Source organism: Shinella sp. R2-11 (assembly GCF_055330205.1).
Map to the genome: position 1 here is coordinate 1 of NZ_JBVAPC010000010.1, position 54,361 is coordinate 54,361.

Annotated in this window: 57 protein-coding genes, 1 pseudogene and 1 riboswitch (1 of these 59 cut by a window edge); of the genes and pseudogenes, 40 read left to right on the forward strand and 18 right to left on the reverse strand. The window is 66.3% G+C overall.

Annotated features, from left to right (window positions below):
* Positions 1-1,564 (reverse strand): peptide ABC transporter substrate-binding protein (locus ACZ1A1_RS21610; RefSeq protein ID WP_463621519.1); only part of this gene is annotated, 1,564 nt, incomplete at its 3' end.
* A gap of 268 nt (positions 1,565-1,832) precedes the next feature.
* On the opposite strand from ACZ1A1_RS21610, the gene ACZ1A1_RS21615 reads away from it, so the two are divergent.
* From ACZ1A1_RS21615 to ACZ1A1_RS21705, 19 genes are all read left to right on the forward strand, one after another.
* The gene (locus tag ACZ1A1_RS21615; protein WP_463621520.1) at positions 1,833-2,606 is read left to right on the forward strand and encodes an amino acid ABC transporter substrate-binding protein; all 774 of its coding nucleotides are present in this window, start codon (positions 1,833-1,835) and stop codon (positions 2,604-2,606) included.
* A 102-nt stretch (positions 2,607-2,708) separates the two neighbouring features.
* A complete protein-coding gene (locus ACZ1A1_RS21620) occupies positions 2,709-3,389 on the forward strand; it encodes an amino acid ABC transporter permease (RefSeq protein ID WP_463621521.1) in 681 nt (226 codons plus the stop codon).
* The gene (locus ACZ1A1_RS21625; RefSeq protein ID WP_415213850.1) at positions 3,386-4,147 is read left to right on the forward strand and encodes an amino acid ABC transporter ATP-binding protein; all 762 of its coding nucleotides are present in this window, start codon (positions 3,386-3,388) and stop codon (positions 4,145-4,147) included. The genes ACZ1A1_RS21620 and ACZ1A1_RS21625 overlap by 4 nt, the downstream gene beginning before the upstream one ends.
* Before the next feature lie 142 nt (positions 4,148-4,289).
* Positions 4,290-4,733, forward strand: coding sequence for a helix-turn-helix domain-containing protein (locus tag ACZ1A1_RS21630; protein WP_313193260.1), 444 nt, complete (start codon positions 4,290-4,292; stop codon positions 4,731-4,733).
* 6 nt (positions 4,734-4,739) lie between these two features.
* The gene (locus ACZ1A1_RS21635; RefSeq protein ID WP_463621522.1) at positions 4,740-6,548 is read left to right on the forward strand and encodes a hypothetical protein; all 1,809 of its coding nucleotides are present in this window, start codon (positions 4,740-4,742) and stop codon (positions 6,546-6,548) included.
* Between the two features lie 30 nt (positions 6,549-6,578).
* Positions 6,579-6,839: a hypothetical protein gene (locus ACZ1A1_RS21640; protein ID WP_313193262.1), complete on the forward strand. Its 261-nt coding sequence runs from the start codon at positions 6,579-6,581 to the stop codon at positions 6,837-6,839.
* The gene (locus ACZ1A1_RS21645) at positions 6,839-8,026 is read left to right on the forward strand and encodes a YcaO-like family protein (protein WP_463621642.1); all 1,188 of its coding nucleotides are present in this window, start codon (positions 6,839-6,841) and stop codon (positions 8,024-8,026) included. Before ACZ1A1_RS21640 ends, ACZ1A1_RS21645 begins: the two co-directional genes overlap by 1 nt.
* Positions 8,023-8,739: a TfuA-like protein gene (locus tag ACZ1A1_RS21650; protein ID WP_463621523.1), complete on the forward strand. Its 717-nt coding sequence runs from the start codon at positions 8,023-8,025 to the stop codon at positions 8,737-8,739. The genes ACZ1A1_RS21645 and ACZ1A1_RS21650 overlap by 4 nt, the downstream gene beginning before the upstream one ends.
* A gap of 107 nt (positions 8,740-8,846) precedes the next feature.
* Positions 8,847-9,071 carry a hypothetical protein gene (locus ACZ1A1_RS21655; RefSeq protein ID WP_415213847.1) on the forward strand — a complete coding sequence of 75 codons (225 nt, stop codon included), beginning with the start codon at positions 8,847-8,849 and terminating at the stop codon, positions 9,069-9,071.
* A gap of 282 nt (positions 9,072-9,353) precedes the next feature.
* Positions 9,354-9,791: a YqaA family protein gene (locus ACZ1A1_RS21660; RefSeq protein WP_313193265.1), complete on the forward strand. Its 438-nt coding sequence runs from the start codon at positions 9,354-9,356 to the stop codon at positions 9,789-9,791.
* 54 nt (positions 9,792-9,845) lie between these two features.
* A complete protein-coding gene (locus ACZ1A1_RS21665; RefSeq protein ID WP_313193266.1) occupies positions 9,846-10,385 on the forward strand; it encodes a sigma-70 family RNA polymerase sigma factor in 540 nt (179 codons plus the stop codon).
* The gene (locus ACZ1A1_RS21670) at positions 10,372-11,145 is read left to right on the forward strand and encodes an anti-sigma factor family protein (protein WP_463621525.1); all 774 of its coding nucleotides are present in this window, start codon (positions 10,372-10,374) and stop codon (positions 11,143-11,145) included. Before ACZ1A1_RS21665 ends, ACZ1A1_RS21670 begins: the two co-directional genes overlap by 14 nt.
* A 31-nt stretch (positions 11,146-11,176) precedes the next feature.
* Complete coding sequence (locus ACZ1A1_RS21675) at positions 11,177-11,893, forward strand: Bax inhibitor-1/YccA family protein (RefSeq protein WP_313193268.1); 717 nt, start codon at positions 11,177-11,179, stop codon at positions 11,891-11,893.
* Positions 11,894-12,169: 276 nt separating this feature from the next.
* Positions 12,170-12,286, forward strand: a riboswitch (TPP riboswitch).
* Positions 12,287-12,377: 91 nt separating this feature from the next.
* Positions 12,378-14,189: a phosphomethylpyrimidine synthase ThiC gene (gene thiC / locus ACZ1A1_RS21680; RefSeq protein WP_463621526.1), complete on the forward strand. Its 1,812-nt coding sequence runs from the start codon at positions 12,378-12,380 to the stop codon at positions 14,187-14,189.
* 2 nt (positions 14,190-14,191) lie between these two features.
* Complete coding sequence (thiO, locus tag ACZ1A1_RS21685) at positions 14,192-15,169, forward strand: glycine oxidase ThiO (RefSeq protein WP_463621643.1); 978 nt, start codon at positions 14,192-14,194, stop codon at positions 15,167-15,169.
* Entirely contained in the window at positions 15,166-15,363 is a 198-nt protein-coding gene (gene thiS / locus ACZ1A1_RS21690) for a sulfur carrier protein ThiS (protein WP_313193270.1), read from the forward strand. Before thiO ends, thiS begins: the two co-directional genes overlap by 4 nt.
* 1 nt (position 15,364) lies before the next feature.
* Positions 15,365-16,138: a thiazole synthase gene (locus tag ACZ1A1_RS21695; RefSeq protein WP_463621527.1), complete on the forward strand. Its 774-nt coding sequence runs from the start codon at positions 15,365-15,367 to the stop codon at positions 16,136-16,138.
* Positions 16,135-16,740 (forward strand): thiamine phosphate synthase, encoded by a 606-nt coding sequence (locus ACZ1A1_RS21700; RefSeq protein WP_463621528.1) that lies wholly within the window; start codon positions 16,135-16,137, stop codon positions 16,738-16,740. The genes ACZ1A1_RS21695 and ACZ1A1_RS21700 overlap by 4 nt, the downstream gene beginning before the upstream one ends.
* Positions 16,741-16,817: 77 nt before the next feature.
* On the forward strand, positions 16,818-17,030 hold the full coding sequence (locus ACZ1A1_RS21705; protein WP_463621529.1) for a TOBE domain-containing protein: 213 nt from the start codon (positions 16,818-16,820) through the stop codon (positions 17,028-17,030).
* Here the strand turns inward: ACZ1A1_RS21705 and tsaA are convergent.
* Positions 17,027-17,548: a tRNA (N6-threonylcarbamoyladenosine(37)-N6)-methyltransferase TrmO gene (gene tsaA, locus ACZ1A1_RS21710; RefSeq protein WP_463621531.1), complete on the reverse strand. Its 522-nt coding sequence runs from the start codon at positions 17,546-17,548 to the stop codon at positions 17,027-17,029. The two genes, ACZ1A1_RS21705 and tsaA, sit on opposite strands and share 4 nt — an antisense overlap.
* A gap of 130 nt (positions 17,549-17,678) precedes the next feature.
* On the opposite strand from tsaA, the gene ACZ1A1_RS21715 reads away from it, so the two are divergent.
* Positions 17,679-18,239 carry a PadR family transcriptional regulator gene (locus ACZ1A1_RS21715; RefSeq protein WP_463621532.1) on the forward strand — a complete coding sequence of 187 codons (561 nt, stop codon included), beginning with the start codon at positions 17,679-17,681 and terminating at the stop codon, positions 18,237-18,239.
* Positions 18,239-18,529: a DUF2218 domain-containing protein gene (locus ACZ1A1_RS21720; protein ID WP_463621533.1), complete on the forward strand. Its 291-nt coding sequence runs from the start codon at positions 18,239-18,241 to the stop codon at positions 18,527-18,529. Before ACZ1A1_RS21715 ends, ACZ1A1_RS21720 begins: the two co-directional genes overlap by 1 nt.
* Positions 18,530-18,659: 130 nt before the next feature.
* Here the strand turns inward: ACZ1A1_RS21720 and hpaR are convergent, their stop codons facing one another.
* Positions 18,660-19,151, reverse strand: coding sequence for a homoprotocatechuate degradation operon regulator HpaR (hpaR, locus tag ACZ1A1_RS21725; RefSeq protein ID WP_463621534.1), 492 nt, complete (start codon positions 19,149-19,151; stop codon positions 18,660-18,662).
* 139 nt (positions 19,152-19,290) lie between these two features.
* Here hpaR and ACZ1A1_RS21730 point away from each other — a divergent pair, with 139 nt between their 5' ends.
* From ACZ1A1_RS21730 to ACZ1A1_RS21745, 4 genes are all read left to right on the forward strand, one after another.
* Positions 19,291-20,004, forward strand: coding sequence for a fumarylacetoacetate hydrolase family protein (locus ACZ1A1_RS21730; RefSeq protein ID WP_463621535.1), 714 nt, complete (start codon positions 19,291-19,293; stop codon positions 20,002-20,004).
* Between the two features lie 144 nt (positions 20,005-20,148).
* A complete protein-coding gene (locus ACZ1A1_RS21735; protein ID WP_463621644.1) occupies positions 20,149-20,586 on the forward strand; it encodes a pseudoazurin in 438 nt (145 codons plus the stop codon).
* 178 nt (positions 20,587-20,764) lie between these two features.
* On the forward strand, positions 20,765-21,433 hold the full coding sequence (locus tag ACZ1A1_RS21740; protein ID WP_409529995.1) for an ankyrin repeat domain-containing protein: 669 nt from the start codon (positions 20,765-20,767) through the stop codon (positions 21,431-21,433).
* A 46-nt stretch (positions 21,434-21,479) separates the two neighbouring features.
* Positions 21,480-22,316, forward strand: a complete 837-nt coding sequence (locus tag ACZ1A1_RS21745) for a bifunctional allantoicase/(S)-ureidoglycine aminohydrolase (protein ID WP_318909971.1) — start codon at positions 21,480-21,482, stop codon at positions 22,314-22,316.
* Between the two features lie 56 nt (positions 22,317-22,372).
* On the opposite strand, the gene ACZ1A1_RS21750 is transcribed toward ACZ1A1_RS21745, so the two are convergent.
* Positions 22,373-23,563 (reverse strand): cyanate transporter, encoded by a 1,191-nt coding sequence (locus ACZ1A1_RS21750; protein ID WP_463621537.1) that lies wholly within the window; start codon positions 23,561-23,563, stop codon positions 22,373-22,375.
* 132 nt (positions 23,564-23,695) lie between these two features.
* Between ACZ1A1_RS21750 and ACZ1A1_RS21755 the strand changes: the two genes are divergently transcribed.
* Positions 23,696-24,559 carry a LysR family transcriptional regulator gene (locus ACZ1A1_RS21755; protein ID WP_463621538.1) on the forward strand — a complete coding sequence of 288 codons (864 nt, stop codon included), beginning with the start codon at positions 23,696-23,698 and terminating at the stop codon, positions 24,557-24,559.
* On the opposite strand, the gene ACZ1A1_RS21760 is transcribed toward ACZ1A1_RS21755, so the two are convergent.
* Both ACZ1A1_RS21760 and ACZ1A1_RS21765 read right to left on the reverse strand, forming a co-directional pair.
* Entirely contained in the window at positions 24,547-26,049 is a 1,503-nt protein-coding gene (locus ACZ1A1_RS21760; RefSeq protein WP_463621539.1) for a malonate--CoA ligase, read from the reverse strand. The two genes, ACZ1A1_RS21755 and ACZ1A1_RS21760, sit on opposite strands and share 13 nt — an antisense overlap.
* A gap of 66 nt (positions 26,050-26,115) precedes the next feature.
* Positions 26,116-26,898 carry an SDR family oxidoreductase gene (locus tag ACZ1A1_RS21765; protein WP_463621540.1) on the reverse strand — a complete coding sequence of 261 codons (783 nt, stop codon included), beginning with the start codon at positions 26,896-26,898 and terminating at the stop codon, positions 26,116-26,118.
* 126 nt (positions 26,899-27,024) lie between these two features.
* Between ACZ1A1_RS21765 and ACZ1A1_RS21770 the strand changes: the two genes are divergently transcribed.
* From ACZ1A1_RS21770 to ACZ1A1_RS21780, 3 genes are read left to right on the forward strand one after another with little or no spacing between them, the layout of a single operon-like run.
* Positions 27,025-27,222 carry a hypothetical protein gene (locus tag ACZ1A1_RS21770; RefSeq protein WP_463621541.1) on the forward strand — a complete coding sequence of 66 codons (198 nt, stop codon included), beginning with the start codon at positions 27,025-27,027 and terminating at the stop codon, positions 27,220-27,222.
* 16 nt (positions 27,223-27,238) lie between these two features.
* Positions 27,239-27,628 carry a CBS domain-containing protein gene (locus tag ACZ1A1_RS21775; protein WP_313193283.1) on the forward strand — a complete coding sequence of 130 codons (390 nt, stop codon included), beginning with the start codon at positions 27,239-27,241 and terminating at the stop codon, positions 27,626-27,628.
* Between the two features lie 2 nt (positions 27,629-27,630).
* Positions 27,631-27,888 carry a DUF982 domain-containing protein gene (locus ACZ1A1_RS21780; RefSeq protein WP_463621645.1) on the forward strand — a complete coding sequence of 86 codons (258 nt, stop codon included), beginning with the start codon at positions 27,631-27,633 and terminating at the stop codon, positions 27,886-27,888.
* 47 nt (positions 27,889-27,935) lie between these two features.
* Here ACZ1A1_RS21780 and ACZ1A1_RS21785 read toward each other — a convergent pair whose 3' ends face one another.
* Both ACZ1A1_RS21785 and glgX read right to left on the reverse strand, forming a co-directional pair.
* Complete coding sequence (locus tag ACZ1A1_RS21785; RefSeq protein WP_463621542.1) at positions 27,936-29,006, reverse strand: DNA topoisomerase IB; 1,071 nt, start codon at positions 29,004-29,006, stop codon at positions 27,936-27,938.
* 9 nt (positions 29,007-29,015) lie between these two features.
* Positions 29,016-31,100 carry a glycogen debranching protein GlgX gene (gene glgX, locus ACZ1A1_RS21790; protein WP_463621543.1) on the reverse strand — a complete coding sequence of 695 codons (2,085 nt, stop codon included), beginning with the start codon at positions 31,098-31,100 and terminating at the stop codon, positions 29,016-29,018.
* A 160-nt stretch (positions 31,101-31,260) separates the two neighbouring features.
* On the opposite strand from glgX, the gene treZ reads away from it, so the two are divergent.
* From treZ to treY, 3 genes are all read left to right on the forward strand, one after another.
* On the forward strand, positions 31,261-33,042 hold the full coding sequence (gene treZ, locus ACZ1A1_RS21795) for a malto-oligosyltrehalose trehalohydrolase (protein ID WP_463621544.1): 1,782 nt from the start codon (positions 31,261-31,263) through the stop codon (positions 33,040-33,042).
* Positions 33,039-33,470, forward strand: coding sequence for a CBS domain-containing protein (locus ACZ1A1_RS21800; protein WP_463621545.1), 432 nt, complete (start codon positions 33,039-33,041; stop codon positions 33,468-33,470). Before treZ ends, ACZ1A1_RS21800 begins: the two co-directional genes overlap by 4 nt.
* A 66-nt stretch (positions 33,471-33,536) precedes the next feature.
* Positions 33,537-36,158: a malto-oligosyltrehalose synthase gene (gene treY / locus ACZ1A1_RS21805; protein ID WP_463621647.1), complete on the forward strand. Its 2,622-nt coding sequence runs from the start codon at positions 33,537-33,539 to the stop codon at positions 36,156-36,158.
* A gap of 6 nt (positions 36,159-36,164) precedes the next feature.
* Here the strand turns inward: treY and ACZ1A1_RS21810 are convergent, their stop codons facing one another.
* Positions 36,165-36,860 carry a GntR family transcriptional regulator gene (locus ACZ1A1_RS21810; RefSeq protein ID WP_313193289.1) on the reverse strand — a complete coding sequence of 232 codons (696 nt, stop codon included), beginning with the start codon at positions 36,858-36,860 and terminating at the stop codon, positions 36,165-36,167.
* 240 nt (positions 36,861-37,100) lie between these two features.
* Here ACZ1A1_RS21810 and ACZ1A1_RS21815 point away from each other — a divergent pair, with 240 nt between their 5' ends.
* From ACZ1A1_RS21815 to ACZ1A1_RS21845, 7 genes are all read left to right on the forward strand, one after another.
* Positions 37,101-38,288: an ABC transporter substrate-binding protein gene (locus ACZ1A1_RS21815; RefSeq protein WP_415213828.1), complete on the forward strand. Its 1,188-nt coding sequence runs from the start codon at positions 37,101-37,103 to the stop codon at positions 38,286-38,288.
* A gap of 151 nt (positions 38,289-38,439) precedes the next feature.
* Entirely contained in the window at positions 38,440-39,309 is an 870-nt protein-coding gene (locus ACZ1A1_RS21820; protein ID WP_313193290.1) for a branched-chain amino acid ABC transporter permease, read from the forward strand.
* A gap of 4 nt (positions 39,310-39,313) precedes the next feature.
* Positions 39,314-40,285: a branched-chain amino acid ABC transporter permease gene (locus ACZ1A1_RS21825; RefSeq protein WP_313193291.1), complete on the forward strand. Its 972-nt coding sequence runs from the start codon at positions 39,314-39,316 to the stop codon at positions 40,283-40,285.
* Positions 40,282-41,064: an ABC transporter ATP-binding protein gene (locus tag ACZ1A1_RS21830; protein ID WP_463621547.1), complete on the forward strand. Its 783-nt coding sequence runs from the start codon at positions 40,282-40,284 to the stop codon at positions 41,062-41,064. The genes ACZ1A1_RS21825 and ACZ1A1_RS21830 overlap by 4 nt, the downstream gene beginning before the upstream one ends.
* Before the next feature lie 3 nt (positions 41,065-41,067).
* Complete coding sequence (locus ACZ1A1_RS21835) at positions 41,068-41,790, forward strand: ABC transporter ATP-binding protein (protein ID WP_463621548.1); 723 nt, start codon at positions 41,068-41,070, stop codon at positions 41,788-41,790.
* Between the two features lies 1 nt (position 41,791).
* A complete protein-coding gene (locus ACZ1A1_RS21840) occupies positions 41,792-42,511 on the forward strand; it encodes an aspartate/glutamate racemase family protein (protein WP_415213825.1) in 720 nt (239 codons plus the stop codon).
* 174 nt (positions 42,512-42,685) lie between these two features.
* Positions 42,686-43,390 carry a GntR family transcriptional regulator gene (locus ACZ1A1_RS21845; protein ID WP_313193294.1) on the forward strand — a complete coding sequence of 235 codons (705 nt, stop codon included), beginning with the start codon at positions 42,686-42,688 and terminating at the stop codon, positions 43,388-43,390.
* Between the two features lie 113 nt (positions 43,391-43,503).
* Here ACZ1A1_RS21845 and ACZ1A1_RS21850 read toward each other — a convergent pair whose 3' ends face one another.
* The 5 genes from ACZ1A1_RS21850 to ACZ1A1_RS21870 all read right to left on the reverse strand — a co-directional run bounded on the left by ACZ1A1_RS21850 (position 43,504) and on the right by ACZ1A1_RS21870 (position 48,862).
* Entirely contained in the window at positions 43,504-44,556 is a 1,053-nt protein-coding gene (locus ACZ1A1_RS21850; RefSeq protein WP_415213824.1) for a sulfate/molybdate ABC transporter ATP-binding protein, read from the reverse strand.
* A gap of 19 nt (positions 44,557-44,575) precedes the next feature.
* Positions 44,576-45,436 carry a sulfate ABC transporter permease subunit CysW gene (gene cysW, locus ACZ1A1_RS21855; RefSeq protein ID WP_119256507.1) on the reverse strand — a complete coding sequence of 287 codons (861 nt, stop codon included), beginning with the start codon at positions 45,434-45,436 and terminating at the stop codon, positions 44,576-44,578.
* On the reverse strand, positions 45,426-46,289 hold the full coding sequence (cysT, locus tag ACZ1A1_RS21860; RefSeq protein ID WP_313193297.1) for a sulfate ABC transporter permease subunit CysT: 864 nt from the start codon (positions 46,287-46,289) through the stop codon (positions 45,426-45,428). The genes cysW and cysT overlap by 11 nt, the downstream gene beginning before the upstream one ends.
* Before the next feature lie 5 nt (positions 46,290-46,294).
* The gene (locus tag ACZ1A1_RS21865; protein ID WP_409529997.1) at positions 46,295-47,320 is read right to left on the reverse strand and encodes a sulfate ABC transporter substrate-binding protein; all 1,026 of its coding nucleotides are present in this window, start codon (positions 47,318-47,320) and stop codon (positions 46,295-46,297) included.
* 225 nt (positions 47,321-47,545) lie between these two features.
* Positions 47,546-48,862 carry an FAD/NAD(P)-binding protein gene (locus tag ACZ1A1_RS21870; RefSeq protein ID WP_463621550.1) on the reverse strand — a complete coding sequence of 439 codons (1,317 nt, stop codon included), beginning with the start codon at positions 48,860-48,862 and terminating at the stop codon, positions 47,546-47,548.
* A gap of 360 nt (positions 48,863-49,222) precedes the next feature.
* On the opposite strand from ACZ1A1_RS21870, the gene ACZ1A1_RS21875 reads away from it, so the two are divergent.
* Positions 49,223-50,320: an acyl-CoA dehydrogenase family protein gene (locus tag ACZ1A1_RS21875; RefSeq protein ID WP_463621552.1), complete on the forward strand. Its 1,098-nt coding sequence runs from the start codon at positions 49,223-49,225 to the stop codon at positions 50,318-50,320.
* 272 nt (positions 50,321-50,592) lie between these two features.
* On the opposite strand, the gene ACZ1A1_RS21880 is transcribed toward ACZ1A1_RS21875, so the two are convergent.
* The 4 genes and pseudogenes from ACZ1A1_RS21880 to ACZ1A1_RS21895 all read right to left on the reverse strand — a co-directional run.
* The gene (locus ACZ1A1_RS21880; RefSeq protein ID WP_463621554.1) at positions 50,593-51,096 is read right to left on the reverse strand and encodes a GAF domain-containing protein; all 504 of its coding nucleotides are present in this window, start codon (positions 51,094-51,096) and stop codon (positions 50,593-50,595) included.
* A gap of 77 nt (positions 51,097-51,173) precedes the next feature.
* A pseudogene (locus ACZ1A1_RS21885) lies at positions 51,174-51,426 on the reverse strand (Lrp/AsnC ligand binding domain-containing protein); the annotation flags it as partial.
* Positions 51,427-51,532: 106 nt separating this feature from the next.
* Entirely contained in the window at positions 51,533-53,332 is a 1,800-nt protein-coding gene (locus ACZ1A1_RS21890; protein WP_463621555.1) for an NAD(P)/FAD-dependent oxidoreductase, read from the reverse strand.
* A 65-nt stretch (positions 53,333-53,397) separates the two neighbouring features.
* A protein-coding gene (locus tag ACZ1A1_RS21895; protein ID WP_463621556.1) for a 2,3-butanediol dehydrogenase crosses the window boundary here: on the reverse strand, positions 53,398-54,361 show its 3' portion. Its footprint extends 110 nt past the window's final position; only the last 964 of its 1,074 coding nucleotides appear in the window; its start codon lies beyond the right edge, outside the window; it ends in the stop codon at positions 53,398-53,400.

A 54,361-nucleotide genomic window follows, 5' to 3' on the forward strand; every position in this document is an offset into this window, starting at 1 on the left:
GCTGGTTGGCGGCATTGTCGTGCCAGCCCTGAACCTTGCCGGAGACGAGCCAGAGGTCGGCCTGCGTCAGGAGCGGCGCGATCGGCTGCTCCTTCATGAGAAGGGCTTCCGCCTCGTGCAGCACCTTGGCGCGCGCCGCGGGGTCGCGCTCCTCGTATGACTGCTTCATCAGCGCGTCGTATTCGTCGTTCTTGAACTGGCCGTAGTTGAAGGTCTTGTTGCCGCTCGTGCTGAGCGACAGGAAGTTTTCCGCGTCCGCATAGTCGGCGACCCAGCCGGCGCGCGCCACGTTGAACTTGCCGCCCTCCTGCAGATAGGCGTAGTGCGAGGACACGTCGAGATTCACCAGCGACACGTCGGCGCCGAAGGTGTTCTTCCACATGTCGGCCACCGCCGTCGCCACGCGCTCGTGGTTCGGGTTGGTGTTGTAGCGGATCTCGATCTTGAGCGGCTTGCCGCCCTCGCCATAGCCCGCTTCCTTCATCAGTTCGAGCGCCTTGTCCTCGCGGTCGAGTTGGGAGAGCGCGCCGAAATCGGCGGTCGCCGGCTCGTAGCCCTCGATGCCCGGGGGCACCATGGAATAGGCCGGGATCTGCGAGCCGGAATAGATCTCCTTGGCAAGGAAGTCGCGGTCGACGGCCATGGAGAGCGCACGGCGCACATTGACGTCGCTATAGGGCTCCTGGCGGGTGTCGAAGGCGTAGTAATAGGTCGCCAGCGTCGGCGAGACATGGACCTCCTCGCCATAGCTCTTCTTCAGCCGCTCGATCTGGTCGGCCGAGAAATTGTAGACGAGGTCCATCTCCTTCGCCTCGAAGCGGCGGACGGAGGCGGCCTGGTCGTCGATCGGGTAGAAGACCACCTTGTCGAGCTTGACGTTGGCGGCATCCCAGTATTCACCGTTCTTCTCGACGACGAGGTTGTCGTTCGGCACATGGCTGACGAGCTTGAAGGCGCCGTTCGAGACCATCGTGCCCGGCTTGACGAAATCGGCGCCGTTCTTCTCGACGCTCGCCTTGGAGACCGGCAGCGCCGTCTGGTGCGCAAGCAGTTCCAGGAAGAAGGGCGTCGGGCGCTCCAGCGTCACTTCCAGCGTCCCGGCGTCGACGGCCTTGAGGCCGAGCTGGTCGAGGTCGAGCTCGCCCTTGTTGACCTTCTCGGCATTCTTGATCGGGTAGAGGATATTGGCGTAGCCGGCGGCGGTCTTCGGGTCCTCGACGCGGGTGAAGGAGAAGACAAAGTCTTCCGCCGTCACCGGGGAGCCGTCGGACCACTTGGCGTTCTCGCGCAGCTTGAAGGTGTAGACCGTGCCGTCTTCGGAGACCGTCCAGCTCTCGGCGGCACCCGGGACAATCTTGCCGGCGGCGTCATAGATCGTCAGGCCCTCGTAGAGGTCCTTCAGGATGAACTCTTCGATATTGATGGAGGTGTGCGCCTGGTCGAGCGTCTGGGGCTCGCCGGCATTGCCGCGGTGAAGCACCGCTTCGGCGAGCGCCGGGCTTGCGCCGATGAGGAGCGCACCGGCCAGGAGCGCTGCACGAAAGCCGATCATCTTGTTTGCCATTTTGTTTTCCTTCCCCGTTTGTTTTTTTGGGTGCCCAATCAATTGTCTCTGTTCCGGCGCTTGGCAAGACCCCAAAAACAGGAAATGCACAGCGCCGCGATAGCCCGTAAGACGGCCTGAAATGCCGGCCTGTCCGGCGATTTACGCGGAAAATTGAGAAAAATATTTGCATTCGCCCAAATAAATCGCAGTTTTCTGCCCATCGTTTTTCACGGATTTCTGCGATTGATCGCCCATCGAACATGTGAGCCAGAAACGGAGTCCCAAGATGAACTGGTTGAAGACCCTCGCCGCCGCCGCGGCCCTGCAGGCCGCCGCTCTAGCCCCTGCCTTTGCCGGTGAAAACCTCGCCGCCGTCCAGTCGGCCGGCGCGCTGAAGATCGGCACCGAAGGCACCTACGCCCCCTTCACCTACCATGACACGGACGGCAAGCTGGTCGGCTTCGACGTCGAGATCGGCGAGGCCGTCGCCCAGAAGCTCGGCGTGAAGGCCGAGTTCCTCGAAGGCAAGTGGGACGGCCTGATCGCCGGCCTCGACGCCAACCGCTACGACGCCGTGATCAACCAGGTCGGCATCACCGAGGCACGCAAGCAGAAATACGACTTCTCCGAGCCCTATATCGCCTCCAAGGCCGTGCTGATCGTGCGCGCCGACGACGACAGCATCAAGGGCTTCGCCGACCTCAAGGGCAAGAAGTCCGCCCAGTCGCTGACCAGCAACTTCGGCAAGCTCGCCCAGGAGTCGGGCGCCGAGCTCGTCGGCACCGACGGCTTCGACCAGTCGATCCAGCTCGTGCTGACCGGCCGCGCCGACGCGACGATCAACGACAGCCTCTCCTTCCTCGACTTCAAGAAGCACAAGCCCGACGCCAATGTGAGGATCGCCGCCGAGCAGGAAGGCGCCGACTATTCCGGCATCATCATCCGCAAGGGCGAGCCGGAACTGCTCGACGCCATCAACAAGGCGCTCGCCGAGATCAAGGCCGACGGCACCTACAAGGCGATCTCGGACAAGTATTTCGGCCAGGACGTCTCGAAGTAATCTTCGGCCGGCCGCTTCGCGCCGGCCTGTTCCTGACATATAGATAGACCGACGATCTGGCCGGGGATGACCCGGCCAGCCGCATTTCGGAGGATCGCCCCCGTGCCGCCCTGGCTTCAACTGATGCTGGACTCGCTTGCCCCGCTGCTCTGGGCCGCGCTCGTCTTCACCATTCCGCTGACCCTCGCCTCCTTCGTGCTCGGTCTTGCGCTCGGCCTCGTGACCGCCGTCGTGCGGCTCTTCGCCCCGCGGCCGTTCTCGGATGTCGCGCGGTTCTACGTATGGGTGATCCGCGGCACGCCGCTCCTCGTGCAGCTCTTCGTGATCTTCTACGGCCTGCCGAGCGTCGGCATCCTGCTCGACGCCTTCCCGGCGGCCCTCATCGGCTTCACGCTCAATGTCGGCGCCTATACGTCGGAAATCATCCGCGCCGTCATCTCCTCCGTGCCGCGCGGCCAGTGGGAAGCGGCCTATTCGATCGGCATGAGCTGGTCGCAGGCCATGCGCCGCACCATCCTGCCGCAGGCGACGCGCGTCGCCGTGCCGCCGCTGTCCAACACCTTCATCTCGCTGGTCAAGGACACCTCGCTCGCCGCGGCCGTCACGGTGCCGGAACTCTTCCAGACGGCCCAGCGCATCGTCGCCACCACCTACGAGCCGCTGATCCTCTATATCGAGGCGGCGCTGATCTATCTCGCGCTGAGCTCGGTGCTCTCGTCCCTGCAGGTGCGGCTCGAAAAGCGCTTCGCCCGCTATGGCGGCTTCCTGGAGGCCCGCACATGATCGAACTCACGCATATCGAGAAACGCTTCGGCGACAATGTCGTGCTGCGCGACATCAGCCTGCGGCTGGCCGAAGGCACCGTGACGGCCCTCGTCGGCCCCTCCGGCGGCGGCAAGAGCACGCTTCTGCGCTGCATCAACCTCCTCGAAATCCCGACCGCGGGCTCGATCCGCCTCGGCGAGGAGAAGATCGATTTCGCCCCCGGCCGCAAGGTCGGCTGGGACGCGATCCAGAAGCTGCGCCGCCAGACCGGCATGGTCTTCCAGAACTTTCAGCTCTTCCCGCACCAGACCGCCATCGCCAACGTCATGGAAGGTCTCGTCACCGTCCTGAAATGGCCGGCCGACAAGGCGCGGGCCCGCGCGATGGAGCTTCTCGAAAAGGTCGGCATGGCGCACAAGGCGGATGCCTGGCCGGCGACGCTTTCGGGCGGCCAGCAGCAGCGCGTCGCCATCGCCCGGGCGCTGGCGCCCTCGCCGCGCGTCCTTCTCTGCGACGAGCCGACCTCCGCGCTCGACCCGGAGCTTGCCGAGGAGGTCGTGGAGGTCCTCAGCCGCCTTGCCCGCGAGGGAACGACCATGGTGATGGCGACCCACGACCTGCGCCTCGCCTCGCGCGTCGCCGATGCCGTCGTTTTCCTCGACGGCGGCGTGATCGTCGAGGAGGGCCCGCCGCGCGCCATCTTCTCGACACCCCAGAGGGATAGGACGAAGAAGTTCATCGCCTCGCTCAGCGCGCCGCAAAGCTACGACATATAGCGGCGCCCGCACACGCAGCCTCATGCTACGGTAGCGATGAAATCCGGTCCGCGGCAGTTGCATCGAGCCGGCGATTCGAGCACAGTGAAGGCATATTCATATATCGTCATGCCCCGGCATGCCCTCTAGGGGAGAAAGTATCATGACCAAGAAAATACCGAACCCGATCGACGTCTTCGTCGGCTCCCGCGTCCGCCTGCGCCGCCTGATGGTCGGCATGAGCCAGGAAGCGCTCGCCGACCGCCTGGGCGTGACCTTCCAGCAGGTTCAGAAATACGAAAAGGGCACGAACCGCATCAGCGCGAGCCGCCTGCAGGCGATCTCCGACGTCTTCCGCGTGCCGCCGAGCTTCTTCTTCCAGGACGACGAGAACGCCGTTCCGGCCGCGGGCGTCGCCCACGAGACCGGCGACGTCTCCACCTTCGTCTCCTCCAAGGAAGGCCTCGACCTCAACCGCGCCTTCCTGAAGATCGACGATGCCGGCGTGCGCAAGTCGATCATCGCGCTGGCGACCGCGCTCTCCAAGGCGAGCGCCGGAGCGGAAGCGGGCGAACGTGCGGACAGCGCATCGGAACTGCGGATCTGATAGCACATGCCGGCGCAGCTTCAGACGCTGGGCCATCTTCGCCTGCTCGACGAGGGCGGTAACGACATCGTCTTTCCCGAAAAGGCGCTGCTGATCCTCTGCTATCTCAAGACGCGCGGCCTGACGGAAATGCCGAGGGCCGACGCGGCGGGCCTTTTCTGGGACGACGGCAACGCCGCCGCCGCCTTTGCCAGCCTGCGGCAGACCGTGTCGCGCACCCAGAAGCGGCAGCGCGAGCTCGGCCGCTCCTATCTGACGATCACCGACGCCGCCATCGCGCTGGGGCCCGACCCCGTCGAAAGCGATGTCGCGGCAGTGCGGCAGGATGCAGGCCTTGCCGTTCTGGCGAGCCTCCTCACCGAGGATTTCCTCAAGCACGTCAAGCCGGTCAACCGCGCGCTCGTCAACTGGATCGCCCTGCAGCGGACGGCCCATATGGCGCTGCTTCGCCAGGCCCTGCTCGACAGGGCCGCCGACAGCGGCGCGGCGCGGCAGGTCCGCTCTGCCGCCGCCCTCCGCCTGCTGGAGGCCAATCCGGAGGACGAGGAGGTGCGGGCGGTGCTCACCGGCCGGCCGGCAACGCCGACCGCGCTCATGACCTTCCAGCCGTCCATGCAGATCCTGACGCCGGAGGAAGCCGGCATCGCGCTGCCGCGGCAGAACCCGCCGCGCGTCGTGCTGCTGCCGCCCGTCACGGCATTCGGCTCGCGCACGGCGGCGCGCTTTTCCGAGGCGCTCATCGAGGATGTGACGATTGGGCTCTGCGCGCTGCGCTCGATCTCAATCATCGCCCCGCACACCGCCGCGCAGATCTCGCTGCAGGCGGACCGCGCCACCACCTACGAACGCCACAAGATCAGCTACATCCTGGAAACCCGCCTGCGCGACGAGGGCGACGGCCACACGCTCTTTGCCCAGCTCATCTTCTTCGGCAGCGACGAGGTCATCTGGGCCGAGCGCTTTCCGCTGTCGGCCGAGGGGCTCGCCCGCTCCCGCCAGATGATCGCCCACCAGATCGCCGGCGCCATCGCCACGGAGATCGAGCACAACGAGCTGGTGCGCGGCGACTACGAGCGCAATGCCGATGCCTATCGCAGCTTTCTCGTCGGCCAGGGGCAATTGAAGAATCTCGACCTGCGCGACATCCGCCGCGCCCGCAAGAGCTTCCGCGAGGCGCTGCAAACGAGCGCCGGCTTCGCGCCTGCGCTCGGCGGCCTCGCCCGCAGCTACTTCCTAGAATGGCTGGTGACGGCGCGCGGCGACGGCGAGCTGCTGCGCCAGGCGGAAGACTATGCCGAGCAGACCATCAAGGCCGACGAGCGGCTGCCCTCCGGCTACCGCGAGCTCGGCGTCGTGAAGCTCTACGCCCGCCAGTTCGACGAAAGCGCCGCCTATCTCGACCAGGCCGAGGCCCTGAGCCCGCACCATGCCAATGTCATCGCGAGCTACGCCGATACGCTGGTGCAGGCGTCCTGCCCCGATCTCGGGATCAGGAAGATCGAACACGCCATCGACCTCAACCCGCTGCCGCCCGACGAATATTTCTGGACCGCCGCCGGCGCCAGCTATTCGCTCGGCCGCTACGAGCAGGCGCTCGACTATATCGCCCGCATGAAGGACCGCGCGCCGGTCGACCGCCTTTCGGCCGCCTGCTGGAGCATGCTCGGCGACATGAAGAAAGCGCGGTATTACGTCCGCCGCACCTACGCCGTCCATCCGAACTTCGACCTCGAAGCCTGGATGGCGATCGTCCCCTTCAAGGAAGAGTGGCAGCGACAGCACTATTACGAAGGGCTGAAGAAGGCGGGTTTCTGAACATCCAACCGAACGGGAGAGGGATTGAACATGGCACGACTGGTTGTTTTGGGCATTCAGGGAGATGACGGGCTCTGGGTCGCGGACCTCGATGCCGGAACGGTGACGCAGATCGGCGTTCCTTCGGGCGGCGCGCTGAAGGCTGCGGACGACCTGCGCAAGGCCGGCGCGACGATCACCAAGGGCGTGAACCTTGCCGCCCTCGCCTCCTCGGCGGATGCGGTTTCCGGCGGCTTCATGGATGTCTCCGGCGGGTTCATGGACGCTTCCGGCGGCTTCATGGACAAGTGATCCGCCAGTCCTGTTCCGACCGGATCTGCGGCCCGGAAGAGACCTGGAGCCGGATCGAGGCGCTGCTGCCCCGGTTCGGCATTACCCGGCTTTCCCGCCTGACGGGGCTCGACCGCCTCGGCATCCCGGTCTGGAATGCGGTGAGCCCCAATGCCCGCTCGATCGTCATCAACCAGGGCAAGGGCATCACCGATATCGACGCGAAAGTCTCCGCCGCCATGGAGGCGCTGGAGCGGGCCGTCGCCGGCGATCCGCTCGTTTGCGCACGCCGCTCCTCCCGCCGCGCCTTCGCGGCGGCCGGGGAGACATGCCTGCCGCTCGACATCTTCATTGCGGCCGGCCAGCCCTTCCTCGGCGAGGACGAGGTTCTCGACTGGCTGGCGGGGCGCGACCTTGTGACGGGCGAGCGCATCTGGGTGCCGCGCGAGGCGGTGATCCTCGACCGCACAGAGGAAACGCCGCGTTTCTGGCAATCCTCGGACGGCCTTGCCTCCAGCAATTCGGAAACCGAGGCGATCCTGCACGGCCTGCTGGAGCGCATCGAGCGCGATGCCGATCGCTTGTGGCGCCTGCTTCCCCGGCAAAAGCGCCTTGCGGCGGCGATAGACCCGGCGGATATCGCGGACCCCGTCGCCGAAGCACTGGTCGCACGCTTTAGGGAAGCGGGACTGGAGCTTCGCCTCTTCGACATCACCAGCGACCTTGCCGTGCCCACCTATGCGGCGGTGCTTGCCGAAGCCGGCATCCTTGCCCGCAGGCAGCCGCTGTTCCATGACGTGACGATCGGCTACGGCACCCATCCCGTCGCGGCGCGCGCCGTCATCCGCGCGCTGACGGAGGTCGCACAATCGCGCCTCACCTATATCAGCGGCGCGCGGGACGATCTCTTCGCCGAGACCTTCAGCCGCCCGCTCGCGGCGGAAACCCGCGCTCTCTTCGAGGCAGCGCCCGGCGCCGCCCCCATCTATCCGGCGCCGGAGGGCGACGCCGCCGGATTGCTGGCCTGGTGCCTGGAAAAGCTCGCCGCCGGCGGCATCACGCCGGTCGTGGCGGTTCCGCTCGGCGATGCGTCGCTGCCCGTTTGCGTGGTCAAGATGATCGTGCCGGCGCTCGAGAATCCAGAAGGCGCGCGCCGGCATGCCGTCGGCCCCCGCGCGCTCTCGCGCATGCTGTTCGCAATGCCATGAAGATCGTCTTCGTCGGCCCCAGCCTGCCCGATGCCGCCGCGCTTTGCGGCGACGGCATCGAGGTCCACCCGCCGGCGGCGCATGGCGACGTGCTTTCGGCGACAAGGGCCGGGACGACGGCCATCGGCCTGATCGACGGCAATTTCGAACATGTCGCCCCCGTCTGGCACAAGGAAATTCTCCACGCGCTGGAAACGGGCGTCGCCGTCTTCGGCGCGGCGAGCATGGGCGCACTCCGCGCGGCAGAATGCGACAGCTTCGGCATGGTCGGCATCGGCCGCATCTACGAGGACTATGCCAGCGGCCGGCGCGTCGACGACGCGGATGTCGCCCTGCTGCATGGCCCGGCCGAGCTCGGCTATCCCGCCCTCTCGCTGCCCATGGTCAATGTCGATGCCACGCTGGATCGCCTGAAGGATATCCAGGCCCTTGATAAGGCTGACATATCGAGCCTGCGCGCTGCGGCATCCGCCCTCTTCTACAAGGACCGGACCTGGGCGGCGATCGTGGAAACGGCCGGACTGGCCGCGTGCCGCAGCGATTTCCTGCAACTTTTCCATGCAGAAACGGTGAACCGGAAGCGCGAGGATGCTCTCGCCCTGCTGCAGGCCCTCCACGATTTCCAGCCGCAAAGCCCTGTAAAACGCGCGAGCTGGACATTCCGGGCCACCTCGCTCTGGCGCACCGCCGCTCATCAACCCAAAACGCAGTAGAACGTGCAATTTCCCATTCCGCGTGTGTCACGCCTGAGTCACGCGCGAAAAGGGCGCGTCACGCCTATACTTTGTGCAGGGCTTGAGAAATTGCGGGGGCGCAAGGCATGAGAATCGAAACGAACGAGGTCGAGGACAGGGGAACCGAGATGATGGCGCTGGCGCGTCTCGTCGCCTTCGCGCTGGAATCGGCGAAGACACTGGATGCCGAGATCGTCGAATTCTGCCTGGACAAGGCATTGCGGGCCGTGCTGGACGAGATCGACGAACCGTCCCGCATGACGCTGACCACGAACGACATCATGCTGATGAACCGGTCGGCGCTCTGCTGACCGGCTGAAGCCGGCCGCCGTTCCTCCACGGCGCCGATCGCGTCGGCGGCCCGAACCAGGCGGGCCGCCGCCGATCCTCGCGACCGTTTCAACGATAGTGCGGACAGGGCCTCCAATATCGCGCGGCAGAGCTCCTTTGCCGCTACCGATTGCCGCTGGCGCCCGCAAAAGATTACCCTCCCCTTTCCCCATCAAACGGCACCGTTTACGGAAGCTGCCGAACCGATGCGGAGGCGGCATGGACAACGGGGAACAACGGAGCGGCCGGGTCGCCGGCCAAAGATGAGCGCGCTTGCCGCCTATGGCGGCCTCTTCCTCGCCGCCCTGGTCGCCGCCACCATCCTGCCCGCCCAGTCGGAGGCGGTGCTGGCCGGCCTGCTGGCATCGAAGAGCTACACGCCCGCCCTGCTCATCCTCGTCGCCGGCATCGGCAACGTGCTGGGTTCGGTGATCAACTGGCTGCTCGGCCGGGGTATCGAACGCTTTCGCGATGCCCGCTGGTTTCCCGTCTCCGCGAAATCGCTGGAGCGCGCCGGAAACTGGTATCGCCGCTATGGCTGGTGGAGCCTGCTACTCAGCTGGATGCCCGTCATCGGCGATCCGCTGACGGTCGCGGCCGGCATCATGCGCGAGCCCTTCGGCCGCTTCCTCCTCGTCGTCTCGCTCGCCAAGTTCGGCCGCTACATCGCGCTCGCCGCCGTCGTGCTGCACTGGCTTTGAACTTTTTTCGCAAGGCGATGGAATGAGTGTCGCCCGGCGCTCGTATATTGGGGCATGAACGGAAAGACACCCGGCTTCAACGTGATCGGACAGCTTGCGGCGCTGAGGCGCTACGCCCTGTCGCTCGTCCGCAATCCGGACGAGGCGGAAGACCTCGTGCACGACGCGCTGGTGAAAGCCTATGAACGGCAGTCGACCTTCCGCACCGGCGCGAATGTCCGCAACTGGCTGATGTCGATCCTGCACAATGCCCATATCGACCGCCTGCGCCAACGCCGCTCGCAGGAGCGCCGCCACGATGCGGCGGCCGAGATCGCGGAGACCTCCGCGCCGGCCAACCAGGATCATTCGGTGCGGCTCACCCAGTTGCGCAACGCCTTCTTCGGCCTGCCGGAAGAACAGCGCGAGGCGCTGCATCTCGTCGCCATCGAGGAGCTTTCCTATCAGGAGGCCGCCGATACGCTCGGCATTCCGGTCGGCACGCTGATGTCGCGCGTCGCCCGCGCCCGCCAGCGGCTGCGCAGCTTCGAACAGAGCGGCGCACCCGTCACCCATCTCAGGATTGTCGGAGGCACCGGCGATGACAAGCAATGACCCCATCCTCGAAACTGACCTCAACGCCTATGTCGACGACCAGCTCGCCGTCGGCCGGCGCATCGAGGTCGAAGCCTATCTCTCCGAACGGCCGGAAGTGGCCGCGCAGATCATGAAGGACCTGCGCGTGCGCGACGAACTGCGCGTCGCGCTTGCCGACCACCGCACGGTGACGCGGCAGGAAACCCGCGAGGCCGCACGGCTTCTGGAACGGGCGCTGTCGCATCGTCGCGTCTTCTCCGTCTTCCGCCGGGCCGCCACCATCGCCCTCTTCATCGCGGCGGGCTGGGTCGCCCATGCGGCGCTCGGGCCCTTCGGCGCGACGCAGGTCGTCGCCTCCACGCCGCCGCCCGCCTTCGTCGAGGAGGCCGTGCGCGCGCACCGGACGACGCTGCTGCGCGACAGCATGACCTCGCAGCCGGAAATCGAGACCTTCGACCCGGCGGAGATCCGCTCGGCAACGGCCATCGTGCTGCCGGACCTGCCCAAGGGCTGGACCGTCATCGACACGCAGGTCTTCCCCTCCGCCTACGGCCCGAGCGTCGAGCTGGTGCTGGAGCCGGTAAAGGGGGAGCGCATTTCGCTCTTCGCCGTGCGCCCCGGCTCCTTCGCCGTGCAGCACGTCCTCGTCTTCCATGCCGACAATGCCCGCGCCGCCTACTGGCAGATCGGCGACGTCGCCTATGCGCTGGTGTCGGAAAGCCGCAAGGCCGACGACCTGGCGGGCACCGCGCGGGACCTTTCCCGCACGCTCTACTGATCAACCACTTCCAGACCGAAGGAGATTCTCGATGGAACCCGTACAACAGCGTTTCGGCTACGGCGCCCAGGCGCAGTCCGCCGCCCTCTTCGACGAGGGCCTGCGCCAGCACATGCTGCGCGTCTACAACTACATGGGCGCAGGCCTCGTCATCACCGGCCTCATCGCCTTCGTCGTCGGCTCGACGCCGGCGCTCTATGTGCCGATCTTCTCCTCGCCGCTGAAATGGGTGGTGATGCTGGCGCCGCTCGCCTTCGTCCTGTTCTTCTCGTTCAAGATCCAGACGATGTCGGCCAGCGCCGCGCAGATGACCTTCTGGGCCTTCTGCGCCGTCATGGGCCTGTCGCTCGCCTCGGTGTTCCTCGTCTTCACCGGCATGAGCATCGCCCGCACCTTCTTCATCGCCGCCACCATGTTCGGCGCCACCAGCCTCTACGGCTACGTAACGAAGCGCGATCTCTCGAAGTTCGGCTCGTTCCTGATGATGGGCCTCATCGGCGTGATCATCGCCTCCATCGTCAACATCTTCCTCGGCTCCAGCGCCCTGCAATTCGCCGTCTCGGTGATCGGCATCCTCGTCTTCGTCGGCCTCACCGCCTGGGACACGCAGAACATCAAGGAACAGTATGCGGAAAATATCGGCCACGAGTCGCAGCAGAAGATGGCCGTGTTCGGCGCACTGTCGCTCTACCTCAACTTCGTCAACATCTTCCAGCTCCTGCTGAATTTCACGGGCGAGCGCGAATAGTCGTTAGAGCAGCTGACTCTTAATCAGCGGCTAGAAGGGAACGGCGGGGCAATACCCCGCCGTTTCTTTTTGCCATCAACCGCTCCACACTCACCGTCGTCATCCTCGGCCTTGAGCCGAGGATCTACCAAAGCATCAAAACCCGGGACGTTGGCAGATGCTCGGGACAGGCCCGAGCATGACGCAGGAAAAGACAGAATGCGGCGCAACAAAACGTAAGAGATAACTTACGCAAATTACCCCGTTGACAAATCTCCACGCAGCGTCTTTGCTTGAGACATTCACCAGGGGGGTCCCGACAAGGGGCTGAGATACTGCTGGCATTCGCAGCGCAGTGACCCGTTGAACCTGATCCAGTTCATACTGGCGTAGGGACGGTGCAAGCGCTGTGGCAGGCAATCCGCAACCCGGATTCCGTCTCCCGCGCCCTTCCATCATTCCGGCTCCAGGACTGGGTCTCCAAACGAAAACTTGGAGCCTCACGATGAATATTGCCGCCCAGAAACTCACCCCGACCGTCACGACGGGCGCCCTTCCCGCCTCGCGGAAGATCCACATTCCGGGTGAGCTGCACCCGGACATCCGCGTGCCGATGCGCGAGATCGCCCTGCACCCGACCTCCGGCGAGCCGCCGGTCATCGTCTACGACGCCTCCGGCCCCTATACCGATCCCGCCCATGTCGTTGCCATCGAGGGCGGCCTGCCGCGCCTTCGCGAAGGCTGGGTCGCCGCCCGCGGCGACACGCAGGCCTATGACGGCCGCCACATCCGCCCCGAGGACAACGGCTTTGCCACCGGCGAGCGCCTGACGCCGGAATTCCCGGTGCTGAGCCGCCCGCGCCGCGCGGCGAACGGCAAGGCGGTGACACAGCTCGCCTATGCCCGCGCCGGCATCGTCACGCCCGAGATGGAATTCATCGCCATCCGCGAAAACCTCAGCCGCAAGGCCGCGAAAGAGGCGCTTGCTCGCGACGGCGAGAGTTTCGGCGCACATATCCCGGATTACGTGACGCCGGAATTCGTCCGCCAGGAAGTGGCGAGCGGCCGCGCCGTCATCCCCGCCAACATCAACCACCCGGAAGCCGAGCCGATGATCATCGGCCGGAACTTCCTGGTGAAGATCAACGCCAATATCGGCAATTCCGCCGTCACCTCCTCCATGGCGGAGGAGGTGGAGAAGATGGTCTGGGCCATACGCTGGGGCGCCGACACGGTCATGGACCTTTCGACCGGCCGCAACATCCACAATATCCGCGAATGGATCATCCGCAACTCGCCGGTCCCCATCGGCACCGTGCCGCTCTACCAGGCGCTGGAGAAGGTGAACGGCATCGCCGAGGACCTGACCTGGGAGGTCTATCGCGACACGCTGATCGAGCAGGCCGAACAGGGCGTCGACTATTTCACCATCCATGCCGGCGTGCGGCTGCACTACATCCCGCTGACCGTGAACCGCGTCACCGGCATCGTCTCGCGCGGCGGCTCGATCATGGCCAAGTGGTGTCTGCATCACCACAAGGAGAGCTTCCTCTACGAGCATTTCGAGGAAATCTGCGACATCGCCCGCGCCTATGACGTCACCTTCTCCCTCGGCGACGGCCTGCGCCCCGGCTCGATCGCCGATGCCAACGACGCCGCGCAGTTCGCCGAACTCGAAACGCTCGGCGAACTGACGCAGATCGCTTGGGCGAAGGACTGCCAGGTCATGATCGAAGGCCCCGGCCATGTGCCGATGCACAAGATCAAGGAGAACATGGACAAGCAGTTGAAGACCTGCGGCGAGGCCCCGTTCTACACGCTCGGCCCGCTGACGACGGACATCGCCCCCGGCTACGACCACATCACCTCCGGCATCGGCGCGGCGATGATCGGCTGGTTCGGCACGGCCATGCTCTGCTACGTCACGCCCAAGGAACATCTCGGCCTGCCCGACCGCGACGACGTGAAGGTCGGCGTCATCACCTACAAGATCGCCGCCCACGCCGCCGACCTCGCCAAGGGCCACCCGGCCGCGAAGATCCGCGACGACGCGCTGTCGCGCGCCCGCTTCGAGTTCCGCTGGGAGGACCAGTTCAACCTCTCGCTCGACCCGGAGACGGCCCGCGCCTTCCACGACGAAACGCTGCCCAAGGAGGCGCACAAGGTGGCGCATTTCTGCTCCATGTGCGGCCCGAAATTCTGCTCCATGCGCATCTCGCACGATATCCGCGCCGAGGCGCAGAAGGAGGGGCTTGAGGCCATGGCGGCGAAATTCCGCGAGGGCGGCGACCTCTATATGCCGCTTTCGGGAGAATGACCATGCGCATCCTCGTCAAGGGCGCCGGCGTCGCCGGCCTTGCCACCGCCTGGCAGCTCTACCGCCACGGCTTCGACGTCACCATTTCGGAAAGCCGGGAAAGGGCGGGCCTCGGCGCCTCCGGCTTTGCCGGCGGCATGCTCGCGCCCTGGTGCGAGCGGGAAAGCGCCGAGGAACAGGTGCTGGCGCTCGGCCGCCTTGCCGCCGACTGGTGGGAAGCCGCGCTCCCCGGCCATGTGCATCGCAAGGGCACGCTGGTCGTCGCGGCCGGCCGCGATGCCGGCGAGCTCGAACGCTTCGCCGGGCGGACGAGCGGTTGGGAATGGCTGGACGAGCCGGCCATCGCCGCGCTGGAACCGGACCTTGCCGGCCGCTTCCGCCGGGCGCTGTTCTTCCGCGAGGAGGCTCATCTCGATCCGCGGCAGGCGCTGGCGGCGCTCACCGCCAGCCTCGAGGAGGCGCGCATGCGCTTCCTCTTCGGCGCGGGCGGCAAGGCCGGCGGCCATGACCGGGTGATCGACTGCACCGGCGCGGCGCGGATCGGCCGCCTGCCGGGCCTACGGGGTGTGCGCGGCGAAATGCTCGTCCTCGAAACCGGCGAGATCCGCCTGTCACGTCCCGTCCGTCTGCTCCACCCCCGCCACCCGATCTATATCGTGCCGCGGGAGGCGGGCCGCTTCATGGTCGGCGCGACGATGATCGAGAGCGACGACGCCGGCCCCGTCACCGCCCGCTCGCTTATGGAGCTGCTGAACGCCGCCTATGCCCTGCACCCGGCCTTCGGCGAGGCACGGCTCGCGGAGACCGGCGCGGGCATCCGCCCGGCCTATCCCGACAACCTCCCGCGCGTGAGCGAGGATGGCGAGACCATCCATGTTAACGGCCTCTACCGGCACGGCTTCCTGCTGGCGCCCGCCATGGCCGGCGAGGTCGCCCACATCCTCCTTCGCCAGAGGCAATTCGAAAGGAAGGCATCATGACCCTCATCATCAACGGCGAGGAACAGGAGATCGCCGCCGCGACGCTTGCCGATCTCCTCTCCGCCCTCGACTACGAAGGCGACTGGCTGGCGACGGCGGTGAACGGCGAGCTGGTGCACCGCGAGGATCGCGCCGCCTTCCCGCTCGGCGAGCGCGACCGCGTCGAGATCCTTTCCCCCATGCAGGGAGGCTGACATGCTGAAACTCTACGACGCCGAGGTCGGCTCCCGCCTGCTGCTCGGCACCGCGCGCTATCCCTCGCCCGCCATTCTCGCGGATGCAGTACGGCGCTCGAAGGCGGAGATCGTCACGGTTTCCCTGCGCCGGGAAAATGCCGGCGGCAAGGCGGGCGGCACCTTCTTCGAACTGATCGGGGAGCTCGGCGTGCGCGTGCTGCCGAACACCGCTGGCTGCCACAGCGTCAAGGAAGCCGTGCTGACGGCGAAGATGGCGCGCGAGGTCTTCCGCACCGACTGGATCAAGCTGGAGGTGATCGGCCATCACGACACGCTCCAGCCCGACGTCTTCGGCCTCGTCGAGGCGGCGCGCATCCTGACCGGCGAAGGCTTTCAGGTCTTCCCCTATACGACCGACGACCTTGTCGTCGCCGAAAGGCTGCTGGAGGCCGGTTGCCGGGTGCTGATGCCCTGGTGCGCGCCCATCGGCTCGGCCATGGGACCGGTCAACCCGATGGCGCTGCGCGCCTTCCGCGCGCATTTCCCGGATATTCCGCTGATCGTCGATGCCGGGATCGGCCGCCCATCGCATGCGGCCGCTGTCATGGAGCACGGCTACGATGCCGTGCTGCTCAATACCGCCGTCGCCGGCGCGGGCGATCCGGCCGCCATGGCGGAAGCCTTCGCGCTCGCCATTGCGGCCGGCCGCCTCGCCCATGCGGCGGTGCCCCTGGAGCCGCGCGACATGGCCGTTCCCTCCACTCCCGTCATCGGAAAGGCCGTCTTTTCATGAAGCTCGATCCCTTCTACCTCATCGTCGACAGCGCTGATTGGATCGAGCGGCTCGTGCCACTCGGCGTCAGGCTCGTGCAGCTGCGCATGAAGGACCTGCCGGAGGATCGCCTGCGCGCGGAAATCCGCCGCGCGAAAGCGGCCTGCGCCGCCGGGGGCTGCCAGCTCATCGTCAACGATTACTGGCAAATCGCCATCAAGGAGGGCTGCGACTTCGTGCATCTCGGGCAGGAGGACCTTGCCGGGGCCGACATCGCCGCCATCCGCGCGCGCGGCATGAAGCTCGGCCTTTCCACCCATGACGCGGCGGAGCTCGAAACGGCGCTTGCCGCACGGCCCGATTACATTGCGCTCGGCCCTATCTGGCCGACGATCCTGAAGAAGATGAAATGGGCGCCGCAGGGCGTCGAGCGCATCGCCGACTGGAAGGCCCGCATCGCGCCGCTTCCCCTCGTCGCCATCGGCGGCCTCAATCCGGATCGCCTCTCCGCCGTCTTCGAGAACGGCGCCGACAGCGCCGCCGTCGTCACCGACATCACGCTGAATGCCGACCCGGAGGCCCGCACCCGCGAATGGATCGAGCGCACCGCCCGCTGGCGGTGATCGCCGGTTTCGGGTTGCGGACCTTTCCTTTCGGCGCCGCGATGCTAGTTTGCGGGTAGCAACCACAGGAGCATTGCATGAAGATCAGCGCGCGCAACCGCCTCAAGGGCAAGATCGTCGAAGTCACTCTCGGCGCGACCACCGCCCATGTCCGCATCGATGTCGGCGGCGGTTCGATCATCACCGCCTCGATCACCAACGAAGCCGTCAACGAACTTGGCCTTGCCGCCGGGCAGGAAGCCTATGCGGTCGTCAAGGCCTCCAACGTGATGGTCGCCGTCGACGACTAATCGCCGGCCTTCCTGCACATCTGCGCCTGGCCGGTCTCGAAATCGCCCGGCTGGGGCGGTGCGATCGGCTTGAAGAGCGTGCGGTCCGGCTTCAGGTCGATCAGCGGCGTGCCGTCGAGGCAATCGAGGCCGCGCACGAAGAGGCGATTGCCCTCGATCTTCTCGAACACCACGATCGAGGTTCCGATCGGGTTCGGCCGCACGGGCGAGCGCAGCGAGAAGGTGCCGTGCACCTCGCCGTTCGACGCCGGGCTCTGCAGCACGAGGTCGCGGCGCGACTGGTGCAGCCAGTAAAGCACCTCCAGCCGCTCGAACCGCTCGACGCCCGTCAACGCCTGCACCCAGGGCTCGAATATCTCGATGGTGCAGACCGGCCCGTCATGACGCCCCTGCCGCGGCGTTTCCATGCGCGCGCTCCAGGGCGTCGAAATCCGGCCGATGAAGACGAGCTGCGCATCCGCCGTTTCCGGCGGCGTGATCGCGACCTCGTTCCTGCGGATTTCGTTCAGCCGGACCATGCGCCCTCTCCATCGTTATATTTTCTGGAATACGACGTTAGCGGCCGCCGAAAACTTTTTAAAGATATAAATCTCGATATATCTTGATTTCAGATATATCGAGATTTATATCGGGACCATGAGACACAGAATGGGATGCGGCCCTCACCGCCACTTTTCACCGCCCGACGATCGTTCGGGTCCCTTCCATCGCGGCCGCCATCATGGCCCCGGCCGGGGTGGCCGCCACGGCGGACGCCTCTTCGACTACGGCGAGCTGCGCCTCTTGCTGCTCGCCATCATCGCCGATGCACCGAGCCATGGCTATGAGCTGATCAAGACCATCGAGGAACGCTTCGGCGGCAGCTACAGCCCGAGCCCGGGCGTCATCTACCCGACGCTCTCCTGGCTGGACGACATGGGCTATGCCGTGATCGAACCGGCCGAAGGCGGGCGCAAGCGTTACAGCATCACGCCGGAAGGCAAGGCCTTCCTCGCCGCCAACCGCGCGGCCATCGACGAGCTCATGGCGCGCGCCGGCAGCGGCGGACCGCGCGGCCGCGAAGGCGTGCCCGCCCCGGTCGTGCGCGCCATGGAAAACCTGAAACTCGCCATGCGGCTTCGCCTCCGCCGGGGAGACGTGAGCGAGGAGGCGGCAGAAGCCATCGTCGCCGCACTCGACCTTGCCGCCCAGACCGTGGAGAAAAGCTGATGACCGCCGCAACGAGCAAGACCGCCATCGCCACCGAACAGGCAAGCCGCTACCTCCAGCAGCTCTGCAAGCATTTCGCCCACAAGCTGCCCGTGAAGTTCGACGAGCATGACGGGGAGATCACCTTCTCCATCGGCGAATGCCGGCTGATGGCGGACGGCGCCGCGCTGCATATCGACCTTGCCGCGCCCAAGGCGGAGGATATGGAGCAGTTGAAGGACGTGGTGATCCGCCACCTCGTCCGCTTCGCCTTCCGCGAGGAGTTGCAGGTGGACTGGCAGGACGCCTAACCGGCCTGGGACCGATCGACATTCAGTTCAGGCTGAGCCGAAAATGTTGCTTTTCCGGGATCCGGAGCGCTGCACCGGAAGCCCGGAAAAGTGCCGTTTGCAGGCCGGCATGGGCTGAATGCTGACCGGCCTATTCCTCGCCGCCCAGCTTCAGGGCGGCGAGTTCCTCCAGCATGTCGAGGAGCGTATCGATCCTCTCCGCCCCGAAGCGCGCGTCGATCTCCGCATAGACGCGCAGGGCGTCCGGCATCACCTCGTCGATCATCGCCTGGCCCGCCGGCGCCAGCGTCAGGAGGACGCGGCGCTTGTCCTCCTTGTCCTTGTGGCGAAAGATCAGCTTGCGCTGCTGCAGCGAGCGCAGCATGCGCGTGAGGCTCGGCGCGAGGATGAAGGCCTTTTCCGCCACTTCCGACGCATCCACCATGCCCTCGTCGGCAAGCACGCGCAGGACGCGCCATTGCTGCTCGGTCACGTCGTGATCGACGAGGATGGGCCGGAAATGGCGCATCACCGCCTCGCGCGCTTTCAAGAGGCCGATCGGCAGCGGGCGCCGGCACGCGCCCTGCGGCGCGTCGTTCGTCGTCTCGAAAGTGCTCTTCTCTGGCGGCTCGCTGTTCGTCATCGTTCCCCTATCCGCGATTTTTCCGGCCCGCGCAAGGAAAGGCGGGGAGAACGGATGATCGCGGCGACGCCCCATGCTAGAGCAGTTCCAGCAAAATTGCGCCGCGGCGCCGAACACCCAGCCAGCGAAAGTGCAGCCCATGCCCGCCGAAAACACCAGGACCGACCGCAACTATGTCTTCGCGCCGGCCCCCGTTCCCGCTTTGCCCATCGAAGGGAGCGCCGCGCACTTCCCGGTCCACCGCATCTATTGCGTCGGCCGCAACTTTGCCGACCACGCCATCGAGATGGGCCACGACCCGGACAGGGAGCCGCCCTTCTTCTTCCAGAAGAATCCCGACACGCTCGTAGCGCCGGAAAACGGCTTTCCCTATCCGCCCGCCAGCAGCGACGTGCATCACGAGGTCGAGCTGGTCGTCGCGCTGAAGGAGGGCGGCAGCGACATTCCGGTCGAGCGGGCACTCGGCTGCGTCTATGGCTACGCCATCGGCATCGACATGACCCGCCGCGACCTGCAGGCTGAGGCGAAGAAGCTGGGGCGGCCCTGGGAGGTCGCCAAGGCCTTCGAGCATGCCGCGCCCTGCGGGCCGATCCATCCCGCCGCTACCATCGGCCATCCGGCGGCCGGCACGATCCGGCTGACGGTCAACGGCATGATCAGGCAGGAGGGAAACCTCAACCAGATGATCTGGAAGGTGCCGGAGATGATCGCCTGCCTTTCCCGCCTCTTCACGCTCGCGCCGGGCGACCTGATCTTCGCCGGCACGCCCGCCGGCGTCGGCGCGGTCAGGAGGGGCGACACGATGCACGCGCAGATCGACGGGCTCGGCGGCATCGCCGTCACCGTCACCTGAGACATTTGCTCGTACTGCGACAGGACGCCACGCACGATCCCGCGCTCTTGTTTGATTAAAGTCAAAGAAGGAGCGGCCCGGCGGGTCTACTTCCTCCTCATGAACGTGAGACGTTCGTCATCAAGGAGAACTCCAGTGCGTATCATGGCAAAGAGCATCGTCGGCGCGGCAGCGGTCATTCTGGCGCTCGCGCTTCCGGCAGCGGCGGCAGATTTCGAGGTGCACATGCTCAACAAGGGCGCCGAAGGCGCCATGGTGTTCGAGCCGGCCTTCGTGAAGGTCACGCCCGGCGACACCGTAACCTTCATCCCTACCGACAAGGGGCATAATGTCGAGACGATCAAGGACATGATCCCGGAAGGCGCGGAAGCCTTCAAGAGCAAGATGAACGAGCATTACAAGGTCACGTTCGACAAGGCCGGCGCCTATGGCGTCAAGTGCACGCCGCATGTCGGCATGGGCATGGTAGGCCTCGTGGTCGTCGGCGACGCGCCGGCCAATATCGATGCGGTCAAGACCGGCAAGCTGCCGAAGAAGGCACGCGAGCGCCTGGACGCCGCCATCGCGGCAGCGGGCCTTTAGGCTTCCCTTTCAGGGGCGGGGGCAGGAACCCGGGACGGAGCGATCCGTCCCGGGTTTTTTATTGCCGGCGCTTCGCGGGCGGCCAAGTTCCATCTTCTGCATGATCCTGATTTGCACATTTAATTTTCTAATGAGCCGGCCGCCTGCTAGTTTGCCCCCACACACCAACGGGATGCGCATGCTGAAACTCGCTTTTCTCTCGGCCTGGCTCTTCCTCGCGGCCCTCTGCCCTCCCCTTCTTGCCGCCGGCGACACCATGAATATCCAACTGCACAAGGCTGCCGCGGCCGACGATGTCGCCGCCATAGGGACGCTGCTTTCGAAGGGCGCGGAGATCGACGCGCGCGATGCGAGCGGCGCGACGGCGCTGCTGGTCGCCACCCACGGCAACCGGGTGAATGCCGCCCGGGCCCTGATCGAGGCCGGCGCCGATGTCAATGCCAAGGACCAGATCAGCGACAGCCCCTATCTCTATGCCGGCGCGCGCGGCCATCTCGACATCCTTAAATTGACGCTCAGCCACGGCGCGGACCTCAAGAGCACCAACCGCTACGGCGGCACCGCGCTCATCCCCGCCAGCGAGCGTGGCCATGTCGAGACCGTCGACACGCTGATCGAGGCCGGCGTCGACGTCGACCATGTGAACCGGCTCGGCTGGACGGCGCTTCTCGAAGCGATCATCCTCGGCGACGGGGGACCGCGCCATGTGAGGATCGTCGACCTGCTGATCAGGGCCGGCGCGAAGGTCGATCTCGCGGACAATGACGGCGTGACGCCCCTCCAGCACGCCCGCGGCCGCGGCCAGGGCGAAATCGTCGCCCTCCTGGAGAAGGCTGGGGCGAAGTAACGCCGCACGGACTATCGGAAACACTCAAGACAAAGGGCCTGAGACGATGCAAAGAAGCTACTATTCCTCCCTCGGCGGCCACCCGCCGCAGACCGACCTCCTGACCGGCCGCGCGGTGTTCACCGAGGCCTATGCGGTCATTCCGAAAGGGGTGATGCAGGATATCGTCACCTCCTACCTGCCGTTCTGGAACGACACGCGCTGCTGGGTCATCGCCCGCCCGCTCTCCGGCTTCGCCGAGACCTTCTCGCAATATGTCATGGAAGTCGCCCCGGGCGGCGGCAGCGACAGACCCGAGCAGGACCCGGAGGCCGAAGGCGTGCTCTTCGTCGTCGACGGCGAAGTGGAACTGACCCTGCCGACCGGCAAGCACACGCTCCAGCCGGGCGGCTACGCCTTCCTGCCGCCGGGCCTCAAATGGTCGCTCCATAACCGCTCGCGCGCCCATGCCCGCTTCCACTGGGTCCGCAAGGCCTACGAGGCCGTCGACGGCCTGCCGCATCCCGAGCCGCTGATCCTCAACGAAAAGGACATCACCCCGGCCGCGATGCCCGACACCAATGGCGGCTGGGCGACGACGCGCTTCGTCGATCCCTCGGATCTCCGCCACGACATGCATGTGACCATCGTCACGCTGCAGCCGGGCGCCGTCATTCCCTTCGCCGAGACCCATGTCATGGAGCATGGCCTCTATGTGCTGCAGGGCAAGGCCGTCTACCGCCTCAACCAGGACTGGGTGGAGGTGGAAGCCGGCGACTTCATGTGGCTGCGCGCCTTCTGCCCGCAGGCCTGCTATGCCGGCGGCCCGGAGCCGTTCCGCTACCTGCTCTACAAGGACGTCAACCGCCACATGGCGCTGAAGCCCTTCGGCTCGCGCCGGTAAGCGGCATTCCGCTCAGGCCTTTTTTAGAAACCCGCGCCCGGCCGGCGCGGGTTTTTTCATGCGGCAAGGGCCATGGCCTCGGGATAGCGGCGCGGGTTGAAGCGCATGTAAAGCAGCGCCGTCACCAGCACGCAGCCGAAATGCAGCATCCAGCCGGCGGCAAAGCCGCCCGTCCAGTCGTGCAGCACCGCCATCGCATAGGGCCCGATCGCGGCAAGCAGGAAGCCGCCGCCCTGCATCAGCGCGGCCAGCGCCCCGGCCTGCTCGGGCCGCGGCAGGTGATCGAGCGCCGTGACGATGGCGAGCGCGAAGCTGCCGCCGAGGCCGGCACCGCAGAGCCCCGCCCAGGCGGCGGGCGCAAGGCCGGGGGCCGTCGCGAGGCCGAGGAAACCGATGCCCTGGAAGGCGATGGTGAGCCACAGCCAGCCGCGGCGGTCGATATTGCGGCGCGCCAGGATGGGAAGGCCGAGCGCGGCCGTCGCCTGGCAGACCGCCATGACGGCGACGAGGCCGCTGCTGTCGGCGCTCGTCCAGCCCTGCGCCTGATAGTAGGGCGCAAGCCAGGCGATCATCGAGGTATAGCCGGTATTGACCAGCCCGAAGGCGGCCATCAGCACCCAGGTTCGCGGCCGGCGCAGGAGCTGGCGCGTCAGCGCGCCGTCCGGCTTGCTGGCCTCCACGTCGGAAAGGATGCGCCATGCGGCGGCCAGCGCCACGGCCACCGGCAGCGCCAGCCAGGCGAGCGCCGCCCGCCAGCTGTAGCCGGCGTGGACGAGCACCGGCATCAGCCGCGCCCCGAAGGCCCCGCCGGCCATGATCATCGCGGAATAGAGGCCCGTCACCACCGGCACGCTGTTCGGGAAGCGCGCCTTGATGATGCCGGGAAAGGCGGCCTGGATGAAGGCGACGCCGATGCCGCAGAGCGCGGCCGTCGCGATCAGCGACAGCCCGCCGGAGGCGACGACCCGCAGCGCCGAACCGGCAAGCAGGACGAGAAGCGCGAGGAGAAGGCCGCGCCGGGCGCCGATCCGCATCTGGATGCCCGGCGCGACGAAGGCGCCGAGGCCCATCAGGAACATCGGCAGCAGCGTGAGCATCGCGATGCCGCTATAGCCGAGGCCGGTATCGGCAACGATCTCCGTGAGGATCGGCGCGGGGGCGGCAAGGAAGGGCCGGAGGTTGAGGCCGACCAGGACGACCAGTGCAAGCATGGCCCAATCGCGGCCGGGGCGCGTATCCGTCATCATTCGACTTTCATGCTGAAGCGGGTTTGGCGGGCAGACGCGCCCGCGAATTGTCCGCTATCGCTACCACCGGCTTGAATCATGCGCAAATTAGATGTTTAGATAGATATCATTCCGGTTTTCGATGGAGATATCGTGCTCGACCCGCGCCTGCTCAGGGCTTTCGTGGCGATCGCCGATTCCGGCAGCTTCACCGCCGCCGCCGATCGCCTGCACATGACCCAGTCGACGATGAGCCAGCAGATCGCCCGGCTGGAGGAGGCGATCGGGCGCGCGCTGGTCGACCGCGCCGCGCGGCCGGTACGGCTGACCGTGACGGGCGAGCGCCTGCTCGGCCACGCCCGGCGCATCCTTTCCCTGCAGAGCGAGGCGCTGACGCTGGTGGCCGAGACCTCCGGCACGACCTCCGTGCGGATCGGCATGCCGGACGATATCGCCACGCCCGAAATGGCCCGCGCCTTCGCCGCCTTCACCAAGCGCCACAAGGAGGCCCGGCTCGACGTCACCACGGGCCTTCGCTCGGACCTGACGCGCCGCTACCGCGCCGGCGAACTCGACATCGTGGTGCTGAAGGAGGACACGCCGAGCGCCGACAGCTGGGCGAGCTTCGAGGAACCCATCGCCTGGTTCATCGCCGGGGATGCGGCAGCAGCCCTGCCCGATCCCGTGCCGCTCGTCACATTCCCGCCCGGCGGGCTCTACCGCGACGCCATGTTCGAGCGGCTGGAGCGCGAACGCCGGCGCTGGTACGTCGCCTTCACTTCCGCGAGCCTGCGCAACGTGCTGATGGCCATCGAGGCGGAGCTCGGCCTTTCCCTGCTGCCGGTCGACGCCACGAAGGGCTGGCGGGTCAGGCCCTTCGCCGAATTCGGCCCGGAGCCGCCCGTCGTCGCCTCGCTCTATTCCTGGGAGCGCAGCGGCATCGTCGGCGAGCTGGCGAACGAGGTGCTCGACATCCTCAAGCGGCATTTTTCGAAGGATCGGGATCAGGCCTTGTAGAGATCGGCATAGGTCTCGCGCAGGACGTTCTTCTGGACCTTGCCCATCGTGTTGCGCGGCAGGTCGTCGACGAAAAGCACGCGCTTGGGCTGTTTGTAGCGCGCCAGCCGGTCCTGCAGCCCGTCGAGCACCGCCTTCTCGTCGAGCGTCGAGCCCTTCTGCCGCACCACGACCGCCGTCACGCCCTCGCCGAAATCGGGATGCGGCACGCCGATGACGGCGCTCTCCACGACGCCCGCCATGCCGTCGATCTCGGTCTCGACTTCCTTCGGATAGATGTTGTAGCCGCCGGAGATCACGAGATCCTTGCCGCGGCCGACGATGTGCACATAGCCGCGCCCGTCGATCTTGCCGAGGTCGCCGGTGATGAAGAAGCCGTCCGCGCGGAATTCCGCGGCGGTCTTTTCCGGCATCTTCCAGTAGCCCTTGAAGACGTTCGGCCCCTTCACCTCGATCATGCCCGTCTCGCCGTCCGGCAGGGGCTTGCCGGTTTCCGGGTCGGTGACGCGCAGCGAGATGCCGGGCAGCGGGAAGCCCACCGTGCCGGCGACACGCTCGCCGTCGTAGGGGTTGGAGGTGTTCATGTTGGTCTCGGTCATGCCGTAGCGTTCGAGGATCGCGTGGCCGGTCCTGTCCGAGAAGCTGCGATGGGTCTCGGCAAGCAGCGGCGCCGAGCCGGATACGAAGAGCCGCATGCCGGCGGCGGCCTCGCGCGTCAGGCCGGGATGCTGCGCCAGCCGCACATAGAAGGTCGGCACGCCCATCAGCACCGTCGCGCCTTCCATCAGCCGGAGCACCTCGTCAGCGTCGAATCTCGGCAGGAGATACATCGAGGCCCCGGCAAGGAGGGTCACGTTCGACGCGACGAAGAGGCCATGCGTGTGGAAGATCGGCAGGGCATGGATCAGCCTGTCGGCGGCCGTGAAGCGCCAATGGTCCCGCAGCGTCAGCGCATTCGACAGGAGGTTGTCATGGGTCAGCATCGCGCCCTTGGAGCGGCCCGTCGTGCCGGATGTGTAGAGGATCGCCGCAAGGTCGTCCGGCCCGCGCTCGACATCGGAGAAATCCGCCTCCTCCGCCCCGGCCAGTTGCAGAAGGCTGCCGCCACCGGTCGCATCCAGCGTCTCGACCGCGCCGCCCGCGATCTCCGCGACGCTGTCGCGGACCTTCGGATCGACGACCACCAGCGCGGGCGTTGCATCGCCGAGAAAATAGCCGAGTTCCGCCAGCGTATAGGCGGTGTTGAGCGGCAGGTAGATGGCGCCCGCCCGCAGGCAGGCGAGATAGAGCATCAGCGCTTCCGGGCTCTTTTCCACCTGCACGGCCACCCGGTCGCCGGGCGTCACGCCGCGCCTTGCCAGCGCATGCGCCAACTGGCCGGAAAGCCGGATCATGTCGCCATAGGTCCAGCGGCGCCCCTCGGCCGTTTCGATGAACACCGCCTCCGGCGCCGCGGCGGCGCGGATGGCATCGAAAAGATGGTTGGCCATGGGTGTCTCCTCTTCGCTCTTACGGCACCTTGTCACAGGGCACGGCCGGGACGCCAGAGGAACCTGTCAGCGAAGAAGCCCCTGCCCGCCGTCGATCCACAGCGGCGTTCCGGTGATATGGCGTGCCTTGGAGGAGGAAAGGAAGAGAATGGCGTCCGCCACCTCATCGGCCGTGCCGGGCTTGCCCTGCGTCACCGGTATGTCGCCCTCCGGCCAGTGCACGGGAATGCCGGCCTCGCCCGCGCCCCTCTGGTCGGTGTTCTCGCCGATGCTCGTCTCGATGGCGCCGGGGCAGACGGCGTTGACGCGAATGCCGGCCTTGCCGAGTTCCAGCGCGAGCTGCTGCACCATCGCCACCTGCGCCGCCTTGGTGGCCGAATAGGCCGTCGCGCCCGGCGTCGTGAAGGTGCGCGTGCCGTTGATCGAGGAGACGACGACGATGGCCCCCTCGCCCGCTTTCCTGAGATGGGGCACCGCAAGATGCAGCGTCAGGTAGGTACCGCGCAGGTTGACGGCGATGGTGACGTCCCATTCCTCCGGCGTGAGATCGTCGATCGGCGCCCAGACGCCGTTTATGCCGGCATTGGCGACGACGATGTCGAGCCCGCCGAAGGCGCCGGCAAGCTGCTCGACGGCCGCCCGCATCGGCTCTTCCTCGGTGACATCGGCGGAAAGCGCGAGCGCCGAACCGCCGAGCGCGCGGATCTCCTTCGCCACCTCCGCCACCTCCTCGGCGGTGCGGCTGAGCACGCCGACGCTCGCCCCATGGCGGGCGAAGGCCAGCGCCGTGGCTTTGCCGATGCCGGACCCGGCACCGGTCACGAGAGCAACCTTTCCAGCAAAGAGCATGGACATCTCCATCCGTCGGGTCCGTCAGGAATGTCCGGCGGACCGCCCGGTTCCCGATTTTTTCGGAACCAACGGGAAGGAGTGGCGTTTGGCCTTGTGACGAAGTCAGTTCGCAGGAGGTCCGACGTGCGCCAGAAAAAGAAGCCGCTAGCCCGAAAGCCCGACGCCGCGCCGGATACCAGCACGAGAAAACGCCGCAATTCCTGGGAGCCGCAGGTTATCGTGCCGCATCAGGTGGACCTGCCGCTCCCGCGCACGGAGCGGGAGGAGGTGGCCGTGCCCGCCGCCCCGAACGGCCGCAGCCTCGTCAATGGACGGCTCTGAAGAGGAGCGGACGCAGATGCGCGTGAAGGACGTGATGTCCGCCCAGATCGTGACGGTCTCGCCCAACGACACCGCCCAGTCCGCCGCGCGGCTGATGCTGGAGACCGAGGTGGGCGCCCTGCCGGTGGAAGTCCCAGGCGTCGGCGCCATCGTCGGCATCATCACCGACCGCGACATCGTCGCTTCGGTGCTGGGCAAGGGCCTCTCCACCTCCACCACCATCGCCGAATTCATGACCGTCTCGCCGGAAGTGTGCAACGAGACCGACGACACGGCGGCCGTGGCCGCCCGCATGCGCGAGCTCGGCGTGCGCCGCCTCGTCGTGGTGAACGACGACCGGAAGGTGGTCGGCCTCGTCAGCCTCGTCGACGTTCCGGCCGAGACACGGACGGAGGAAGGCCAATGACCATTTTCGCAACCGACCGTCTCTGGGACGAGGCCGTCGTGCTTGAGGGCGAGCGGCAGGTGCTTCGCGTGCAGAGCACGCGCGATGCCCTGCTTTGCCTGAAGAACCACTGGCCGCTGGAGGATGGCCCCGCCGCATCGACGGCAAGAAGCGCCTGCGAGCAGGGCCTGGCAAGCGACGACGATCCGACCCTCGCCCGCCGGGCTTTCATCGAAGCGGCGAGGGAGGCCGGTTTTCGCGTGAATTCGTGGACGACGTAGCAGCCGCGCCATAAAGACGGCCCCCTGTTTCCCGAACATCTCCGACGCTAGGGCGCTGCCGCCGCGCCGGCGGTGGCCGTGTCGTGCCGGCGAGTACGGCGGCGGGCATTCCGCCGGCTTTCCAGAAACCGCAGCAGCCGCTCCTCCTCCGCCCGCAGCCCGGAGGTGGAACGCGGCGGGCGATGCAGCGCCACGCGCAGCGGCTCCGGCGTGTCCGCGAGCGCGATGATGTCCGGATGAATATAGCTCGAACGGGCGATGGCGGGCGTGTTGTGCAGCACCTCGGCCGCCGCCTGCGCCATCCCCTTGATCGTCGGCCGCCCGCCCTCTTCTATGGCCTGCCGGGCCAGCGAGAAGGCGGCAAGGCTGCCGGCCCAGGTGCGGAACGTCTTGGCCGAGACGGCGATGCCGGAAATATCGGCGAGATAGGTGTTGAGCCGGCCGGAATCGACCGGACGCGCGGCAGCATTCTCGTCCCGCCAGACGAAGAGCTGCCGGCCGGGAAGGTCCGCGCAATCCTCCAGCAGGCGCTGGAGGCGCGGGTTCTTCAACGTGCGGCGCACGCGCTTGCCGCCCTTTGCGGTGAACCTCAGCTCGATCCGCCCGTCGCTGAGACAGACATGCCGTTTCAGGAGCGTCGTCGCGCCATAGGTCTTGTTCTCCATCGCATAGGCCCGGTTGCCGACGCGCAGATGCGCCTCATCGAGCAAAACCGTGATCGCCGCCAGCATGGTATCGACCGTGCCCGGCGCCCCGTCGAGGTCGCGCCGCACCGTGCGGCGCAGTTTCGGCAGCGCCCTGCCGAAGGCGATCAGCTGGTCGAACTTGTCGCCGCTCTTCAGCGCCTGCCAGCCGGGGTGGTAGCGGTACTGCTTGCGGCCGCGCGCATCGTAGCCCGTCGCCTGCAGGTGGCCGTTCTCGTCGAGGCATATCCAGACATTCTCATAGGCGGGCGGCAGGCCGAGGGCGGCGATCCGCGCCTTCACCGACGCATCGCGCAGGAGCGATCCGTCCGGCAGCCGGTAGCAGAAGCTGCGGCCGGCGCGCTGCCGGCGGATGCCGGGCTCGCTGTCCGAGACATAGACGAGGCCGGTTTCCTTGAGATTGTCCGGCGCCATGATGGATCGCTAAGCCGCCGGTTCGAAGGCGGCGATGCTGGCGCCGTAGACCATGGCCGGATTTTCGGCCGGGTAAACAGAGAAGGCGTCATCCGCCGCGCCGGTATCCAGCACCCGCTTCCATGCCGTGATGCCGTTCACCTCCGGCAGCGTCACGCTGCAGTCCCCGCCCGCATTGCAGACGAGAAAGAGCTGGTCGCCTCCCTCCCCGTTGGCCGGCTTCGAAAGGAAGAGGCCGAGCGTCCGCAGGTCGCCGTCGTTCCACGCCTCCTCGTCCATGACGGCGCCGTCCGGCCGGTACCAGGCGATCTCGACCGTGCCGTCCTCGGCCGTCTCGCCCGTCAGGAAGCGCTCCTGGCGAAATGCCGGGTGCGCCTTGCGGAAGGCGATCGCGCCCTTGCAGAAATCGAGGAACGGATCGTCGAGGCCGCTCCAGTCGGTCCAGCCGATCTCGTCGTCCTGGCAATAGGCGTTGTTGTTGCCCTGCTGGCTGTTGCCGAGCTCGTCGCCGCCGAGCAGCATCGGCACGCCCTGGCTCAGCATCAGCGTCGCGATCATGTTGCGCCGGCGCCGGTCCCTCGCCGAGCGGATACCGCCGTCCTCGGTCGACCCCTCGGCGCCCATATTATCCGAGTGATTGTCGGAATGGCCGTCGCGGTTCTCCTCGCCGTTCGCCTCGTTGTGCTTGTCGTTGTAGGAGACCGTGTCCATGAGGGTAAAGCCGTCATGCGCGCTGATGAGGTTCACCGAGGAGGTGGCGCCGCGGTCGGAATGGTTGAACTGCTCGGAGGAGCCGGCAAGGCGCGAGGCAAGCCCCGCGACGAGCCCGCCGTCCCCCTTCCAGAACCGCCGCGCGTCGTCGCGGTATTTGTCGTTCCACTCGCGGAACGGATGAGGGAAACCGCCGACCTGATAGCCGCCGTCGCCGACATCCCACGGCTCGGCGATCAGCTTCACGCCGGAGAGGACGGGATCCTGCCGGATTGCGTCGAAGAACGTGCCCTCCCGGTCGAATTCGATATGCCGGGTGCGGCCGAGGGTGCTCGCGAGGTCGAAGCGGAAGCCGTCGACATGCATGACGCCCACCCAGTAGCGCAGGCTGTCGAGCACCATGCGCAGCACCATGGGATGGGCGATGTTGACCGTGTTGCCCGTGCCCGTCGTATCGTAGGTGTGGCGGAGATCGTCCGGCGACAGACGGTAATAGCTGAGATTGTCGAGCCCGCGGAAGCTCAGCGTCGGCCCGCGCTCCGAGCCCTCGGCGGTGTGATTGTAGACCACGTCCATGATCACCTCGATGCCGGCGGCATGGAAGCGCTTGACCATGGTCTTGAACTCGGTGATGGCGCGGCCGGAAAGGAAGCGCGGCTGCGGGGCGAAGAAGCCGAGCGTCTGGTAGCCCCAATAGTTGCGCAGGCCCTTTTCCAGGAGATAGCGGTCGTCGGGGAAATACTGGATGGGCAGCAGCTCGACGGCGGAGATGCCGAGATCGACGAGATGCTCGACGATGGGGTCGCTCGCCATGCCCATGAAGGTGCCGCGCAGGTCCTCCGGCACGCCGGGATGGGTCATTGTCATGCCGCGCACATGCGCCTCGTAGATGATCGTCTCCGTCCAGGGCCGGCGGATCGCCTGGTCTCCCGCCCAGTCGAAATCGGAATCCTGTACCACGCCCTTGACCATGAAGGGCGCGCTGTCGCGCTCGTCGAAGGAAAGGTCCTCCTCCGGATCGCCGATGCGATAACCATAGAGCGCGTCGTCCCATTCGAGGGCGCCGACGACCTGCTTGGCATAGGGATCGAGCAGCAGCTTGTTGGGGTTGAAGCGATGGCCGGCATTCGGCTCATAGGGGCCGTGCGCCCGGTAGCCGTAGACCGTGCCCGGCTTGAGGCCGGCGATATAGCCCGACCAGACATCGCCCTCCCGCTTGGGCAGCGGCAGCCGGGCGACCTCCTCGCTGCCTTCCTCGTTGAAGAGGCAGAGCTCGATCTGCTCGGCATGGGCGGAGAAGACGGCGAAATGCGTGCCCTCGCCGGTGAACTCGGCGCCGAGTTCCGGCTTCATGAAATCGAGTTCGGAAAACGAATAGCTCATGCGGGCGGGTCCCCTTGGGTGAACGACAGCCGGAAGGCCTGGCGGCCGTTTCCGACGGGGTCGTGAAAAGCGGTGGTGCAACGCGAAATGCGGCACATTGTTCCGGAACAATTGCCCCCTCCTCCCGGTTCGAACCCGGCAACCGAAGGAGAGGAAGCCGATGACACGACCATCGCCGATCCCGAAGAGCTGGGGACCACGCATGCTGGAAGACGGCAGGGTGCAATTCCGCCTCTGGGCGCCCGCCGAAACGGCCGTCACACTGGTTGCCGGCGACAGGGATATCGCGATGCACGCGGCGGGGGACGGCTGGCACGAGGTGGAAACGGGCGAGGCCGGCCCCGGCACGCCCTACCGGTTCCGTCTTGCCGACGGCACAGAAATTCCCGATCCCGCCTCCCATGCGCAATGGAACGATATCGACGGACCGTCTGTGGTGGTCGACCACCGAGGCTATGCCTGGCGCAATATCGGCTGGAAGGGCCGGCCGTGGGAGGAGGCCGTGCTCTACGAATTGCACATCGGCACCTTCACGCCGGAAGGCACCTTCCGCGCCGCCATCGAGCGCCTGCCACACCTTGCCCATCTCGGCATCACCGGCATCGAGATCATGCCCGTCGCCCATTTCGCGGGCCGGCGCGGCTGGGGCTATGACGGCGTGCTGCACTATGCGCCGCACAATGCCTATGGCACGCCGGACGACCTGAAGGCGCTGATCGATGCCGCCCACGGCCATGGCATCATGGTGCTGCTCGACGTCGTCTACAATCACTTCGGCCCGATCGGGAACAGCCTGCCGCGCATCGCCCCCGCCTTCTTCCATCCCGAGCGGCACACGCCCTGGGGCGCGGCGCTCGCCTTCGAGGAGGAGGCGGTGCGCCGCTATTTCATCGACAACGCGCTGCACTGGATCCTCGACTACCGGCTGGACGGCCTGCGCCTCGATGCAACGGAGGAGATCGAGGACGAGGGCGACCGGCATGTGCTGATCGAGCTCGCCCAAACGCTGCGCCGGGCGGCGCCCGACCGCCATGTCCACCTCGTCGTCGAGGACCAGACGAGCCGGCAGGGCCTCCTCAACCGGGACGGCGGCACGGTGCATCTCTACACCGCCGGCTGGAACGACGAGTTCCACCACGCGCTGCACGTCATCGCGACCGGGGAGAAACAGGGCCACTACGCGCCCTTTGCCGAAACCCCGCACGACATCCTGAAGGAAGCGACCGCACGGGGCTTCGTCCACCACGACCGCTCGAAGGATCGCATCGGCCCCGCGCCGCAGGACCCGCTGCCTCCGGTGGTCAACGTGAATTTCCTGCAGAACCATGACCAGATCGGCAACCGCGCCTTCGGCGAGCGGCTTGCCGTGCTTGCCGATCCCGCGCTCCTCAATGCGATGACGGCCCTGCTTCTCCTCGCGCCGGCCGTGCCCATGCTCTTCATGGGCGAGGAATACGGCGAGCGCCGCCCCTTCTGCTTCTTCGCCGATTTCGAAGGCGAGATGGCCCGGGCGACGAAGCAGGGCCGCAAGGACGAGGCCGAAAAATTCGGCGGCCTGCCGCAGGGCAAGCAGCCGGGCGACCTGCTCGACCCGATCGCCGAGGAGACCTTCCTGGCGTCCAAGCTCGACTGGGCACGCGCCGCTTCGCCAAACGGCCGCCGCCAGTCGGGCCTCGTGCGCGACCTGATCCGGCTGCGGCAGGCCCATGTCGTGCCGCTGCTCTTACGCCCCGGCCCGGTCGAGCCGCACGTGCTTTCCAGCGAGGATGGCGTCCTTGCTATCGACTGGCGCTTTCCCGCCGCAACGCTCGGCATCCGCGCGAACCTCACCCATGCGGAAAGGCCCTGGCCGGACGTGGCGGGCGAGGCCATCTTCGAGCTTTCGCAGGGCGGAACGGCGGGCCCCGCCATCGTCGTCGCCATCGACCGGAAAAGGGCATGAGGGAACCAAGCGGCCGCTCGGCGGTTGTTCCGCAAACCGTTCAGCGAGAGGTCGAAATGCATATCGGCGAGATCATGACCCGCAACGTCCATCTGGTCCGGCCGGAGGAGACGCTGCAATATGCCGCGAGCCTGATGGCGGAATGGGATGTCGCCTTCCTGCCGGTGGCCGACGCCAGCGGCCTCGTCGGCACCCTGACGGACCGCGACATCATCCTGCGCGCCGTGGCCCCGGGGCTGGATGCGGAGACGACGCGGGTTTCCGACATCATGACCACGAACATCACCTATTGCTACGACGACGAGGAAGCGGAAGGCGTCCTTGCCAACATGCAGTCACTGCACCTGCGCCGCCTTGCCGTGCTTGACCGGCAAAGCCGGCTGGCCGGCGTGGTGTCGCGAACGGATTTCGCCCGCCACGGCGTTTGAGCCCTTGGAACAAATCGGGAGGATATGCGTTCCGGAGCGGCTGTCACCCGCATCGTCCAGGGCCTCATGACCTCTCCCCGCTCGACCTATCGCCTTCAGTTCCGCAACGGCATGGACTTCGGAAAAGCATGCCGGCTGGTTCCCTACCTGAAGCGGCTCGGCATAAGCCATCTCTATGCCTCGCCCCTGATGACCGCCGTCAGCGGCTCGACGCATGGCTACGACGTCACCCGCACCGACGAGATCGATCCCGCGCTGGGCGGCTACGAAGGCCTTGTCCGCCTCGCCGAAGCCTTGCACGTACAGGGCATGGGCCTCCTCCTCGACATCGTGCCGAACCACATGGCGGCGAGCCTTGAAAATCCCTGGTGGTACAGCATCGTCCTCTGGGGGGCGGAAAGCCCCTTTGCCGGTCATTTCGACATCGACTGGTCGCAGAAGCTGACGCTTCCCTTTCTGGGAAAGAGCTTCGAGGAGGAGCTTGCCACGGGCTCTCTTCGCCTGGCGCTCGATCCGCAGCGGGACGCCCTGGCGCTCTGCTATCATGACACCTGCTACCCCTTGCACCCCGGCACCTACCGGCTGGTGCTCGACGCCGAGGACGGCTTCGCGGTGAAGGCAAGCCCGAAGGAAAATCCGGATGGCAGGACCATCCTCTCGCAGGCGCTCGCCGCGCCGGGCGCCCGCACCGCGCTGGAACGGCGCCTCGCCGAACTCTCCGCCGATCCGGCCGCGATCACCGCGCTTCACGCCGCCCAGCCCTGGCGGCTCACCGACTGGAAGACGGCGAGCCGCCATCTCAGCTATCGCCGCTTCTTCGAGATCGCCGGGCTTGTCGGCCTGCGCGTCGAAGACCCGAAGGTTTTCGACGACAGCCACCGGCTGGTGCTCGACCTCGTGCGCGACGGGATCGTGGACGGCCTTCGCATCGATCATGTCGACGGCCTTGCCGATCCCAGGGCCTATCTCGAACGCCTGCGCACCACCGTCGGCCCGGATGTCTATATCGTCGTCGAGAAGATCCTCGAAAAGGAGGAGCCCTTTCGCACAGACTGGCCCGTCGAGGGCGCGACGGGCTATGAATTCATCGCGTCCCTCGCCGATGCCTTCGCCGACGAGCGGGAGGGCGGCCGGCTTGTCGCCGCCTTCCGCCCGCTGAAACGTGAAGAGCACCGGGAAAGCTACGAGGAAGAACGGCGCGCCAGCAAGCGGCAGATGCTTTCGGACAATTTCGAAGGCGAAGTCCACCGCATCACCCGGCTGGCGAAATCCATGGCCGACCAGACCGATGCCGACCTGTCCCGCCCCGCGCTCGCCGAGGCGATCTGCGGCATGATCGAGGCGTTGCCCGTCTACCGCACCTACACGACCGCCACCGCCGGCGCGGACGAGCACGACCGCCAGCTTCTCGCCGTCGCGCGCCAGCAGGCGCAGGCCGGCGTTCGCCCCGAAGTACGCGAGGCGATCGACTTCATCTGGGAATTGCTCGTCGACGACAGGACATGCGGCGCGCTCACCGGCTGCCCGGAATTTCGCGCCCGGTTCCAGCAGCTCAGCGGCCCCATCATGGCGAAGGCGCTGGAGGATACGCTCTTCTACCGCGAGAACGCCTTCATCGCCCTCAACGAGGTCGGCGGCGATCCGGGCCGGCCGACGGGCGGGCCGGCCGCATTCCACGCCGCCATGGCGGCGCGCGAAAAGACCCTGCCGCGCAGCCTTTCGGCCACCGCGACGCATGACATGAAGCGCGGCGAGGACGCCCGCGCGCGGCTCTATACCCTGAGCGAAGCCCCGGACATGTGGATCGCGGCGACACGGCGCTGGGCGGCGCTCAACGCACACCTTCGCCGCCGGCATGCCGAACGCACCGTGCCGGAGCCGGACGTGGAATGGCTCCTCTACCAGTCCCTTGCCGGCGCATGGCCGCTGGAGGGGCATGGGGACGCTCCGGCCATGGAAGCGCTGAAGGCGCGCATGCGGCCCTATGTCGAGAAGGCCCTGCGCGAGGCCAAGCTCGGCTCCAACTGGAGCCTGCCGGATTTTCCCTACGAAGAGAAGGTCGCCGGTTTCGTGGACGACCTCTTCGGGCATGGCGCCTTCCTTGAAGACTTCGCCGCCACGCTGTCGCCCTTCATCGACGCGGGGCTGGTCAATTCGCTGGCGCAGACGCTGGTCAAGCTGACGGCGCCCGGCATTCCGGACATCTACCAGGGCAGCGAGCGCGGCGATTTCTCGCTGGTCGATCCCGACAACCGGCGGCCGCTGGAGGCGGAAAGCCTCGACGTTCCGCAAAAGCCGGTCGCCTCACGGCTGCAATTTGCGGACTACAAGCAATGGCTGGTGGCGACCGTGCTCGACGCCCGCAACCGGAATCCAGCCCCCTTCGAAGGCCCTTACCTGCCGCTGGAGCTTTCGGATGGAAGCCGGCAGGCCCTCGCTTTCCTGCGCGGCACGCCGCAGGCCTTCGCCATCACCGTCGTTCCGCGGCTGGTGTTCGGCAAGGTCGCGCCGGATGGCTTGCAACTGCTGGAGGGCATGCTGGACGATATCCGCATCGCCCTTCCCGCCGGCTTCGAGGCGCGCGAATTGCGCTCGGTCCTCGACGGCCGCATCCTCGCGCCGGGCGCGACGCTTACCGTGGTGGACACCCTCGGGGAGGAACCGGTCGCCTTACTCCTCAGCGTCTAGAAACGATCAGGGCTTGGCGAAGAGCTTGACGAGGTCGACGCTGTCCGTCGCCTTGGCGCCGAGCTGGAGATGGCTCTCGATGTGGCGCAGGTGCAGCGTCATCATCCACGCCGCCTTCTCGGCATCGCGGGTATGGAACGCGCCGACGATCGCCGCATGGTCATCGTCCCGACAGTTGCTGACGCCGGGCGCGCCGAAGATGCCGATGATCAGCGAGGTGCGCGTCACCAGCTCCTTCATGGTGCGCAGGAGAACGGCATTGCCGGCGACCTGCGCCATCAGCGTGTGGAACTGGCCGGACAGGCGGATCGCATCGCGCCGGCGCCGCTCCTTGTGGGCGAGATACTCCATTTCAAGGTGAAGGTTCAGGGTCGCGATGTCCTCCTCCGTCGCACGCTGGACGGCAAGGCGCGCGATATTCGGCTCGAGCGCCAGGCGGGCCTCGAAGACCTCGCGGGCCTGCTCGGCGGTGGGAGAGGCGACGAAGGCGCCGCGATTGGCATGCAGCTCGACGACCTCGCGGCTTGCAAGCAGCAGGAGGCTGCGGCGGATGCGCATCCGCCCGACCCCGAAGGCCTCGCAAAGCGCGGATTCGGAAAGCTTCGTGCCCGGCGGCAACTGCTGCTCGACGACGGCTTCGAAAATGCGCTCGACGATATCGCTCTCGTCGACCTCCTCCGCCTCCGCCACCGGGTTCTGCATGCTCACATCCATGACCGCACTGACCTCTACATGCGTTTCCTGTTTCGTAAGCCTCTAAATAGGGCCGTTTTGGTTGACCAACAAGCGGCTATTTCGTCGACACCGAATCTTGTCCTTGTTCACACCACTTGACAAGATCGTTAACAATGCGCTCAATGCTCAGGCCAAGGCCGATATGGCCGCCTCTCGCGGCCCGCGTGCCTATACCGATAAAGATCAATGGCCCAGAGGAAGAACATCATGCACAAGCGCACATTCCTGAAGTTTTCCGCCCTCGCCGCAGCGACCGTGCTGTCGCTGCCGCTGATGGCCCATGCCGAGAACGCGACGCTGAAGGTCGGCTTCGTCGGCGTCACCTCCGGTCCGGCCGCGGCCTGGGGCATCTCCAACCAGCGCTCGATGGAGGCACGGGCGGCCTGGCTGAACGAGCTCGGCGGCGTTAAGATCGGCGACAAGACCTACAATATCGAGATCGTCCCCTTCGACGACCAGAAGGACCCCAAGCGCGCCATCGCCGGCATGGAAAAGATGGCGCAGGACGGCATCCACTACGTCGTCGGCCCGAATGTCGACGACGGCGCGGCGGCGGTTCGCCCGGCCGCCGAGCAGAACGGCATCATGTATTTCCCCTATTCCTTCCCGAAGGCGCTCTTCTCGCCGCCGGCCTCCAACGCCATCCTCAGCATGGTGGCGAACTACCAGTCCGGCCCCGCGATCTATAAGTACCTGATGGAAAACAAGGGCGTGAAGAAGGTGGCCTTCGTCGCGGCCAACGAATCCGACCCGCTCAGCCAGCGTGAGTCCGGCGTCGCCGCCGCTCAGGCCCTCGGCCTCGACGTGGTCTCCAGCAACGTGACCTACCAGGTGGATACGACGGACTTCACCCCGGTCCTGCTGCCGGTCATCCAGTCCGCGCCGGATCTCCTCGTGCTCTCCGGCGTGTCGCCGGCCAACGCCCCGCAGCTCATCCGCTCGGCGCGCGAGCTCGGCTATACCGGCCTCATCTCGACGGAGACGGCGCAGGACGCGGCCGTCCTCAAGGAAGGCGCCGGTGAACTTGCCGAAGGCTTCATCTCCGTCGGCGGCGCCTCCACGCCGGAACTCGCCAGCGACACGATGAAGGAATTCGTCGACCGCTACACCAAGATGTTCGGCGAATATAACGACGAGTCCAACACAAAGGTCTACGCCCTCGAATACATCATCGAGACGATCAAGGCGAACCCGGCGGCCATCGACAATGTCGACGAGTTCAAGAAGACGATCGACACCTTCGAGGCACCCAACCCCTTCATGAAGGGTGACGCCAAGCTGAAATATGTGGGCATGACCTCCTTCGGCCAGAAGCGCCAGATCTCCGTCCCGCTCGTCGTCAACGAGTACAAGGACGGCGCGTTCGAGACGCTGTTCGTCGGCCAGGTCGACTGACCGGCGCCTGAGGCGCCTGGAGGCAAATCCGGGAAAAGTGCTTCGCGCCCCTTCATCCGAACGGCGCGAAGCGCTTCAGAAACGAGACCCGGACCGCACCTGCCGTCCGGCCGGGTCTCTCTCTGCCTGAACTTTCCATTGGAGGCTCACCATGGAACAGATAATCGCCAACGGTCTCTACCTTGGTGCGCAATATGCGTTGATAGCCCTCGGGCTGACGCTGATCTTCTCGCTGATGAACGTGCTGAACTTCGCCCACGGGCAGATGTACGTCTTCGGCGGCTTCGTCACCTATACGGTGGTCGTCCAGCTCGGCCTGCCCTTCGTCGTCGGCCTTGTCGCCTCGGCCGTGATCCTCGCGGTCATGGGCGCGCTCATCGAGAAATTCCTCTTCGCGCCGGTCGTGCGCCGCTCCAAGCGCGATGAATCGACCATGCTGCTTGCCGCCGGCGTCGCCTTCTTCCTCGATGCCGTCATCCTGCTGCTCTTCGGCGAGAAGCAGCGCGGCGTGCCGAAGATCGTGAGCGGCGTGTTCAACTGGGACATGCGCATCATCATGCCCTATGACCGCATCCTGATCGGCGTCCTCGCGATCCTCCTCATCGTCGTCTTCATCGGCTTCATGAACTATTCCCGTGCCGGCCGCGCCATGCGGGCGCTGGCGCAGGACCGCATGGCGGCACAATTGATGGGTGTCGACGTCTCGCGCTATTCGATGCTGGGCTTTGCGCTCGGCGCGATGCTTGCCGGCCTCGTCGGCGGGCTCCTCGTCACCATCACCGGTGTCAATCTCGGCATGGGCGGCCCGACCTCGATCAAGGCCTTCCTGATGATCATGATCGGCGGCGCGGGCGTGATTTCCGGCGCGATCGCCGGCGGCTTCATCCTCGGCATGATGGAAAGCGTCGGCCTTACCGTGCTCTCGGCCTATGGCGACATCACCTATCTCGTGATCTTCGCCTCGCTGATGGTGTTCCTGGCAATCCGCCCGCAGGGGCTGATGGGCAAGCCGTGGGGTTGAAACAATGAATACCAAGAAAATCCTCGGCTTCGCCGTCTTCCTGATCGCCGTCCTCGTGCTCGTGCCACTGTTCATTCGCGCCACCGGCCGCTGGGACTTCTTCTACACGCTGACCTCGGTCGCGCTGCTGTCGGTCGGTGCCGCCGGCGTGTGGCTCACCTTCTATATCGGCCGCATCAATATCGGCCAGGGCGCCTATGCGCTGGTTGGCGGCTATGTCTCGGCCATCCTCGTGACGCAGGCCAACGTCTCCTTCTGGCTGACGCTGCCGCTCGCCGGCCTGTTCTGCGCCGTCATCTCCGTCGTGATCGGCCTGCCGATCCTGCGTCTTCGCGGCGTCTACTTCGCCATGGTGACGCTGGTGCTCACCGAGGTCGCGCGCCTTTCCGCACTCGCCCTGCCGGTCACCAACGGCGCCAAGGGCATCACCTCGATCCCGCTGCCGGGGGAACTCTCCCTCTTCGGCCTGACGATCATCCCGGCCTTCGGCACGCTCTCCAATCCGCGCTTCGGCTTTTACATCATGGCCGTGGTGCTGATGATCGTGACCTATCTGGTGCTCTGGCGCATCGTGAACTCGCGCCTCGGGCATCTGTGCCGCAGCCTGCAGCAGAACGAGGAGCTTTCGGCCTCCATCGGCGTCAACACCGCCTATCTCCGGGTCCTCGCCTATGCGATCTCGTCCTTCTTCGGCGGCATTGCCGGGGCCATGTTCGCGGCGATCTCGCAGTCGATCTATCCGTCCTCCTTCGTCGTCGCGGACAGCGTGAACTTCATGCTCTACTGCTTCCTCGGCGGCCTCGGATACGTCTTTGGCCCGATGCTCGGCACGCTCCTGCTCTATTTCGGCTGGGACCTGCTGTCGATCGCCAGGGAATACCAGCTCCTCATCTACTCCGGCGTCATGATCCTGCTCATGCTGGTCCTGCCGAACGGGGTCCTGAGCCTGCTCGACAAGAAGGAGGGCCGCGCATGAGCCCGATCCTGCAGATCAACAACATCACCAAGCGCTATGGCGGCCTGACGGCGGTGAACGACGTGTCGTTCGACGTCAAGGAAGGCGAGATCCTCTCGGTGATCGGTCCGAACGGCGCGGGCAAGTCCACGCTCTTCAAGCTGGTCTCCTCCTTCGTGCCGGCGACGAGCGGCGAAGTGCTCTTCAGGGGAAGTCGCATCTCCAGCCTCGCCCCGCACAAGGTGGCGCGTCTCGGGGTCGTGCGCACCTTCCAGGAAACGACGATCTTCCGCTCCATGACGGTGCGCGAGAACATCATCGTGTCGCATCACCTGCGCTCGAAGGCGAACCTGCTCGGCTTCTTCCTCGGCTCGAAGCAGGCGCGCGAGGACGAGGCGGCCTTCGCGGCATCAGCCGACGACATCGTCGATTTCCTCGGCCTGCAGGCGATCCGCAACGAGCTCGCCTCCAACCTGCCGCAGGGCCATCTTCGCGCGCTCGGCATGGCCATCGGCCTTGCCACCGACCCGAAGGTCATCCTGCTCGACGAGCCCTTCGCCGGCATGAACCACGACGAGACGATGAAGATGGTGGCCCTCGTGCGCCGGCTTCGCGACGAGCGTGGCGTTACCGTGCTCCTCGTCGAGCACGACATGCCCGCGGTGATGAAGATCAGCGACCGCATCGTGTGCATCAACTTCGGCCAGAAGATCGCCGAGGGCACGCCCCAGGAAATCCGCCAGGACGAGAAGGTCATCGAAGCCTATCTCGGCTCCGAAGATGCCGCGATCGGGATGTAAGCCATGACGAACATATTGAGCGTTGAAAATGTCGAACTCTACTACGACCACATCTATGCGCTGAAAGGCGTTTCCATCGATGTGGGCGAAGGCGAGACCGTGGCGCTGATCGGCGCGAACGGCGCGGGCAAGTCCTCGATCCTGCGGGCGATCACGGGCCTCAGGCCGATCAAGTCGGGCCGGATCACCTACCAGGGCGAAAAGCTCGACGGCACGCCCGCCGCCGAGATCGTCCGCCGGGGCATCTCCATGGTGCCGGAGGGCCGCCGAGCCTTCCCGCTGATGTCGGTGAAGGACAATCTCCTGATGGGGGCCTTCACCCGCACCGACAAGGCGGAGATCGAGCGGACGCTGGAAAACGTGCTGACGCGCTTTCCCCGCCTCAAGGAGCGCTATCACCAGCAGGCGAGCACCATGTCCGGCGGCGAGCAGCAGATGATGGTGATCGCCCGCGCCCTCATGGCCCGCCCGAAACTCCTGCTCCTCGACGAGCCTTCCCTCGGCATCGCGCCGAAGATCGTGCAGGACATCGCCCGCGCCATCGTGTCCATCAGCCGCGACGAGAAGGTCTCCATCCTCCTCGTCGAGCAGAACAGCCGCATGGCCCTTTCCATCTCCAACCGCGCTTACGCGCTCTCCACCGGCTCGATCGCGCTTTCCGGCAATTCCAGGGAACTGATGAACGACGACCGCATCAAGGCTGCCTACCTCGGAGGCGAACTCTGACATGAAAATCCTCGTCATCAACCCCAACACGACCGCATCGATGACGGATCACATCGGGAAGGCGGCGCGCGGCGCCGCCTCTCCCGGCACCGAAATCACCGCCGTCAACCCGACGCACGGCCCCGTTTCCATCGAAGGCTATTTCGACGAGGCGATGAGCCTTGCGGGCCTGCTCGACACGATCCGCCGCAACCCGGATTGCGACGCCGTCGTCATCGCCTGCTTCGACGACACCGGCCTCGACGCGGCGCGCTGCCTCACCGACCGGCCGGTGATCGGCATCGGCGAGGCCGCCTATCACTTCGCCTCGATGATCTCGAACAAGTTCTCCGTGGTGACGACGCTCGCCCGCTCCGTGCCGGCGCTGGAGCACAATCTTGCCCGCTACGGGCTCGATGCCCGCTGCGCCAAGGTGCGCTCCTCGGAGGTCGCCGTGCTGGAGCTGGAGCAGCCGGGCTCCAACGCCCGCCAGAAGATCAGCGCCGAAATCGGCACCGCCATCGCCGAGGATCGCGCCGAGGCCATCGTGCTCGGCTGCGCTGGCATGGCCGGCCTTGCCGCCGATCTGGCGCGGGAACACGGCCTGCCGGTGCTCGACGGCGTCACCTGCGCGGTCAAGCTTGCCGAAGCCATGGCCGGCCTCGACATGCGCACCTCGCGTCTGGGCGGCTACGCTCCGCCGCCGCCGGCGAAACTGAAAAGCATCTTTCCCGGGGAATAGCGCGAAAGTACGCATTCCCGGGACAGGATCGCATACACTGCTCCCCAAACAGGCGCGCGGCCATTTGAAACGCTCGCCGCCATCGGCCGACAGCCCATGCCAAGTGAGCATGGGTGGACAGACTCGCTGTTTGCATGCAATTTGCAGGCTCATTTCGGGACGGGAGAAAGCCGCATGACACAGAAAGTGGGCGAAACGGGCCGTGGCCGGTCGCAAGCCGTACATCGCGCCCTGAAGCGCGCGATTCTGGACCAGGCCCTGTCGCCCGGCGCGAAGCTGCCGGAAGATTCCATCGGCGAGCGCCTCGGCGTCAGCCGTACGCTGGTGCGCGAGGCCCTCGTGCGGCTGAGCGAGGAGGGCCTTGTCGACCTCCGTCCCAACAAGGGCGCGACGGTGGCCCGGCCGACGCTGGAAGAGGGGCGCAACCTGTTCCTCACCCGCATGGCGCTGGAGCGCCTTGTCGTGGAAACCCTGTCGGGCAAGCTGACCAGGGAGCAGATCGACACGCTTTCGGCCCACATCGCCGCCGAGGATGCCGCGCGGATGGAGCATGCCCAGTCGATCCGCCTTGCCGGCGAGTTCCACACCCTGCTCGCGCAGATGACGAACAATGCCAGCCTCATCCGCTACGTGAACGAGACGGTCGCCCGCAGCTCGCTGATCCTCGCGCTCTATGGACGGCCGCATTCGTCCGAATGCGCGGTGTCGGAACACCAGGACCTTCTCGATCACCTGATCGCCGGCAAGACCGACGCGGCCGCCAAGCTGATGGCGCATCACCTCGATTCGATCACCACCCGCGCCCTTCTGCCGAAGGAAGACGACCGCAACATCAAGGACGTCCTCTCCGCCTATGCCGTTGCGGAAGGCCTCGTCTAGAGCATTTCCAGCAAAAGTGCGCAACGGTTTTGCGTTCGGAAATGCGGCGAAACAAAGAGTTAGAGCGTTTTCGCGATTCGGAGAAAAGCGGAAACGCTCTAGGTCGCAACACGTCAGGCCTGCTCGCCGAACAGCTTCCACCGCGTCGGCCGGAAGCGGAGCGTCGAGCCGTTCGCCGCCTGCGCATCGAGCGGGATCTCGATCTCGACATGATGCGCCGCACCGGCCCCGCCGATGTCGATATCGGCGATGCGGGTGCCGGCAAGGCGCCGCGACGTCGCGATGCGCCCTTCGAGCGCCGGCGCCTGCGGATCGGCGACCAGCACCACATCCTGCGGCCGGAAGAACAGCGTGCCGGCGGCAGCGTCCCCCGCGCGCGGCGCGATGCCGATCGGCGTCTCCTGGAAGAGGACGGCGCCCTCCGCCACGGTCACGGGAAGGCTCGCGCTGTCGCCGATGAAGGAGAAGACGAAGGGCGAGTTCGGCCGGTCGTAGACATCGTCGGACGAGCCGACCTGCTCGATCTTGCCCTGGCTCATGACGACGACGCGGTCGGCGAGCTCCAGCGCCTCTTCCTGGTCATGCGTGACGAAGACGGTGGTGTGGCCGGTGCGGTCGTGGAATTCGCGCAGCCAGCGGCGCAGCTCCTTGCGGACCTTGGCGTCGAGCGCGCCGAAAGGCTCGTCGAGCAGCAGCACCTTCGGCTCGATCGCCATGGCGCGGGCAAGCGCCACGCGCTGGCGCTGGCCGCCGGAAAGCTGGTTCGGATAGCGCTTCTCGAGGCCGGAAAGCTGTACCATCTCCAGCAGTTCTCCGACCCGGCGGCGGATCTCGGCCTTGGGCGGGCGTTCCCCGCGCGGGCGCACGGTGAGGCCGAAGGCGATGTTGTCGGCGACCGTCATATGGCGGAACAGCGCATAATGCTGGAAGACGAAGCCGACATGGCGCTCCTGCACCGTCTTGTGCGAGGCATCCTCCGCGCCGAAATGGATGCTGCCGAGCGTCGGCTGCTCCAGGCCGGCGATCAGGCGCAGCAGCGTCGTCTTGCCGGAACCCGACGGGCCGAGCAGCGCGATCAGCTCGCCCGAGCGGATGTCGAGCGAGACATCGTTGAGCGCCGGGTAGCGGTCGAATTCCTTGCGGATGTTCTTTACACTGACGTCCATTGAGGGCGTGCCTTTCAAATCAATGCTTGCGACCGGCAGCGATTTCCGCGCCGTAGTGAAGTTCGAGGACCGTCTTGACGACCAGCGTGACGAGCGCGAGGGCGGCAAGCAGCGAGGCCACCGCGAAGGCGGCGACGAAATTGTACTCGTTGTAGAGGATCTCGACATGCAGCGGCATGGTGTTGGTAAGGCCGCGGATGTGGCCCGAAACCACCGAGACCGCCCCGAACTCGCCCATGGCGCGGGCATTGCAGAGCAGCACGCCATAGAGCAGGCCCCATTTGATATTGGGCAGCGTCACGTACCAGAAGGTCTGCCAGCCGGAGGCCCCAAGCGACAGCGCCGCCTCCTCGTCACCCGTGCCCTGCTCCTGCATGAGCGGGATCAGCTCGCGCGCGACGAAGGGAAAGGTCACGAAGACGGTGGCGAGCACGATGCCCGGCACGGCGAAGAGCACCTCGATGCCATGGCTCTTCAGCCACGGCCCGAGAACGCTGCCCGAGCCGAAGAGCAGCACATAGACGAGGCCGGAAATGACCGGCGAGACCGAGAAGGGCAGGTCGATCAGGGTCGTCAGGAATGCCTTGCCCTTGAACTCGAACTTGGCGATGGCCCAGGCCGCCGCCACGCCGAAGACGAGGTTGAGCGGCACCGCTATGCCGGCGACCAGCAGCGTGAGGCGGATGGCGGCGAGCGTATCGGGATCGCCGAAGGCGGCGAAGAACGCGCCCGCCCCCTTGCGGAAGGCCTCGATGAACACCGCGGCCAGCGGCAGGAGCAGGAAGAGCGCCAGGAACAGGAAGGCGAGCGCCATCAGCGTGTAGCGGGCGGCGGGCGCTTCCGTCGTCGGCGAGCGGAAGGGGCGGGATTCACGCGCCATGACCGTACCTCCTGCGGCTCCACGCCTGGATGAGATTGATGAGGAGCAGCATGGCGAAGGACAGCGCCAGCATGATCGTGGCGATCGCCGTCGCCGCGCCGTAGTTGAACTCTTCGAGCCGGATGACGATGAGCAGCGGCGCGATCTCCGAGACATAGGGAATGTTGCCGGCGATGAAGATCACCGAGCCGTATTCGCCGACGCCGCGCGCGAAGGCGAGCGCGAAGCCCGTCAGGATCGCCGGCGCGAGCCCCGGCAGCAGCACGCGGAAGACCGTCTGGAAACGATTGGCGCCGAGCGTCGCCGCCGCCTCCTCGACCTCGCTGTCGATCTCCTCCATGACGGGCTGCACCGTGCGCACCACGAAGGGCAGGCCGATGAAGACGAGGGCGATGACGATGCCGGTCGGGTTGAAGGCCGCCTTGATGCCGAAGACGTTCAGCACCTGCCCGATCCAGCCATTCGGCGCATAGAGCGCGGCAAGGGCGATGCCCGCGACGGCCGTCGGCAGGGCGAAGGGCAGGTCGACGATCGCATCGACGATGCGCCGGCCGGGAAAATCGTAGCGCACGATCACCCAGGCGACCATGACGCCGAAGACGACATTGATCAGCGCGGCGAGGAAGGCCGTGCCGAAGGACACCTTGAGCGCGTTCAACGTGCGCTCGTCGGCAAGGATGGCAAGGAATTCCGGACCCGACAGCGAGGCGGACCGCCAGACGAGGCCGACGAGCGGGATCAGGATGATGAGCGTGAGGTAGGCGAGCGAAAAGCCAAGCGTCAGTCCGAAGCCCGGAATGACGCTTGGCTGTCTCAGTCGCCACCGCACCGAAGCGGCAGCAGAAGTCGTCAAATTACTCAGTTCCCCGGCTTGTAGATCTGGTCGAAGACACCGCCGTCGCCGAAATGCTCGGGCTGTGCCTTTGCCCAGCCGCCGAAGATCGGGTCGTCGATCGTCACCAGCTTAATGTCGGGAAGCTGTTGCAGCAACTCGGGTTTCACCACATCCCGCTTGGAGGGGCGGTAGAAGTGCTTGGCCGCGATGTTCTGGCCCTCTTCCGAGTAGAGATATTCGAGATAGGCTTCCGCCTGCTTGCGCGTGCCCTTGGCGTCGACATTGGCATCGACCACCGCGACCGGCGGCTCGGCGAGGATCGAGATCGGCGGGGCGACGATGTCGAAGGAATCCGCGCCGAATTCGGCGCCCGCGAGATAGGCCTCGTTCTCCCAGGCGAGCAGCACGTCGCCGATCTGGCGCTGGGCGAAGGTGGTCAGCGAACCGCGCGCGCCCGTATCGAGCACCGGCGCCCGCTTGTAGAGCTCGGCGATATAGGCCTTGATCTTGTCCTGGTCGCCGGAAAATTCCTCATTCGCCCAGGCCCAGGCCGCAAGGTAGTTCCAGCGCGCACCGCCGGAGGTCTTCGGGTTCGGGGTGACGATCTGCACGTCGCCCTTCACGAGATCGCCCCAGTTATGGATGTTCTTCGGGTTGCCCTTGCGCACGAGGAAGACAATGGTCGAGGTATAGGGCGCCGAATTGTTCGGCAGGCGCGAGCGCCAGTCCTTGGCGATCTTGCCGGTCTTCTCCACGATGGCGTCGATATCGCTTTCGAGCGCCAGCGTCACCACGTCGGCCTCCAGCCCGTCGATCACCGCGCGGGCCTGCGAGCCGGAGCCGCCATGCGACTGCTGGATCGTGACGTCCTCGCCGGTCTCGGCCTTCCAGTGCGCCGCGAAGGCGGCGTTGAAATCCTTGTAGAGCTCCCGCGTCGGGTCATAGGAAACGTTCAGCAGCGTGGTCTCGGCCATCGCAGCCGAAACGCCGCCGAGCACGAGGCTCACACCAAGGGCGAAAGCCCCAACACCTTTCAGAAATTTCGACATCTCCAACCTCCTGGTCTCTGCCTCGGTCAAAACCCTAGAGAATTAGTAGACTTAGTCAACAATGGCCGGAAACTTCGCAAAACCGGTTCCGAACAGGCCGGAACGGCGCAACGGGCGCACTGCCCTACCCGGCGGCACGCGCACAGATCATCTCGAAAATACCCGGGCGAACGCAAAATGCATCCGCGAAAAATTCAAATTTTCCGGCCGCCCGCCGGATTTTTTTCAACCATTCGACACCCGCATGTGACCGGAAAGGGGAACGGCGAGAACGCCGCGATAGACCTGCCGCACCGTCTCGGCGAAGGTGAAGGGGCCGGGGCGCAGGCTGGAGGCGATGGCCCCCACCGCCGAGAGCCCGCGCAGGGGCGCGCCGTCGTTCAGGAGCTGGCCGCAATCATCGGCGGAGAGCAGCGCGGCATCGCAGCCGAGCAATCCCGCAAGCGCCCGGGCGGACGGCGCCTCGCGGCAGTCGATGACGGTCTCGTCGGGGGATTTCGGATCGCGCGGAGGAACGAAGCGCGTGCGGCCGCTCTCGAATTCCGCGGCAAGGCGCCGATGGATATCGCCGGCGAGGCGCACGGAGAAATGCCGGTGCAGGCGCAGGATATGGCGGCGGTAATGGTTGCGCTCGGCCTGGGGCAGGTTGCGCCAGACGACGGAAAGACGGGCGGAGGCTGCATCGACGACGGTCTGCCATTGGCCGCCGTGCCGCGCCCCCGCGATGCTACATTCCTGCCGGATATAGCGAAAGGCGTCCCTCAGCGAGCGGCTGGTGGGCGGCTCGCCGAAGACCATGCCCTCATGGCCCCGGCCATGCGGCTGCGGCAGGCGGCCCGCCGCGGCGGCGACCTCGACGGCCCCGGAAAACCCGCGCCGGCGCAGGTCGAGCAGGATGGCGGCAAGGCGCGGGCCGTTGCCGACAAGGGTCAGCGGCGGCGGGTTCTCCCGCCCCGAAAGGCGCGCTGCGGCGGCGACCGCATCCCGCCAGGACGCCGCCTCGCGCTGCGCCATGCCGAAGCCGGTCGCGATGAAGACATGGTCGAAGACAGCGCCTTCGCCATCCCGAAATGCAAGGCGCACACCATCGGCCTCCGCAAGGAGATGGCGCACCGTGCCGCGGATGGTGCGGATATGCACGTCGGGACGCTGCGAAAGCGCCTCGCCGAACCGTGCCATCAGATAGTCGCGAAAGAGCGCGCGCGGCACATGGATATCCTGCGGGCCGCGCAATGCGGACACCGTGCCGGCGGCAAGAAGCGTATCCTTCAGCCAGCGGGAAAAATCGTCCGGCCGCTCGGGAAGGACGGAAAGGTCGCGGGCGGGCTCGGTGGTCAGCGCCTCGCCGGCAGGGCCGTCGCCGAAGGCGCCGGGCGTATCCTCGGCATCGATCATCCAGGCTTCGAAGGGCCGGTGAAGCCGGCGCATCAGCGCGATGATCGTGGCGAGCCCCGACGGTCCCGCGCCGACGACCGCGATGCGCGCCATCGGCGATGCGCCCGTACAGCGGGCGTCTTCTGCTGCGACCCTTTCGAAGAACATGTCCTGTCCCTCCCCTGCACCGTGAAGCAAGAAGCGGAAGACACGATAGCGCAGCCTTAGATAGTTTTCTACCTTTTTTGTAGATAATAAATTTCGCCGATTCCGAGCCCAGAAGCGAGGCCGGCGAACTTCCTTCTCAGGAACGCGTTCCTTCATTAAAATAGCGGAGTTGGGCGGTTCGTCACAGGGGTCGCGCACCCATTCCGTCGGCCGCGCGGCACATGGCAGGTGCCGCGGAACGATCCGGCGACGTCGCCCGAGGTGGCCAGAACCAATCTATACAATCTTTATAGAATGTGATCTTTCTATCCCGATAATGCCTATGCGCCCTGGAACCGCATTCCGTAAGGAGCAGACGACATGGGTACGTTTTCATCGGCACTCGACCGCCCGGCCCGAACGGCCGCGGTCATCGGAACCGAGGATGAAGCGATCACCGTTGCCGGCACGGTCGCCGAGGTTTTCAGCTTTCCCGCGGAGGGCGGCGCCGCCGCCGGAACGGCCGAGGCCCGCCTCGATCTGCTCTCCCGCTCGGGCCTCTTCGGCATTTCCGTTCCGACGGAGCACGGCGGAATAGACGTCTCGAACACCGTTCTGGCGGAGGTCTGCACTGTCGCCGCCAGCCGGTCCGCGGCGCTCGCGGATGTTCTCGCCGCCCATTTCGTCGCCGTCGAGCAGGTCCGCAGCCATGGCAGCGAGAGCCAGCAGGGCACGGTCTTTTCCGCCGTCCTTGCCGGCGGACGGCTGGCGCGGGCATCGGCCCGCCGCAACGGCGAGAGCGTCGACGCCCTTCCCCTCGTCGCGAGCGGCCTTGCCTGGCGGCTCGGCGGCGAGGCCCTCTGTACCCCCTGCGCGAGGCATGCCGACTGGCTGCTGGTGCCGGCCCATCTCGACGGCGGTCGGTCGGCGGGCCTCCTGCTTGCGACCCGCATCGACGGCCTCCACTATGTCGCCAACAGTTGCGAGCCGGCGAAAGGCGGCGTCCAGCCCGCCGAACACGTGCTCTTCAAGGACGTGGCGATCGATGGCGATGCCCTGCTGCATTCCGCCGGGGAGGCGCACGGCGTCCCCCGCTCCCTCGACCTGCTGCTGGAAGCGGCGCGCCGGATCGGCGCCGCCCGCGGGGCGATGCGGCATCTGCTGGACGACGAAACCGGCGATCCCATCGAGACCGGCCGTCTTGCCGCCCGGCTCGCCGCCGCCGAAGCGATGGCCGGCGAGGCGGGCCGCGCCGTCGATGCCGCGCAGATCGGCCTAGCCGGACAGCACCGGACGAACGCCTTCCTCGCGGCGGCAGCAGCCCTTGCCGCCGCCGAAGACGCCGCCAACGCTCTTCGCCAGGCCGGCACCGCGCCGGCGGGGGAAGCATCGCCCTCCCCGCATCTTGCCGCCATCCTGCGGGAAAGCGGCCGATTGCGCCGCGACGAGCACCGCCGCCCGCCGGAAGAGGAAGGCTGAGCGCAGCCCGCCGCTACCAGCGCGAAAGGCCGAATAGCCTTCGCCCCGCCAATACCGCGCCCTGTTCCGCCGAGCCCTGCATACGGGCAAAAAAAATGGGCCGGCGAAATTCGCGGCCCATGAGGTGTGAAGGTCAAAAACCTCCAGAGGGGAACAGCTGATACGGCGGCACTGGGAGGAAAACCGCCATGTGCATCAGCTGTGTGCACTATGGTCGTTTTTTGATCAGATGGAAAACATTTATTGTGCAGTGCAGCCATGCGCATGCTGCATCACTCGCCGCCTCGGAAATCGCTGCCGGCCACATAAAGCGCGGCAAGCGCCTCGAAGCCCGCCTGGTCCTCGGCCGTGAAGCGGCCGGGCGAAGGGCTGTCGAGGTCGAGCACGCCGAGCACGGCGCCCGCGTGGATCAGCGGCACCACGACCTCGGATCGCGAGGCGGCATCGCAGGCGATATGGCCGGGAAAGGCATGCACGTCCGGCACGAGCTGGCTGCGCGCCTCGGCAACCGCCGTGCCGCAGACGCCCTTGCCGACCGGGATGCGCACGCAGGCGACCTTGCCCTGGAACGGCCCCAGCACCAGCTCGCCGGGCGTCTTCAGGAAATAGAAGCCGGCCCAGTTGATGTCGGCGACGGCGTCGTAGATCAGCGCGGAGAGGTTCGCCGCATTGGCGATCGCATCGCGCTCGCCATGCAGCAGGCCTTGCGCCTGGGCGAGAAGCTCGCGGTAGAAGCCGGGCTTGTCGGCGGCTTCGATCTTGCGGATGTCGAACATGGCAGGGCTCCTGAAAGGCTACGGTCACCCCGTCGATAGACCCGCTTGGCGCCTCTGGCAAGAATGAAGCGCGCCGCTCACAGCGGCAGTTCGGTCGTGTATTTCACGCTCTTCAGGCGAAATGCGGAGAGGCATTGGCGACGGCCTCGTGAGTCAGGAACTGCTCGTAATCCTTCACATCCCGCACCACGACGCGGATGAGGCAAGCCCACTCGCCTGACATGGAATAGCATCCCACCTCCTCGTGGCGCTGCACGAAGCGCTCGAAATCGCGCGGGCATGCGGATCGTGTGTCTTCATGCGCACCTGACAGAAGACATCGAGCGCTCGACGGCCAACAGACCAATAGCTGGCTCGCCCGCTTCGCCGAGACCCTGGAGAACTGGCCGCAATAAAAGGCGGGCAGCGGAATGCGCTGCCCGCTCGAAGTGCCGGCCTATTTCCGGTGGTGAACCGGTTGGAGGCCATAGACCGGCGTGGGGAGGCTTTCCAGGCGCGCCTTGAGCTGGAGCGCCAGATACTGGGAATAGTGGCGCGACTGGTGCAGGTTGCCGCCGTGGAACCACAGCGCGGCCTGCTGCGTCGGCTTCCACATGTTGCGCTGCTCGCCCTCCCAGGGACCCGGATCCTTCGGCGTGTCGGAGCCGAGGCCCCAGACCTTGCCAACCCTGTCGGCCGTCTCCTGGTCGATGAGGTCGGCGACCCAGCCGTTCATCGAGCCGTAGCCCGTCGCATAGACGATGACGTCGGCCGGGATCTCCCTGCCGCCCGAAAGCTTCACGGCATTCTCCGTGATCTCCTCGACCTGCCCGGCGGCAAGCTTCACCTTGCCGTCGATGATGAGCTGGGAAGCGCCGATATCGATGTAGTAGCCGGAGCCGCGCCGCAGGTACTTCATGAAGAGGCCCGAGCCGTCCGCGCCCCAGTCGAGCTGGAAGCCGGCCTTTTCCAGCGCCGCGTAGAAATCGGCGTCGCGCTCGCGCATCCTGTCGTAGAGCGGGATCTGGAATTCGTGCATGATCCGGTAGGGGAGCGAGGCGAAGATGAGATCGGCCTTCTGCGTCGTCACGCCGTTCGCCAGCGCCTCCTCGGAATAGAGCGCGCCGAGGCCGATATCCATGAGCGTGTCCGACTTGACGATATGGGTCGTCGAGCGTTGGATCATGGTGACGTCGACGCCGGCCTCGTAGAGCGCCGCGCAGATGTCGTGGGCCGAATTGTTCGAGCCGATGACGACGACCTTCCTGCCCTTGTAGCCGTCCGGTCCCGGATGCCGCGAGGAATGGTGCTGGTCGCCGGCAAAGCGCTCGCGCCCCTTGAAATCGGGAATGTTCGCCTTGCCGGACATGCCGGTCGCGAAGACGAGCTGCTTCGGCCGCAGCACCACCTCTTCGCCGTCGCGGTCGACGACGACGGTCCATTCCTGCGCCGCCTCGTCCCATTTCGCGGACTTTGCGGTGGAACGGGTCCAGTAGTTCAGCTCCATGACCTTCGTGTAGAATTCCAGCCAGTCGCCGATCTTGTCCTTCGGCGCGAAGACCGGCCAGTTCTTCGGAAAGTCGATATAGGGCAGGTGATCGTACCAGACGGGATCGTGCAGGCAGAGCGACTTGTAGCGCTTGCGCCAGCTATCGCCCGGCCGGTCGTTCTTTTCGAGGATGATGGTGGGCACGCCGAGCTGGCGCAGCCGCGCGCCGAGCGCGATGCCGCCCTGCCCGCCGCCGATGATGACGACATAGGGCTGCTTCTCGTAGCCGAGCGTGCGCTCCTCCTCCTCGCGCTCCTCCTTCCAGGTCTTCGCACCGAGGTTCTGGCCATGCTTCGCACCGAGCGGGCGGGTGAAGCCGGATTTCTCCTCATGGCCCTTCAGTTCGGAAAGCGCCGTCAGCAGCGTCCAGATGAGACCGTCCTTGAAGCGCACGAGGCCGTAGCCGCGCCCGGTCGCCGTCTCGAAGGTGATCCAGCTTTCGAGGACGCCGTCGTTCTCCGTCGCCTCCTCGCCCGAAGCGACCCGCCAGTTCGATGGCTTGGCGGTGGAAAGCTGCGATTGCAGCATGTCGCGCACCTGATCGCGGCCCTCGACGGTCTTGATGTTCCAGGTGAAGGCGACGAGGTCGCGCCAATAGCACTCCTCGGCGAAAAGGTTGACGGCATCGTCGATCCGGCCGGCGGCAAGGGCCGCGCCGAGCGCATCGAGAAGTGTCTGGACGCGGGTCGTGGGGGTTTTCTCGAGCATCGTTTCTCCTCCTGCTCAGTGGGAAAACGGGACGGCTCCTCAACCGTCCCGCAGAACGGACCGGCCTATCGCGTGAGGTCGATCAGGATCTTCAGGTGCCTCCCGGCAGGGTCGAGCAACTGGTCGAACCCTTCGGTGACGGCCTCGCCGAGCGAGACACGTTTCGTGACGATGCGGCTCGCCGGAATCTGGCCGCTGGCGATCAGCCGGGCGACGCGCGGCCAGTAGTGGGTCGGGTAGGCCCAGGAGCCGCGGATGTCGATGTCCTTGAAGGTGACGTCGAACCAGTTCAGCGGGTTCTCGCCGGGATGAAGCCCGGTCTGCACCACGACGCCCTGCTTGCGCACGGCGTCCGCGCAATTCTTCAACGCATGCTCGTTGCCGACGCATTCGATGGCGACATCGCAGCCGACGCCGCCCTCCGTCTCGGCGCGGATGACGTCGCCGACCTTTTCCGTCCTGGGGTTTATGGTGCGCACCTCGCCCAGCGCCTCCCGCGCCAGAGCCAGCCGGGTATCGTTCAGATCGGACAGGAATATCTGCGAAGCCCCGGCCGCCCGCGCCGCCATGGCGACGAGAATGCCGATCGGCCCCGCGCCGGTGACGAGCACGCTGTTGCCGGCCGTCACGCCACCACGATCGCAGGCGTAGACGGCGACCGCGGTCGGCTCGATCAGGGCGGCTTCCTCGTCGCTCAGCGCATCTGGAATGGGCTGGACGTTATAGTCGTTGACAAGCGCTGCCTCTGCCATGCCGCCGGAATGCCAGGACAGGCCGGCGAGCGCGAGGTTGCCGCTGAGGTGGAACAGGCCGCGGTCGGCATAGTAGTCGCCATGGCGGGGCATGATCAGCGGCTGGATCGAGACACGATCCCCCGGCTTTACATGGCCGACCCCTTCGCCGACGGCCTTGACGACCCCGCCGAATTCGTGGCCGAGGATCTGCGGGCCGTGCGCGCCCGTAAACGGATGCGGTTCCTTCGGCACGAAGATCGGGCCGTAGGCGTATTCATGCAGGTCCGTGCCGCAG

What these genes read in the sequence shown, in the direction of transcription:
- ACZ1A1_RS21845 (WP_313193294.1), top strand. Translation starts at nt 42,686, where the DNA reads ATGACACAGAAAGTGGGCGAAACGGGCCGTGGCCGGTCGCAAGCCGTA.
- ACZ1A1_RS21705 (WP_463621529.1), top strand. Translation starts at nt 16,818, where the DNA reads ATGAAGATCAGCGCGCGCAACCGCCTCAAGGGCAAGATCGTCGAAGTC.
- ACZ1A1_RS21640 (WP_313193262.1), top strand. Translation starts at nt 6,579, where the DNA reads ATGGCACGACTGGTTGTTTTGGGCATTCAGGGAGATGACGGGCTCTGG.
- ACZ1A1_RS21745 (WP_318909971.1), top strand. Translation starts at nt 21,480, where the DNA reads ATGCAAAGAAGCTACTATTCCTCCCTCGGCGGCCACCCGCCGCAGACC.
- treZ (WP_463621544.1), top strand. Translation starts at nt 31,261, where the DNA reads ATGACACGACCATCGCCGATCCCGAAGAGCTGGGGACCACGCATGCTG.
- ACZ1A1_RS21625 (WP_415213850.1), top strand. Translation starts at nt 3,386, where the DNA reads ATGATCGAACTCACGCATATCGAGAAACGCTTCGGCGACAATGTCGTG.
- ACZ1A1_RS21650 (WP_463621523.1), top strand. Translation starts at nt 8,023, where the DNA reads ATGAAGATCGTCTTCGTCGGCCCCAGCCTGCCCGATGCCGCCGCGCTT.
- ACZ1A1_RS21670 (WP_463621525.1), top strand. Translation starts at nt 10,372, where the DNA reads ATGACAAGCAATGACCCCATCCTCGAAACTGACCTCAACGCCTATGTC.
- ACZ1A1_RS21630 (WP_313193260.1), top strand. Translation starts at nt 4,290, where the DNA reads ATGACCAAGAAAATACCGAACCCGATCGACGTCTTCGTCGGCTCCCGC.
- ACZ1A1_RS21775 (WP_313193283.1), top strand. Translation starts at nt 27,239, where the DNA reads ATGCGCGTGAAGGACGTGATGTCCGCCCAGATCGTGACGGTCTCGCCC.
- ACZ1A1_RS21765 (WP_463621540.1), bottom strand. Translation starts at nt 26,898, where the DNA reads ATGCTCTTTGCTGGAAAGGTTGCTCTCGTGACCGGTGCCGGGTCCGGC.
- thiC (WP_463621526.1), top strand. Translation starts at nt 12,378, where the DNA reads ATGAATATTGCCGCCCAGAAACTCACCCCGACCGTCACGACGGGCGCC.
- ACZ1A1_RS21735 (WP_463621644.1), top strand. Translation starts at nt 20,149, where the DNA reads ATGGCAAAGAGCATCGTCGGCGCGGCAGCGGTCATTCTGGCGCTCGCG.
- ACZ1A1_RS21785 (WP_463621542.1), bottom strand. Translation starts at nt 29,006, where the DNA reads ATGGCGCCGGACAATCTCAAGGAAACCGGCCTCGTCTATGTCTCGGAC.
- hpaR (WP_463621534.1), bottom strand. Translation starts at nt 19,151, where the DNA reads ATGACGAACAGCGAGCCGCCAGAGAAGAGCACTTTCGAGACGACGAAC.
- ACZ1A1_RS21800 (WP_463621545.1), top strand. Translation starts at nt 33,039, where the DNA reads ATGAGGGAACCAAGCGGCCGCTCGGCGGTTGTTCCGCAAACCGTTCAG.
- ACZ1A1_RS21820 (WP_313193290.1), top strand. Translation starts at nt 38,440, where the DNA reads ATGGAACAGATAATCGCCAACGGTCTCTACCTTGGTGCGCAATATGCG.
- ACZ1A1_RS21750 (WP_463621537.1), bottom strand. Translation starts at nt 23,563, where the DNA reads ATGATGACGGATACGCGCCCCGGCCGCGATTGGGCCATGCTTGCACTG.
- ACZ1A1_RS21695 (WP_463621527.1), top strand. Translation starts at nt 15,365, where the DNA reads ATGCTGAAACTCTACGACGCCGAGGTCGGCTCCCGCCTGCTGCTCGGC.
- cysW (WP_119256507.1), bottom strand. Translation starts at nt 45,436, where the DNA reads ATGGCGCGTGAATCCCGCCCCTTCCGCTCGCCGACGACGGAAGCGCCC.
- ACZ1A1_RS21715 (WP_463621532.1), top strand. Translation starts at nt 17,679, where the DNA reads ATGGGATGCGGCCCTCACCGCCACTTTTCACCGCCCGACGATCGTTCG.
- thiS (WP_313193270.1), top strand. Translation starts at nt 15,166, where the DNA reads ATGACCCTCATCATCAACGGCGAGGAACAGGAGATCGCCGCCGCGACG.
- ACZ1A1_RS21810 (WP_313193289.1), bottom strand. Translation starts at nt 36,860, where the DNA reads ATGCAGAACCCGGTGGCGGAGGCGGAGGAGGTCGACGAGAGCGATATC.
- glgX (WP_463621543.1), bottom strand. Translation starts at nt 31,100, where the DNA reads ATGAGCTATTCGTTTTCCGAACTCGATTTCATGAAGCCGGAACTCGGC.
- ACZ1A1_RS21835 (WP_463621548.1), top strand. Translation starts at nt 41,068, where the DNA reads ATGACGAACATATTGAGCGTTGAAAATGTCGAACTCTACTACGACCAC.
- ACZ1A1_RS21615 (WP_463621520.1), top strand. Translation starts at nt 1,833, where the DNA reads ATGAACTGGTTGAAGACCCTCGCCGCCGCCGCGGCCCTGCAGGCCGCC.
- ACZ1A1_RS21870 (WP_463621550.1), bottom strand. Translation starts at nt 48,862, where the DNA reads ATGTTCTTCGAAAGGGTCGCAGCAGAAGACGCCCGCTGTACGGGCGCA.
- ACZ1A1_RS21660 (WP_313193265.1), top strand. Translation starts at nt 9,354, where the DNA reads ATGAGCGCGCTTGCCGCCTATGGCGGCCTCTTCCTCGCCGCCCTGGTC.
- ACZ1A1_RS21815 (WP_415213828.1), top strand. Translation starts at nt 37,101, where the DNA reads ATGCACAAGCGCACATTCCTGAAGTTTTCCGCCCTCGCCGCAGCGACC.
- ACZ1A1_RS21880 (WP_463621554.1), bottom strand. Translation starts at nt 51,096, where the DNA reads ATGTTCGACATCCGCAAGATCGAAGCCGCCGACAAGCCCGGCTTCTAC.
- ACZ1A1_RS21665 (WP_313193266.1), top strand. Translation starts at nt 9,846, where the DNA reads ATGAACGGAAAGACACCCGGCTTCAACGTGATCGGACAGCTTGCGGCG.
- tsaA (WP_463621531.1), bottom strand. Translation starts at nt 17,548, where the DNA reads ATGGTCCGGCTGAACGAAATCCGCAGGAACGAGGTCGCGATCACGCCG.
- ACZ1A1_RS21825 (WP_313193291.1), top strand. Translation starts at nt 39,314, where the DNA reads ATGAATACCAAGAAAATCCTCGGCTTCGCCGTCTTCCTGATCGCCGTC.
- ACZ1A1_RS21655 (WP_415213847.1), top strand. Translation starts at nt 8,847, where the DNA reads ATGAGAATCGAAACGAACGAGGTCGAGGACAGGGGAACCGAGATGATG.
- ACZ1A1_RS21730 (WP_463621535.1), top strand. Translation starts at nt 19,291, where the DNA reads ATGCCCGCCGAAAACACCAGGACCGACCGCAACTATGTCTTCGCGCCG.
- ACZ1A1_RS21740 (WP_409529995.1), top strand. Translation starts at nt 20,765, where the DNA reads ATGCTGAAACTCGCTTTTCTCTCGGCCTGGCTCTTCCTCGCGGCCCTC.
- ACZ1A1_RS21850 (WP_415213824.1), bottom strand. Translation starts at nt 44,556, where the DNA reads ATGGACGTCAGTGTAAAGAACATCCGCAAGGAATTCGACCGCTACCCG.
- ACZ1A1_RS21890 (WP_463621555.1), bottom strand. Translation starts at nt 53,332, where the DNA reads ATGCTCGAGAAAACCCCCACGACCCGCGTCCAGACACTTCTCGATGCG.
- ACZ1A1_RS21840 (WP_415213825.1), top strand. Translation starts at nt 41,792, where the DNA reads ATGAAAATCCTCGTCATCAACCCCAACACGACCGCATCGATGACGGAT.
- ACZ1A1_RS21675 (WP_313193268.1), top strand. Translation starts at nt 11,177, where the DNA reads ATGGAACCCGTACAACAGCGTTTCGGCTACGGCGCCCAGGCGCAGTCC.
- treY (WP_463621647.1), top strand. Translation starts at nt 33,537, where the DNA reads ATGACCTCTCCCCGCTCGACCTATCGCCTTCAGTTCCGCAACGGCATG.
- ACZ1A1_RS21760 (WP_463621539.1), bottom strand. Translation starts at nt 26,049, where the DNA reads ATGGCCAACCATCTTTTCGATGCCATCCGCGCCGCCGCGGCGCCGGAG.
- ACZ1A1_RS21865 (WP_409529997.1), bottom strand. Translation starts at nt 47,320, where the DNA reads ATGTCGAAATTTCTGAAAGGTGTTGGGGCTTTCGCCCTTGGTGTGAGC.
- ACZ1A1_RS21875 (WP_463621552.1), top strand. Translation starts at nt 49,223, where the DNA reads ATGGGTACGTTTTCATCGGCACTCGACCGCCCGGCCCGAACGGCCGCG.
- ACZ1A1_RS21635 (WP_463621522.1), top strand. Translation starts at nt 4,740, where the DNA reads ATGCCGGCGCAGCTTCAGACGCTGGGCCATCTTCGCCTGCTCGACGAG.
- ACZ1A1_RS21720 (WP_463621533.1), top strand. Translation starts at nt 18,239, where the DNA reads ATGACCGCCGCAACGAGCAAGACCGCCATCGCCACCGAACAGGCAAGC.
- ACZ1A1_RS21830 (WP_463621547.1), top strand. Translation starts at nt 40,282, where the DNA reads ATGAGCCCGATCCTGCAGATCAACAACATCACCAAGCGCTATGGCGGC.
- ACZ1A1_RS21700 (WP_463621528.1), top strand. Translation starts at nt 16,135, where the DNA reads ATGAAGCTCGATCCCTTCTACCTCATCGTCGACAGCGCTGATTGGATC.
- thiO (WP_463621643.1), top strand. Translation starts at nt 14,192, where the DNA reads ATGCGCATCCTCGTCAAGGGCGCCGGCGTCGCCGGCCTTGCCACCGCC.